Origin of the sequence: Variovorax paradoxus, assembly GCF_902712855.1 — a bacterium.
GTDB classification, from domain to species: Bacteria; Pseudomonadota; Gammaproteobacteria; order Burkholderiales; family Burkholderiaceae_C; genus Variovorax; species Variovorax paradoxus_Q.
This window is the reverse complement of record NZ_LR743507.1, coordinates 3932561-3990111: the sequence shown is the minus strand read 5'-3', so window position 1 is coordinate 3990111 and position 57551 is coordinate 3932561. Positions and strand designations below refer to the sequence as shown.

General features: G+C 66.3%; 50 protein-coding genes (1 of these 50 cut by a window edge). 39 read left to right on the top strand and 11 right to left on the bottom strand.

Translation table 11 applies throughout. The features are described 5' to 3' along the window. Window positions 1-1470, bottom strand: the 5' portion of a protein-coding gene (locus AACL56_RS18530; RefSeq protein ID WP_339091279.1) for a PAS domain-containing sensor histidine kinase. It extends 1071 nt beyond the left edge of the window; 1470 of the gene's 2541 nt are visible here — the first part of the coding sequence; its start codon is at window positions 1468-1470; its stop codon lies beyond the left edge, outside the window. A gap of 228 nt (window positions 1471-1698) precedes the next feature. Here AACL56_RS18530 and aceE point away from each other — a divergent pair, with 228 nt between their 5' ends. The 4 genes from aceE (at window position 1699) to lpdA (AACL56_RS18510) (ending at window position 8630) form a co-directional block, all read left to right on the top strand. Beyond that, window positions 1699-4413: a pyruvate dehydrogenase (acetyl-transferring), homodimeric type gene (gene aceE, locus AACL56_RS18525; protein WP_339091278.1), complete on the top strand. Its 2715-nt coding sequence runs from the start codon at window positions 1699-1701 to the stop codon at window positions 4411-4413. A gap of 62 nt (window positions 4414-4475) precedes the next feature. After that, entirely contained in the window at window positions 4476-6134 is a 1659-nt protein-coding gene (gene aceF / locus AACL56_RS18520) for a dihydrolipoyllysine-residue acetyltransferase (RefSeq protein ID WP_339091277.1), read from the top strand. Between the two features lie 70 nt (window positions 6135-6204). Next, window positions 6205-6798: an MFS transporter gene (locus tag AACL56_RS18515; RefSeq protein WP_339091276.1), complete on the top strand. Its 594-nt coding sequence runs from the start codon at window positions 6205-6207 to the stop codon at window positions 6796-6798. Further along, entirely contained in the window at window positions 6795-8630 is a 1836-nt protein-coding gene (gene lpdA, locus AACL56_RS18510) for a dihydrolipoyl dehydrogenase (RefSeq protein WP_339091275.1), read from the top strand. Before AACL56_RS18515 ends, lpdA (AACL56_RS18510) begins: the two co-directional genes overlap by 4 nt. 88 nt (window positions 8631-8718) lie before the next feature. Here lpdA (AACL56_RS18510) and AACL56_RS18505 read toward each other — a convergent pair whose 3' ends face one another. Beyond that, entirely contained in the window at window positions 8719-9303 is a 585-nt protein-coding gene (locus tag AACL56_RS18505) for a C40 family peptidase (protein ID WP_339091274.1), read from the bottom strand. A 277-nt stretch (window positions 9304-9580) separates the two neighbouring features. Here AACL56_RS18505 and AACL56_RS18500 point away from each other — a divergent pair, with 277 nt between their 5' ends. Next, the gene (locus AACL56_RS18500; RefSeq protein ID WP_339092895.1) at window positions 9581-10672 is read left to right on the top strand and encodes a PQQ-dependent sugar dehydrogenase; all 1092 of its coding nucleotides are present in this window, start codon (window positions 9581-9583) and stop codon (window positions 10670-10672) included. 4 nt (window positions 10673-10676) lie between these two features. On the opposite strand, the gene AACL56_RS18495 is transcribed toward AACL56_RS18500, so the two are convergent. Beyond that, on the bottom strand, window positions 10677-11477 hold the full coding sequence (locus AACL56_RS18495; RefSeq protein WP_339091273.1) for an alpha/beta hydrolase: 801 nt from the start codon (window positions 11475-11477) through the stop codon (window positions 10677-10679). 189 nt (window positions 11478-11666) lie between these two features. Beyond that, the gene (locus AACL56_RS18490; protein WP_339091272.1) at window positions 11667-13298 is read right to left on the bottom strand and encodes a 4-hydroxyphenylacetate 3-hydroxylase family protein; all 1632 of its coding nucleotides are present in this window, start codon (window positions 13296-13298) and stop codon (window positions 11667-11669) included. A gap of 122 nt (window positions 13299-13420) precedes the next feature. On the opposite strand from AACL56_RS18490, the gene AACL56_RS18485 reads away from it, so the two are divergent. The 7 genes from AACL56_RS18485 to AACL56_RS18455 all read left to right on the top strand — a co-directional run bounded on the left by AACL56_RS18485 (window position 13421) and on the right by AACL56_RS18455 (window position 23821). Beyond that, window positions 13421-14026: an isochorismatase family protein gene (locus tag AACL56_RS18485; protein ID WP_339091271.1), complete on the top strand. Its 606-nt coding sequence runs from the start codon at window positions 13421-13423 to the stop codon at window positions 14024-14026. Window positions 14027-14102: 76 nt separating this feature from the next. Beyond that, window positions 14103-16076 carry a propionate--CoA ligase gene (locus AACL56_RS18480; RefSeq protein ID WP_339091270.1) on the top strand — a complete coding sequence of 658 codons (1974 nt, stop codon included), beginning with the start codon at window positions 14103-14105 and terminating at the stop codon, window positions 16074-16076. Between the two features lie 180 nt (window positions 16077-16256). Continuing rightward, entirely contained in the window at window positions 16257-19133 is a 2877-nt protein-coding gene (locus AACL56_RS18475) for a 2-oxoglutarate dehydrogenase E1 component (protein WP_339091269.1), read from the top strand. 54 nt (window positions 19134-19187) lie between these two features. Beyond that, window positions 19188-20459 (top strand): 2-oxoglutarate dehydrogenase complex dihydrolipoyllysine-residue succinyltransferase, encoded by a 1272-nt coding sequence (gene odhB / locus AACL56_RS18470; RefSeq protein ID WP_339091268.1) that lies wholly within the window; start codon window positions 19188-19190, stop codon window positions 20457-20459. A gap of 155 nt (window positions 20460-20614) precedes the next feature. Beyond that, window positions 20615-22042, top strand: coding sequence for a dihydrolipoyl dehydrogenase (gene lpdA / locus AACL56_RS18465; protein ID WP_339091267.1), 1428 nt, complete (start codon window positions 20615-20617; stop codon window positions 22040-22042). A 13-nt stretch (window positions 22043-22055) separates the two neighbouring features. Beyond that, a complete protein-coding gene (gene zapE / locus AACL56_RS18460; RefSeq protein WP_339091266.1) occupies window positions 22056-23156 on the top strand; it encodes a cell division protein ZapE in 1101 nt (366 codons plus the stop codon). Continuing rightward, entirely contained in the window at window positions 23153-23821 is a 669-nt protein-coding gene (locus AACL56_RS18455; RefSeq protein ID WP_339091265.1) for a hypothetical protein, read from the top strand. The genes zapE and AACL56_RS18455 overlap by 4 nt, the downstream gene beginning before the upstream one ends. Before the next feature lie 31 nt (window positions 23822-23852). On the opposite strand, the gene AACL56_RS18450 is transcribed toward AACL56_RS18455, so the two are convergent. After that, window positions 23853-24638, bottom strand: a complete 786-nt coding sequence (locus tag AACL56_RS18450) for a PP2C family protein-serine/threonine phosphatase (protein ID WP_339091264.1) — start codon at window positions 24636-24638, stop codon at window positions 23853-23855. Window positions 24639-24745: 107 nt separating this feature from the next. Between AACL56_RS18450 and AACL56_RS18445 the strand changes: the two genes are divergently transcribed. Together AACL56_RS18445 and AACL56_RS18440 are read left to right on the top strand one after the other, a co-directional pair. Further along, a complete protein-coding gene (locus AACL56_RS18445) occupies window positions 24746-24949 on the top strand; it encodes a YdcH family protein (RefSeq protein ID WP_339091263.1) in 204 nt (67 codons plus the stop codon). Further along, entirely contained in the window at window positions 24946-27033 is a 2088-nt protein-coding gene (locus AACL56_RS18440; protein WP_339092894.1) for an ATP-dependent DNA helicase, read from the top strand. Before AACL56_RS18445 ends, AACL56_RS18440 begins: the two co-directional genes overlap by 4 nt. 30 nt (window positions 27034-27063) lie before the next feature. On the opposite strand, the gene AACL56_RS18435 is transcribed toward AACL56_RS18440, so the two are convergent. Then, window positions 27064-27870: an outer membrane protein assembly factor BamD gene (locus tag AACL56_RS18435; RefSeq protein ID WP_339091262.1), complete on the bottom strand. Its 807-nt coding sequence runs from the start codon at window positions 27868-27870 to the stop codon at window positions 27064-27066. Between the two features lie 35 nt (window positions 27871-27905). Here AACL56_RS18435 and AACL56_RS18430 point away from each other — a divergent pair, with 35 nt between their 5' ends. The 20 genes from AACL56_RS18430 to AACL56_RS18335 all read left to right on the top strand — a co-directional run bounded on the left by AACL56_RS18430 (window position 27906) and on the right by AACL56_RS18335 (window position 48654). Further along, window positions 27906-28928: an RluA family pseudouridine synthase gene (locus tag AACL56_RS18430; RefSeq protein ID WP_425337067.1), complete on the top strand. Its 1023-nt coding sequence runs from the start codon at window positions 27906-27908 to the stop codon at window positions 28926-28928. Window positions 28929-29056: 128 nt separating this feature from the next. Next, a complete protein-coding gene (gene scpB, locus AACL56_RS18425; RefSeq protein WP_339091260.1) occupies window positions 29057-29980 on the top strand; it encodes an SMC-Scp complex subunit ScpB in 924 nt (307 codons plus the stop codon). Continuing rightward, the gene (locus AACL56_RS18420; RefSeq protein WP_339091259.1) at window positions 29977-31806 is read left to right on the top strand and encodes a pseudouridine synthase; all 1830 of its coding nucleotides are present in this window, start codon (window positions 29977-29979) and stop codon (window positions 31804-31806) included. The genes scpB and AACL56_RS18420 overlap by 4 nt, the downstream gene beginning before the upstream one ends. A 152-nt stretch (window positions 31807-31958) precedes the next feature. Further along, on the top strand, window positions 31959-32384 hold the full coding sequence (gene ndk / locus AACL56_RS18415; protein ID WP_108134098.1) for a nucleoside-diphosphate kinase: 426 nt from the start codon (window positions 31959-31961) through the stop codon (window positions 32382-32384). Window positions 32385-32405: 21 nt separating this feature from the next. Continuing rightward, window positions 32406-33554, top strand: a complete 1149-nt coding sequence (rlmN, locus tag AACL56_RS18410; protein ID WP_339091258.1) for a 23S rRNA (adenine(2503)-C(2))-methyltransferase RlmN — start codon at window positions 32406-32408, stop codon at window positions 33552-33554. Between the two features lie 4 nt (window positions 33555-33558). Continuing rightward, the gene (gene pilW, locus AACL56_RS18405; RefSeq protein ID WP_339091257.1) at window positions 33559-34413 is read left to right on the top strand and encodes a type IV pilus biogenesis/stability protein PilW; all 855 of its coding nucleotides are present in this window, start codon (window positions 33559-33561) and stop codon (window positions 34411-34413) included. Then, complete coding sequence (locus AACL56_RS18400) at window positions 34406-35386, top strand: helix-turn-helix domain-containing protein (protein WP_339091256.1); 981 nt, start codon at window positions 34406-34408, stop codon at window positions 35384-35386. The genes pilW and AACL56_RS18400 overlap by 8 nt, the downstream gene beginning before the upstream one ends. After that, a complete protein-coding gene (gene ispG, locus AACL56_RS18395) occupies window positions 35386-36666 on the top strand; it encodes a flavodoxin-dependent (E)-4-hydroxy-3-methylbut-2-enyl-diphosphate synthase (protein WP_339091255.1) in 1281 nt (426 codons plus the stop codon). Before AACL56_RS18400 ends, ispG begins: the two co-directional genes overlap by 1 nt. A 15-nt stretch (window positions 36667-36681) precedes the next feature. Then, complete coding sequence (gene hisS, locus AACL56_RS18390; protein WP_339091254.1) at window positions 36682-37992, top strand: histidine--tRNA ligase; 1311 nt, start codon at window positions 36682-36684, stop codon at window positions 37990-37992. A 6-nt stretch (window positions 37993-37998) separates the two neighbouring features. Continuing rightward, window positions 37999-38691 carry a YfgM family protein gene (locus AACL56_RS18385; RefSeq protein ID WP_339091253.1) on the top strand — a complete coding sequence of 231 codons (693 nt, stop codon included), beginning with the start codon at window positions 37999-38001 and terminating at the stop codon, window positions 38689-38691. A gap of 7 nt (window positions 38692-38698) precedes the next feature. Next, window positions 38699-39841 (top strand): outer membrane protein assembly factor BamB, encoded by a 1143-nt coding sequence (gene bamB, locus AACL56_RS18380; RefSeq protein ID WP_339091252.1) that lies wholly within the window; start codon window positions 38699-38701, stop codon window positions 39839-39841. 63 nt (window positions 39842-39904) lie between these two features. Further along, on the top strand, window positions 39905-41251 hold the full coding sequence (gene der, locus AACL56_RS18375; RefSeq protein ID WP_339091251.1) for a ribosome biogenesis GTPase Der: 1347 nt from the start codon (window positions 39905-39907) through the stop codon (window positions 41249-41251). Between the two features lie 165 nt (window positions 41252-41416). Further along, window positions 41417-41662, top strand: coding sequence for an RNA chaperone Hfq (hfq, locus tag AACL56_RS18370; protein ID WP_425337066.1), 246 nt, complete (start codon window positions 41417-41419; stop codon window positions 41660-41662). 57 nt (window positions 41663-41719) lie between these two features. Further along, window positions 41720-42931: a GTPase HflX gene (hflX, locus tag AACL56_RS18365; protein ID WP_339091249.1), complete on the top strand. Its 1212-nt coding sequence runs from the start codon at window positions 41720-41722 to the stop codon at window positions 42929-42931. A gap of 32 nt (window positions 42932-42963) precedes the next feature. Further along, window positions 42964-44319, top strand: coding sequence for an FtsH protease activity modulator HflK (gene hflK / locus AACL56_RS18360; RefSeq protein WP_339091248.1), 1356 nt, complete (start codon window positions 42964-42966; stop codon window positions 44317-44319). A 20-nt stretch (window positions 44320-44339) separates the two neighbouring features. Then, window positions 44340-45239, top strand: coding sequence for a protease modulator HflC (gene hflC, locus AACL56_RS18355; protein ID WP_339091247.1), 900 nt, complete (start codon window positions 44340-44342; stop codon window positions 45237-45239). 16 nt (window positions 45240-45255) lie between these two features. Continuing rightward, window positions 45256-45444, top strand: a complete 189-nt coding sequence (locus AACL56_RS18350) for a DUF2065 domain-containing protein (protein ID WP_339091246.1) — start codon at window positions 45256-45258, stop codon at window positions 45442-45444. A 43-nt stretch (window positions 45445-45487) separates the two neighbouring features. Beyond that, window positions 45488-46648, top strand: a complete 1161-nt coding sequence (locus AACL56_RS18345; protein ID WP_339091245.1) for an ATP phosphoribosyltransferase regulatory subunit — start codon at window positions 45488-45490, stop codon at window positions 46646-46648. A 23-nt stretch (window positions 46649-46671) separates the two neighbouring features. Further along, window positions 46672-48003: an adenylosuccinate synthase gene (locus AACL56_RS18340; protein ID WP_339091244.1), complete on the top strand. Its 1332-nt coding sequence runs from the start codon at window positions 46672-46674 to the stop codon at window positions 48001-48003. Between the two features lie 126 nt (window positions 48004-48129). Further along, a complete protein-coding gene (locus tag AACL56_RS18335; RefSeq protein WP_339091243.1) occupies window positions 48130-48654 on the top strand; it encodes a phosphoribosyltransferase in 525 nt (174 codons plus the stop codon). Window positions 48655-48684: 30 nt separating this feature from the next. Here the strand turns inward: AACL56_RS18335 and AACL56_RS18330 are convergent, their stop codons facing one another. The 4 genes from AACL56_RS18330 to AACL56_RS18315 form a co-directional block, all read right to left on the bottom strand. Then, complete coding sequence (locus tag AACL56_RS18330; RefSeq protein ID WP_339091242.1) at window positions 48685-49137, bottom strand: VOC family protein; 453 nt, start codon at window positions 49135-49137, stop codon at window positions 48685-48687. A 108-nt stretch (window positions 49138-49245) separates the two neighbouring features. Next, entirely contained in the window at window positions 49246-50067 is an 822-nt protein-coding gene (locus tag AACL56_RS18325) for a helix-turn-helix domain-containing protein (protein WP_339091240.1), read from the bottom strand. 84 nt (window positions 50068-50151) lie between these two features. Beyond that, window positions 50152-52485, bottom strand: coding sequence for a VIT domain-containing protein (locus AACL56_RS18320; RefSeq protein ID WP_339091239.1), 2334 nt, complete (start codon window positions 52483-52485; stop codon window positions 50152-50154). Window positions 52486-52504: 19 nt separating this feature from the next. Beyond that, complete coding sequence (locus AACL56_RS18315) at window positions 52505-52966, bottom strand: MerR family transcriptional regulator (RefSeq protein WP_339091238.1); 462 nt, start codon at window positions 52964-52966, stop codon at window positions 52505-52507. A gap of 81 nt (window positions 52967-53047) precedes the next feature. On the opposite strand from AACL56_RS18315, the gene AACL56_RS18310 reads away from it, so the two are divergent. Next, a complete protein-coding gene (locus AACL56_RS18310; RefSeq protein WP_339091237.1) occupies window positions 53048-54241 on the top strand; it encodes a PLP-dependent transferase in 1194 nt (397 codons plus the stop codon). Between the two features lie 114 nt (window positions 54242-54355). Continuing rightward, window positions 54356-54559 carry a hypothetical protein gene (locus AACL56_RS18305; RefSeq protein ID WP_339091236.1) on the top strand — a complete coding sequence of 68 codons (204 nt, stop codon included), beginning with the start codon at window positions 54356-54358 and terminating at the stop codon, window positions 54557-54559. A 60-nt stretch (window positions 54560-54619) separates the two neighbouring features. Here AACL56_RS18305 and AACL56_RS18300 read toward each other — a convergent pair whose 3' ends face one another. Then, window positions 54620-55249: an arylesterase gene (locus tag AACL56_RS18300; protein ID WP_425337025.1), complete on the bottom strand. Its 630-nt coding sequence runs from the start codon at window positions 55247-55249 to the stop codon at window positions 54620-54622. Window positions 55250-55285: 36 nt separating this feature from the next. On the opposite strand from AACL56_RS18300, the gene AACL56_RS18295 reads away from it, so the two are divergent. The 3 genes from AACL56_RS18295 to AACL56_RS18285 are packed head-to-tail and all read left to right on the top strand — an operon-like array spanning window position 55286 to window position 57527. Then, window positions 55286-55996: an ABC transporter ATP-binding protein gene (locus AACL56_RS18295; protein ID WP_339091235.1), complete on the top strand. Its 711-nt coding sequence runs from the start codon at window positions 55286-55288 to the stop codon at window positions 55994-55996. Between the two features lie 51 nt (window positions 55997-56047). Continuing rightward, on the top strand, window positions 56048-56542 hold the full coding sequence (locus AACL56_RS18290) for a hypothetical protein (RefSeq protein ID WP_339091234.1): 495 nt from the start codon (window positions 56048-56050) through the stop codon (window positions 56540-56542). A 4-nt stretch (window positions 56543-56546) separates the two neighbouring features. Then, a complete protein-coding gene (locus AACL56_RS18285) occupies window positions 56547-57527 on the top strand; it encodes a hypothetical protein (protein WP_339091233.1) in 981 nt (326 codons plus the stop codon). Window positions 57528-57551 lie beyond the last annotated feature (24 nt).

The window sequence follows — 57551 nt, the reverse complement described above, 5'->3', positions numbered from 1 at the left end:
CCGATACAGCTTGTTGGCGAACAGCAGTTCCTCGCTGCCGATGGGCGCCACCGACACGGCAGCGTCGAGCGCTTCCAGCACGGTGGTGAAGCGTTCGTACGAGGCCGAGAGCTGCTCACGGATGCGCGTGGGCTCGGTGATGTCGGTCATCGACGTCATCCAGCCGGTCTGGTGGCCGCGTGCGTCGATCAGCGGTGACACGTAGAGCCGCGCATTGAACACGCTGCCGTTCTTTCGCTTCACGCGCACCTGGAAGCCGCCCGGCAGGGCGCGGCCGTGCAACTCTTCTTCGAGCCGCTCGTTCATCACCTCGCGGTCGGACTCGAGCCAGTACGGGAAGGGCGGCGTCTGGCCGACCAGTTCCTCCTCGCTCCAGCCCGTCATGGCGCAGAAGGCCGCATTCACGTACGTGATGCGCCCTTGCAGGTCGAGCACGCGCATGCCGGTGAGCATGGAGTTTTCCATCGCGCGGCGGAAGTTGGTCTCCGCCACCAGCCGTTGCTGGGCCTGCAGGCGCCGGCGTGTGTGGCGCCAGGTGCCGATCAGCATCCAGCTCGTGAGCACGCTGAGCGCGCACACCAGCCAGAAGAGCCCGTTGCCGACCACGCCTTGTGAGGTGCGATACGCCTGGGCGCGAAGCACCAGCGCATTGCCGACGGGCGACACCGGCACTTCGTATTCATTCGTGCGCTCGGACCACGGGAGCAGGCGCGTGCCGCTGTCCTTCAGGTTGGTGGTGTTGCCGGCGATGACGTGGCCCTTGGCGTCGAGCAGCGATACCGCGTAGCGCGCCTGCACCTCGGATGGCATGCCGTAGCGCAGCAGCCCGTCGACCGAGAATTCTCCGAGAACCACGCCGGCGAACAGGCCCTGGTCGAACAGCGGAATGTGCAGCTGCAGCATGGCAGCCGGTTCGCCGCCTGCCACAGGCTGCGAATACACCGGCTGTCGCAGTTCGCGCGCCAGGGCGTAATTGCTTTCGATGTCGCCGGGGCGCAGCACGTCGCCGATCAGGTGCTGCTGCGCCGGATGCACGCTGGGCGCCGCGTAGCCGGCCTTGAAGCGGCGGCGGTCGTCGATCCAGGTGATGGTCTGGAGTTCGGGGAACTGGCTCACCAGCGATTCGGCGCGGCTGGTGAACTCGACGGGGTCGATCTCGCGGTTGGATGCGTCGCGCGCGATGCGCATCAGCTGTTCCTGGCGCTCGAGCAGCCGCAGGCGCATGCGCTGCTGCGCGTATTCGACGTCACGGCGTACCGACTCCTGCTCGCGCTCGACCTCCTCCGTGCGCAGGTACCAGAAGGCCGAGACGATGGCCGCCAGGAAAAGCAGCACCGCCGCCATCGGCGCGAGCATGGCGACGGCGTCCTGCAGCACCGGCGTCTGCCGGCGCCACCACTTGCGCCACCAGGACAGGGGCGACGCTTTCACGGCATTGCGGGCAACCGCCAACGGGGAGGAGAGGGGCATGGTCCGAGTTTAGGTGAAGGCCCTCGGGAAACGACGTGAAAGCCGCGGTGGCATAGGCTCCAGCATGGTCGGTTTCTAGCGGTCATCGGGATGCGGTCACAGTTCAAAATTCCACATTAAGAAACTATGGCGCACTATTTGAAATCACGATGTTTCTATGAGAAACTCCGCCGCGCTGCGCGCATAGCGCACTAAATTACCGCCACAGCCCTAAAAGGAGAGACAAGCATGTCGGCAAATCCCGAGAACCTGTTCGGCTCGGCCGCAAACGACGCGGACGCCCAGGAGACCCGTGAATGGATGGATGCACTGTCCTCCGTCATCCAGAGCGAAGGGCCCGAGCGGGCGCACTTCCTTCTCGAGCAGCTGCTCGAGCATGCCCGCCAGAACACGGTCGACATGCCGTTCTCGGCCAACACCGGCTACGTCAACACCATCGAACCCTCGCAGGAGGCCCGCAGCCCCGGCAATCTCGAGATCGAACAGCGCCTGCGCGCCTACATGCGCTGGAACGCCATGGCGATGGTGGTCAAGGCCAACCGCCATCACCCGGCCGAAGGCGGTGACCTGGGCGGCCACATCGGTTCCTTCGCCTCGCTGGCGAGCATGTTCGGCGCAGGCTTCAACCACTTCTGGCGCGCCGAGAGCGAAAGCCATGGCGGCGACCTGCTCTACATCCAGGGCCACGTGTCCCCCGGCATTTACGCCCGCGCCTACCTCGAGGGCCGTCTTTCCGAAGAGCAGCTGCTGAATTTCCGCCAGGAAGTCGACGGCAAGGGCCTGTCGAGCTATCCGCACCCGAAGCTGATGCCCGAGTTCTGGCAGTTCCCCACCGTCTCGATGGGCCTCGGCCCGCTGATGGCCATCTACCAGGCCCGCTTCCTCAAGTACCTGCACGCACGCGGCATCGCCAACACCGAGAACCGCAAGGTCTGGGTGTTCTGCGGCGACGGCGAAATGGACGAGGTCGAATCGCTGGGCGCCATCGGCCTGGCCGCGCGCGAGAACCTCGACAACCTGATCTTCGTCATCAACTGCAACCTGCAGCGCCTCGACGGCCCGGTCCGCGGCAACGGCAAGATCATCCAGGAGCTCGAAGGCGAGTTCCGGGGCGCCAACTGGAACGTCATCAAGCTGGTCTGGGGCAAGGGCTGGGACGCCCTGCTCGAGAAGGATCACGACGGCGCGCTGCGCAAGATCATGATGGAGTGCAACGACGGCGACTACCAGTCGTTCAAGGCCAACGACGGCGCCTACGTGCGCAAGAACTTCTTCGGACGCGACCCGCGCACGCTGAAGATGGTCGAGCACATGACCGACGACGAAGTCTGGGCGCTGCAGCGCGGCGGCCATGACTCGCAGAAGGTGTACGCCGCCTTCCACGCCGCGCAGAACCACCAGGGCCAGCCCACGGTGCTGCTCGTGAAGACCGTCAAGGGCTTCGGCATGGGCAAGATCGGCGAGGGCAAGAACAACGTGCACCAGACCAAGAAGCTCAGCGACGAGGACATCATGATCTTCCGCGACCGCTTCAACATCCCGATTCCCGACAGCCAGATCGCCGAGCTGCCGTTCTACAAGCCGGCCGACGACACGCCTGAAATGAAGTACCTGCACGAGCGCCGCAAGGCCCTCGGCGGTTACCTGCCGCATCGCCGCACCAAGGCCGACGAGAGCTTCACCGTACCTTCGCTGGAAACCTTCAAGTCGGTGATGGAGCCCACGGCCGAAGGCCGCGAGATCTCGACCACGCAGGCCTACGTCCGCTTCCTCACGCAGCTGCTGCGCGACAAGGCGCTTGGCCCGCGCGTCGTGCCCATCCTGGTGGACGAGGCTCGCACGTTCGGCATGGAAGGCCTGTTCCGCCAGATCGGCATCTACAACCCGCACGGTCAGCAGTACACCCCGGTCGACAAGGACCAGGTCATGTACTACAAGGAAGACAAGGCCGGCCAGATCCTGCAGGAAGGCATCAACGAAGCCGGTGGCATGTCGAGCTGGATCGCGGCGGCCACCTCGTACAGCACGAACAACCGCATCATGGTGCCGTTCTACGTGTACTACTCGATGTTCGGCTTCCAGCGCATCGGCGACCTGGCCTGGGCGGCCGGCGACATGCAGGCCCGCGGCTTCCTGCTGGGCGGCACGTCGGGACGCACCACGCTGAACGGCGAAGGCCTGCAGCACGAGGACGGCCACAGCCACATCCTGGCCAACACCATCCCGAACTGCGTGAGCTACGACCCGACCTTCGCGCACGAAGTCGGCGTGATCCTGCACCATGGCCTCAAGCGCATGGTCGAGAAGCAGGACAACGTCTACTACTACCTGACGCTGCTCAACGAGAACTACCCGATGCCCGGCCTGCAGCCCGGCACCGAAGAGCAGATCATCAAGGGCATGTACCTGTCGAAGCAGGGCCCCGCGCTCAAGGCCAAGGCGCCCACCGTGCAACTGCTGGGCAGCGGCACCATCCTGCGCGAGAGCTTTGCCGCGCAGGAACTGCTCGAGAAGGACTGGGGCGTGTCGGCTTCCGTGTGGAGCTGCCCGAGCTTCAACGAACTCACGCGCGACGGCCAGGACGCCGACCGCTGGAACCTGCTGCATCCCGACCAGACGCCGCGCGTGCCTTTCGTGGCCGAGCAGCTCGGCGCCACGACCGGCCCGGTGGTCGCATCGACCGACTACATGAAGGCCTACGCGGAGCAGATCCGCCCCTTCGTCCCGAAGGGCCGCACCTACAAGGTGTTGGGTACCGACGGCTTCGGCCGGAGCGACTTCCGCAACAAGCTGCGCGAGCACTTCGAGATCAACCGTCACTACATCGTGGTGGCCGCGCTCAAGGCGCTGAGCGAAGATGGCACGGTGCCGGTCGCCAAGGTGGTCGAAGCCATCAAGAAGTACGGCATCAACGTCGACAAGGTCAACCCGCTCTACGCCTGAGCCTCGCCAGGCAATCAACAACCAACGAACGAAACGGCGCCTCACGGCGGGAGACAAACGATATGGCAGCAGTGGAAGTGAAAGTGCCCGACATCGGCGATTTCGATGAAGTCGCGGTGATCGAGGTGCTCGTGAAGGTGGGCGACACGGTCAAGGCCGAGCAGTCGCTCATCACCGTCGAATCGGACAAGGCGTCGATGGAGATTCCGTCGTCGACCGCCGGTGTCGTGAAGGAACTGAAGGTCGAGGTCGGCGGCAAGGTGAAGGAGGGCTCGGTGGTGCTCGTGCTCGAGGCCGAAGGTGGCGGTGCCGCTGCAGCGCCGGCCCCTGCGCCTGCTGCCGCACCCGCAGCAGCCGCCGCGCCTGCACCGGCCGCGGCAGCACCTGCAGCGGCGCCCGCGGCCTCCGGTCCGGTCGAGGTCAAGGTGCCGGACATCGGCGACTTCAAGGACGTCGCCGTCATCGAACTGCTGGTGAAGGTGGGCGACACGGTCGCGGCCGAGCAGTCGTTGATCACGGTCGAATCGGACAAGGCCTCGATGGAAATCCCGTCGTCGGCTGCCGGCGTGCTGAAGGAACTGAAGGTCAAGGTGGGCGACACCGTCAACATCGGCGACCTGATCGCGGTGCTCGAAGGCTCCGCAGGAGCCGCCGCTGCGCCGGCTGCGGCTCCCGCGCCTGCACAGGCGGCGGCCGCTCCGGCACCGGCGAGCGCTCCGGCGCCCGCAGCTGCAACTCCCGCCGCGGCACCGGCAGCGGCTCACCAGCCGACGGCAGCCCCCACCGGCAACCTGCCGCATGCCTCGCCCTCGGTGCGCAAGTTCGCCCGCGAACTCGGCGTGCCGCTCGAAGAGGTCAAGGGCTCGGGGCCCAAGGGCCGCATCACGCAGGAAGACATCCAGAACTTCACCAAGGCCGTGATGAGCGGCCAGGCCAGCACCAAGGCCTCGGCCGCCAAGGCGCCGGCCGCTGGTGGTGATGGTGCCGCGCTGGGCCTCATTCCGTGGCCCAAGGTCGACTTCGCGAAGTTCGGCACCGTCGAGCGCAAGGACCTGTCGCGGATCAAGAAGCTCAGCGGTGCCAACCTGCACCGCAACTGGGTGATGATCCCGCACGTCACGAACAACGACGAAGCCGACATCACCGAGCTCGAGGCCTTCCGCGTCTCCACCAACAAGGAGAACGAGAAATCGGGCGTGAAGGTCACGATGCTGGCCTTCGTCATCAAGGCGGTGGTCGCGGCGCTGAAGAAATTCCCCGAGTTCAACACCAGCCTGGACGGCGACCAGCTCGTCTACAAGCAGTACTACAACATCGGTTTCGCGGCGGACACGCCCAACGGCCTCGTGGTGCCGGTGCTCAAGGATGCCGACAAGAAGGGCATCCTGCAGATCAGCGCCGAAATGGGCGAACTCGCCAAGAAGGCGCGCGACGGCAAGCTCGGCTCGGCCGACATGCAGGGTGGCTGCTTCTCGATCAGTTCGCTCGGCGGCATCGGCGGCACGCACTTCACGCCCATCATCAACGCGCCCGAAGTCGCCATCCTCGGCCTGTCGAAGAGCGCGATGAAGCCGGTGTGGGACGGCAAGCAGTTCGTGCCGCGTCTCACGCTGCCGATGTCGCTGTCGTACGACCACCGCGTGATCGACGGCGCCCTGGCTGCGCGTTTCAACGCCTACCTGGGGCAAGTGCTCGCGGACTACCGTCGCATCCTGCTATGACGCCCCGAGCACCTTCGGTGCTCCCCTCCATAGGGGGCTGCTCCCTTGGGGCGGCCCGGCGGGAGCAGTCATGACCACGGTCGTGGCCGTCCGCAAGGGCGGCCAAGTCACGATGGCGGCCGATTCCCTGGTGACCTTCGGCGACACGCGGCTTTCGCACCGCGCCGAAGCGAACCAGAAGATCTTCACCGTCGAGGACGCGGCGGGCACGAGCCTGTTTGCGATGGCCGGCGCCGCGGCGCACTTCCTGGTGCTGCAGCATGCACTGGCCGCGCAGCCACGCGAGCAGCTGCTGTTCGGCAGCAAGCACGAGATCTTCCGCACCTTCACGATGCTGCATCCGGTGCTGAAGGAGTCGTTCTTCATGCAGACCAAGGAAGACGACCACGAGCCGTACGAGTCGAGCCAGTTCACGATGCTGATGGCCAACCAGAGCGGCATCTACGGCATCTACAGCTACCGCGAGGTGTTCGAGTTCAAGCAGTTCTGGGCCATCGGCTCGGGACGCAGCTTCGCACTCGGCGCCATGCATGCGGCCTATGACATCAAGTCGCGCGGCGCGCGCGACGTGGCGGAGGCAGGCATTGCTGCCGCCTGCGAATTCGATCGCAATTCGGCCCCACCGGTCGACGTTCTCACACTCAAACTGAAAGTGTCCAAATGAGCGAACAACAAATCAAGGTGCCCGACATCGGCGACTTCGACGAAGTGGCAGTCATCGAGGTGCTGGTCAACGTCGGAGACACGGTCAAGGCCGAACAGTCGCTGATCACGGTCGAATCGGACAAGGCCTCGATGGAGATCCCGTCCTCGGCCGCCGGCGTGGTCAAGGCCATTGCCGTGAAGGTGGGCGACAAGGTCAAGCAGGGCTCGGTGGTGCTGACGCTGGAGGCGGATGGTGCGGCGGCGCCCGCGCCGGCTGCAGCGGCCCCTGCGTCGACTGCTGCGCCGGCTGCTGCAGCCGCGGCTCCCGCACCCAAGGCGGCTGCGCCGTCCCCCGTTGCGGCGCCCGTGGCCTCCAGCTACGGTGACAAGGTCGACGTCGAATGCGACGTGATCGTGCTCGGCGCAGGCCCTGGCGGTTATTCGGCGGCTTTCCGTGCTGCCGATCTCGGCCTGAAGGTGGTGCTGATCGAGCGCTACGCCACCCTCGGCGGCGTGTGCCTGAACGTCGGCTGCATTCCGTCGAAGGCGCTGCTGCACGTGGCGTCGGTCATGGACGAGGTGAAGCATTTCGCCGATCTGGGCGTGAGCTTTGCCGCGCCGACGGTCGATCGCGCCAAGCTGCTCGGCCACAAGAACAAGGTAGTGGGCAAGCTCACCGGCGGCCTCACGGCCATGGCCAAGATGCGCAAGGTGACGGTGCTGCGCGGCGTGGGCAATTTCGTCGACCCGCACCACATCGAGGTCGAAGAAACCTCCGGCACCGGCTGGGACACCACGGGCAGCAAGCAGACCGTGAAGTTCCGCAACGCCATCATCGCGGCCGGCTCGCAGGCCGTTAGCCTGCCTTTCATGCCCAAGGATCCGCGTGTGGTCGATTCCACAGGCGCGCTCGAACTCGGCACCGACCCCAAGCGCATGCTGATCCTGGGCGGCGGCATCATCGGCCTGGAAATGGGCACGGTGTATTCCACGCTGGGCGCGCGCCTCGATGTGGTCGAGATGCTCGACGGCCTGATGCAGGGCGCCGACCGCGACCTGGTGAAGGTCTGGCAGAAGATGAACGCGCCGCGCTTCGACAACATCATGCTGAAGACCAAGACGGTCGGCGCCGAGGCCACGAAGGAAGGCATCAAGGTCACCTTCGAGGGCGAGAACGCGCCCAAGGAACCGCAGGTGTACGACCTGGTGCTGCAGGCGGTGGGCCGCAGCCCGAACGGCAAGAAGATCGGTGCCGACAAGGCCGGCGTGGCAGTGACCGACCGCGGCTTCATCAATGTCGACATCCAGATGCGCACCAACGTGCCGCACATCTTCGCCATCGGTGACATCGTGGGCCAGCCCATGCTCGCGCACAAGGCGGTGCATGAAGCGCACGTGGCGGCCGAGGTGATTGCGGGCGAACTGAAGGGCGACAAGGAACTGTCGAGCGCGGCGTTCAACGCGCGCGTGATCCCCAGCGTGGCCTACACCGACCCCGAGGTGGCATGGGTCGGCCTGACGGAAGACCAGGCGAAGGCAGAAGGCATCAAGGTCAAGAAGGGGCACTTCCCCTGGACGGCGTCGGGCCGCGCCATCGCCAACGGCCGCGACGAAGGCTTCACCAAGCTGCTGTTCGACGCCGAGACGCATCGCATCCTCGGCGGCGGCATCGTCGGTACGCATGCCGGCGACATGATCGGCGAGATCGCTCTGGCGATCGAGATGGGTGCGGACGAGATCGACATCGGCAAGACCATTCACCCGCACCCGACGCTGGGCGAAAGCATCGGCATGGCGGCGGAAGTGGCTCACGGCACCTGTACCGATCTGCCGCCTGCGAAGAAGAGCTGATCGAACCCTGGGGGCGCTTGCCGAGCGCCCATAAAAAAATCCCGCCTTGGCGGGATTTTTTTGTTCCGGAGACTGCGCTGCGGAGCGGTCAGTTGCCTGTGCTGGGCAGGTTGGCGACGGCTGCGGCCTTGACTTCGTCCGTCGGGCCGCCGAGAACGCGGCGGGCGCCGTCGAAGCGGCGTTGCCAGTAGCTGCCGTTCATGTCTTCCACGCGAACCTGCGCGCCAGTGCGGGGAGAGTGGATGAACTTGCCTTCGCCGACATAGATGCCAACGTGGCTGAAAGCGCGGCGCATGGTGTTGAAGAACACGAGGTCGCCGGGCTTGAGCTGGCTGGCGTCGATCTTTTCGGTGGCAGCTGCCTGTTCTTCGGCGCGACGCGGAAGCATGTGGCCGACCGTCTGGTTGTACATGGCGCGGACGAAGCCGCTGCAGTCGAAGCCCGATTCGGCGGTGTTGCCGCCGCGGCGGTACGGCACGCCGAGGAAGCCGATTGCGGTAACTACCAGATCCGACGTACGTTCGGTGACGGTCTGGCGGACCTGCTTGAGCTGCCCGATCAGGCCCTTGTCGGCCAGCAGGCGTGCCAACTCGTCATCGGTTTTATCCTGTTGAGGGGCTGCATGGACAGCTACGGCAAATAGGAGAGACGCGGGTAGGACGAAAAAACGCATGGCGCGTAGGATATTGATGACGCGCGGTTATGTCAATTTAAAAAGAATTAGCAAAAGTCTCTGTAAGTCATTGATTCACATTGAGATTTTTGATCGGGCCGGAGAAAAAATGTAACGGTGGACGTTTATTGACCATAAGCGGTTGGTTGCGGAAGTGTTTTTTTGCGGTGGGTGGATTGGCCCTCGATCTGTGCCTGGTTGCTATCTTTCGCCAAGTTCGCTCTAACCCACCGGAAAAGTCATGAATCGAGCCAAGTGGCCTGTTATCGCCTTGAGCATGTTTCTGGGCGCTGCCGGAACCGGTTTCTTCAGTATTGCGAGCGCCCAGGGCACGCCGGAGACCATCGCAACCGGCCTCGAAAACCCATGGGGCATTGCGTTCGTGCCGGGTGGCCGTTTCATCGTCACCGAGAGACCCGGCCGCATGCGACTGGTCGCCGCCGACGGCACGGTCGGTGCGCCCATCGCGGGCTTGCCCAGCATCGCTGCGGGCGGGCAGGGCGGCCTGCTCGACGTTCTGGGCGACTCTGCCTTCGAGAAGAACCGAACCCTGTATTTCTGCTTTTCCGAGGCCGACGCAGCCGGCTCCGCTAACAGCACTGCGCTCGCACGCGCCACCCTCTCTGCGGACGGCACGAAGCTCGAAGCGCTCAAGGTCATCTTCAGCCAGAAACCCAAGGTCGCAAGCCGGAACCACTTCGGCTGCCGCATCGTCGAGGCGCGCGACGGCACGCTGTTTCTCACCTTGGGCGAGCGCTTCAGCCGCAAGGAGGACGCGCAGAAGCTCGACAACCATCTCGGCAAGGTGATCCGCATCGCCAAGGACGGCTCGGTGCCCGCGGACAACCCCTTCGTTGGAAAGGCCGGTGCGCTGCCCGAGATCTGGAGCTACGGTCACCGCAACGGGCAGGGCGCTACGCTCGGCCCCGACGGCCGCTTCTGGATGAACGAGCACGGCCCGCAAGGCGGCGACGAAATCAACATTCCGCTGGCGGGCCGAAACTACGGCTGGCCGGTGATCACCTACGGCGAGAACTACGGCGGCGGGAAGATCGGCGACGGCATCACCGCGAAGGACGGGATGGAGCAGCCGCTGCATTACTGGGTGCCGTCGATCGCGCCGTCCGGCATGGCGTTCCTGACCAGCGACAGGTACGGCGCGGCCTGGAAGGGCAACCTTTTCATCGGTTCGCTGAAGTTCGGGTATCTCGACCGCATCGAGCTCAAGGGCGGCAAGGTGGTGGCGGAGCACAAGCTGCTGGCCGACGGCCGCGCGCGCATCCGTGACGTGAAGCAGGGCCCCGACGGGCTGCTCTACGTGCTCACCGACGAGGCCGACGGCAAGCTGCTGCGCCTGAAGCCGAACTGAAGCCTCAGCCGGGGCAGCCCGGCAGCGGCAGCGTCGGCAGCATGCGCCGCCACAGGCGTGTCCACTCAGGCCAGTCGTGGCCGCCTTCGGTCGTAAAGACGCGTTCCGGCGGCAAGGCCGCCGCCAGGAGGCGGTGGCTGAAGGCGAAGCGATCGTCAGTGGCGTAGCCCAGATAGAGCGGGGGCCTCGCGTCCGCCGTCTGCGTGAAGCCCACGTAGCCGCGCAGCCATTGCCACAGTTGGGTCTCATTCGGCGTGCGTGGATTGCCACCGGATGGCTCACCCAAAGGCCCCTTCCAGGCCCCGAGGCCTCCGGCGTTGGCGATGTCGCTGCCCAGCACCCGTTCGCCGAGGTACGGCGCGATCGTCACCACGCCGGCCAGCGCGCCGGGATGCGTCTGCGCGTAGAGCAGGCTGCCGAAGCCGCCGACGGAGATCCCGACAAGCCATATGCGACGGTAGCCCTGGCTGCGCGCTGGCGCTACGACGTCGGCGTCGAGGCGCTCGAGGATGGTCCTGTCGTTGTAGTAGCCCAGGTGAGCGTCGACCAGCATCACGTCGGCTGCGACGCGGTTGTCCTGCACGGCGCGCACGAACCCTTCGCGCTCGAATTCTTCGGGTGTCGAATACGCACCGGGCAGCATCACCAGCAGCGTGTCGGCATTGCGCATGCATCCGCTTTTCTCGAGCGAGGTCGCCAGCGGTGTCGTGGTCTTGCGCATGCCGCCGCATGCGGTGAGAAGGAGCGCGGCGGCGGCCACGCCCAGCGCCGCCAGGCGCAGCCGTTTCGACAAAAGGAGCTTCATCCGCCGCAGTCTAGGGCCTGTGCACGCGGTGCAAGGGGTGCGAAGTGCGGCGCGGCCCGTGAATCAATGCTCAGGGAGCGCGCGGCGTCGTGCGTGCTCGCGAACCAGAAGGGCGCCGACGGGCGGCTGTGGTCCGCCCCGCCGGATCGCCTCGCAAGCAGGCCGCCTTCGGTGTTGACGCGACAGTTCCTAGGCGTGCCTCGATGCTGGCAGGTCGACCATCACCGGCCGTCCCGTTGTCGTACAGCCGGTGTCGCAGCACTTGCCGGGCTGGCGGTTGCGGGTGATGGCGCGGGCCGGGTCGTGCGGCGCGGCGGCCGGCGAGCCGTCGGCGGCGATGCCGCGCTCCAGGATGCGCTCGACCAGTTCCACCTTCGAGCCGACCGGGTAGTTGCGCCAGATCTCCTGCTTCATGGCGGCCGGCGATCCGCCGCCATGCAGGCTGATAACGCTGTACCAGCCGCCCTGGTAGCCGGCCGTGAGGTCTTCGATGAAGCGCGCCGTTTCGATGCGCTGTTCGTAGGGAATGGCCGGGTTGGCGCGCAGCACGTCCGACAGGCGTGCGGCGGTCTCGGGGTTGTGGTCTTCGTCGGGACCGGGCAGGGTGACGATCAACCCGCCGCTCACATAGTGCGCAATGCGGTGCATGTCGTAGATCTTCGTGGCCAGCAGCAGCTTGCCGATGTTGCTGAACACCGGGTCGGGCATGAACACCTCGCAGTGCTCGTCCGCCTTGCCGTAAACGCTGGCCGCCACGCCGCAGGCGAAGAAGCTTTCGGTGATGGTGATGAGTTCGACCATCTGCTCGCGCAGGTGGCTTTCCTTGCCCGGGTCGAAGCCGTTGGCCTCGCACATCAGCGCGCCGGCGCCGATCAGCAGGTCGCCGAAGCCCGCCCGCGCGCCGATGCAGCTGTGGCGGTGGTGCGTGGCGTAGCTGTAGGTCAGGTGGCCGGAGTGCTCCCAGGTCCCGTTGTCGCCCGCGTAGAACACCCGCTCCCACGGCACGAACACCTTGTCGAACATGCACACGCCGGTGCTCTGGCCGTACTTGCGGCTGAACAGCGCGTCGCCGTGCTCGAGCTTCTCGCCGGGCCGGCCCGCCGGGCGCGCAACGATGGTGAGGCCCGGCGCGTCCAGCGGCACGGCGCAGCAGACGGCGAAGTCGGCATCCTCCTTGCCCATGTTGCGGCAGGGCATGACCAGCAGCTCGTGCACGTAGGGTGCACCCGTCACGATGGCCTTTGTGCCCGAGATGACGATGCCGCGCGTGTTGCGCTCCACCACGTGCAGGTAGCTGTCGACGTTGGCCTGCTCGTGCGGACGCCGGCTGCGGTCGCCCTTGGCGTCGGTCATGGCCACGCCGAGCGTGAGGTCCTGGTCCTGCACGCGGTGCAGGTACTCGTGAAAGCGGGCGGTGTGCTCGGTGCTGCCGCGGGCGTCGTCGATGCGCGCCGACACCTGGGCGATGGCGTTGAGCGCGTCGTGCGTCAGGTAGCGCTGGGCGCAGCCGGTTTCCTGGCACACCAGCCGCACGGCCTCGAGCTTGTTGAGCAGGTCGCCGGCGCTCGCATTGAGATGGGACAGCCGGTTCACCCGCTTGCCGCTGGTGTGCTGCACGGCGGTCATGAGCGGCTCGTGCGCCTGCTTGAGCGCGTAGTCGTAGGTGAGGGCGATGGCATTGATACCGGGCTGGAAGGCGGGCTCGTCGGCCACGCTCTCGACGCGGCGGCCGTCCACGAACACCGTGGGCTGGTAGCGGCGCAGGGATTCGCGGTAGTCGGCGCCGGACATGAGCGACGCGGAGGGAAGCGGGGCGTTCATCGTGAGTGTCTCCAGGGGCTGCGGCCGTGGGCGACCGTCGGTTCGATAATTGGAGCATCGATCGATTTGTTCGGTGGTACGGTCTAACCCGTCAATCCGGCTCCCCTCAGAAAGAAAAAACCATGCTCCTCGACGCCTCGCGTTCCCAACTCGTGCTGGTCGACTACCAGGCCCGCCTGATGCCGGCCATCTTCGAGAACGAGGCCGTGGCAGCGAACGCGGTGCGCCTCGGCAAGATGGCGGCGATGGTCGACGTGCCGGTCTGGGGCACCGAACAGAACCCGTCGAAGCTCGGCGAGAACCTGCCCGACATCCGCGCGCTGTGCCGCAAGACGCTCGCGAAGATGCATTTCAGCGGCGTCGAGGAAGGCCTCGGCGAATGGCTGCGCGCGCCGGCCAAGGCCGCACCGCAAGGCAATGCCCGCAGCCTGCCCAAGCACCTGCAGAAGCCGCAGGCCGCCGCAGAAGAGCGCAACACCATCGTCATCGCCGGCTGCGAGGCCCATGTCTGCCTGTTGCAGACTGCGCTCGACCTGCTGGAAGACGAGTTCGAGGTGTGGGTCGTCACCGACGCCTGCAGTTCGCGCACCGAGCGCAATCGCGATGCTGCGTTCGACCGGCTGGCGGGGGCGGGCGCCGAGCTCGTGACCACCGAGATGGTCGGCTTCGAGTGGCTGCGCACCGCCGAGCACCCGGCGTTCCGCGACCTGCAGGCACTGATCCGCTGAACCGAAGGCGCTGGGCGCAGGGACTGAACCGGGTTGTACCTGGCGTCAGCTTGCTGCAAGATCGGTCTCCATAATTATGAATTCAGTTTCAGCGAGGCAGCTGAAGCTGAATACAGACATCAGGAGACAAGCCCAGATGAGCAGTTACGAAGAGTTCTATCGCCGGTCCGTCGACGCGCCCGAGGCCTTCTGGGCCGAGCAGGCCAGGCTGATCGACTGGCAGCCCCCCGCCACCCAGGTCCTGGACGACAGCAATCCACCGTTTGCGCGCTGGTTCGTCGGCGGCACGACGAACCTGTGCCACAACGCCGTCGACCGGCACCTGGCCGATCGGGGCGACCAGCCGGCGCTGATCTTCGTTTCCACCGAGACCGGCGTCGAGCAGAGCTACAGCTTTGCCGAACTGCACGCCGAGGTGCAGCGCACCGCGGCGAGCCTGATGGCGCTCGGCGTGGGCAAGGGCGACCGCGTGCTCATCTACATGCCGATGATTCCCGAGGCCGCCTTCGCCATGCTGGCCTGCGCGCGCATCGGCGCGATCCATTGTGTGGTGTTCGGCGGCTTTGCCAGCGGCTCGCTGGCCACCCGCATCGAGGACGCAGAACCCAAGGTGATCGTGAGTGCCGATGCCGGCGCGCGAGGCGGCAAGGTGCTCGCGTACAAGCCGCTGCTCGACGAGGCGATCCGCCTGTCGTCGCACAAGCCGGCGGCGGTCCTGCTGAGCGACCGCGGCCTGGCTGCCATGGAACTGGTGGCGGGGCGCGACCATCTGGCCAGCGAGCTGCGGCAGAAGCATCTGGACGCCAAGGTGCCATGCACCTGGCTGGCGTCCACCGACATCAGCTACACCATCTACACCAGCGGCACCACCGGCAAGCCCAAGGGCGTGCAGCGCGACGTGGGCGGCTACGCGGTGGCACTGGCCGCGAGCATGAAGCACATCTTCGACGGCCGGCCCGGCGAGACCTACTTCTCCACCAGCGACATCGGCTGGGTGGTGGGCCACAGCTACATCGTCTACGGGCCGCTCATCGCGGGCATGGCCACCATCATGTACGAGGGGCTGCCCACGCAGGGCATCGACCGGCAGCCCGACGGCGGCATCTGGTGGCGGCTGGTCGAGAAATACAAAGTGACAGTGATGTTCAGCGCGCCCACGGCGGTGCGCGTGCTCAAGAAGCAGGACCCGGCGCTGCTGAAGAAGTACGACCTCTCGAGCCTGCGCGCGCTGTTCCTGGCCGGCGAGCCGCTCGACGAGCCCACGGCGCGCTGGATCAGCGACGGGCTGGGCGTGCCTGTCATCGACAACTACTGGCAGACCGAATCGGGCTGGCCGATGATCACGATCGCCAACGGCGTGGAGCCCAAGGCCAGCAAGTTCGGCAGCCCGGGCGTGCCGATGTACGGCTACCGCATCAGGATCCTGCACGAATCGACCGGCGAGGAACTGACCGGCGCGAACGAGAAGGGCGTGGTCGTGGTCGAGGGGCCGACGCCGCCGGGTTTCATGCAGACCGTGTGGAAGGACGATGCGCGGTTCGTCAACACCTACTGGAAGACCGTGCCTGGCAAGATGGTCTATTCCACCTTCGACTGGGGCATCCGGGACGAGGACGGCTACTTCTACATCCTCGGGCGCACCGACGACGTCATCAACGTGGCGGGCCACCGGCTCGGCACGCGTGAGATCGAGGAAAGCATCTCCGGCCATGCCAACGTCGCCGAAGTGGCGGTGGTTGGCGTGGCCGATGCGCTCAAGGGCCAGGTCGCCATGGCCTTCGTGGTGACCAGGGACGGCAAGGCCGCGGCCGACGCCGACGCGGCGCTCAAGCTGGAGGGCGAAATCATGAAAGTGGTGGCCGACCAGCTTGGCGCGCTGGCCCGGCCGGCCCGCGTGCGCTTCGTGAACGGCCTGCCCAAGACCCGCAGCGGCAAATTGCTGCGCCGCGCCATCCAGGCCGTTTGCGAACAGCGCGACCCGGGCGACCTGACCACCATCGACGACCCCTCGACGCTGCAGCAGATCAAACAGTTACTAAGTCGACAGTGAGATCTCCCCGATGGGGGTTGCATGTCCCTGCTGACCCGTCATATGGTTGGCGTGGCACAATGCCAAGGTACTCAGGCCCTTCCCCAGCCACAGTCGCATCCGCCAACCGGTTCAGCCGTGTCGCGGAAGGTTTCTTAAACCAGCTAGTGCTTCCTCAAGGGAAGCGAAGGTCAGCGGATCATGAGCGATTCATCGACGCCCACGGCGTATACAGCCTATCAAGGCAACACCTACCTCTTCGGCGGCAACGCGCCCTATGTCGAAGAGATGTACGAGAACTACCTCGCAAACCCCGGCAGCGTGCCCGACAACTGGCGCTCGTATTTCGATGCGCTCCAGAATGTCCCCGCCGCTGACGGCTCCAGCACCCGCGACGTTCCCCACCAGCCCGTCATCAACGCTTTCGCCGAACGCGCAAAGCAGGGCACGACCAAGGTCGTGGTGGCCAGCGGCGCCGACTCCGAACTCGGCCGCAAGCGCACGGCAGTCCAGCAGCTGATTGCCGCGTACCGCAACGTCGGCGCCCGCTGGGCCGACCTCGACCCGCTCAAGCGCGCCGAGCGTCCCGCCATTCCCGAGCTCGAACCCTCGTTCTACGGCTTCTCCGACGCCGACCTCGAGACGGTGTTCAACACCAGCAACACGTTCTTCGGCAAGGACACGATGTCCCTGCGCGACCTGCTCAACGCGTTGCGCGAAACGTACTGCGGCACGATCGGTGCCGAGTACATGTACACCACCGACCAGAACCACAAGCGCTGGTGGCAGCAGCGGCTCGAAAGCGCCCGCACCAACCCCAAGCTGAGCGCCGAGCAGAAGAAGCACGTGCTCAGCCGCCTGACGGCCGCCGAAGGTCTCGAGCGCTTCCTGCACACCAAGTACGTCGGCCAGAAGCGCTTCTCGCTCGAAGGCGGCGAGAGCTTCATCGTCTCGATGGACGAGCTGATCAACCAGGCCGGCGCCAAGGGCGTGCAGGAAATCGTGATCGGCATGGCCCACCGCGGCCGCCTGAATGTGCTCGTGAACTCGCTGGGCAAGATGCCGGCCGACCTGTTCGCCGAGTTCGACCACACCGCCCCCGAAGACCTCCCCAGCGGCGACGTGAAGTACCACCAGGGCTTCAGCTCGGACGTGACCACCCCCGGCGGCCCGGTTCACCTGAGTCTCGCGTTCAACCCTTCGCACCTCGAGATCGTCAACCCCGTGGTCGAGGGCTCGGTGCGTGCGCGCATGGACCGCCGCGGCGATCCGCTGGGCAAGCAGGTGCTGCCCGTGATCGTGCACGGCGACGCCGCCTTCGCAGGCCAGGGCGTCGTGATGGAAACGCTGGCGCTGGCCGAGACCCGTGGCTACTCCACCGGCGGCACGGTGCACATCGTCATCAACAACCAGATCGGCTTCACCACCAGCGACCCGCGCGACAGCCGCTCGACGCTGTACTGCTCGGACATCGTCAAGATGATCGAAGCGCCGGTGCTGCACGTCAACGGCGACGATCCCGAAGCCGTGGTGCTGGCCACCCAGATCGCGCTCGAGTTCCGCATGGAATTCCAGAAGGACGTGGTCGTGGACATCATCTGCTTCCGCAAGCTGGGCCACAACGAGCAGGACACCCCCTCGCTGACCCAGCCCCTGATGTACAAGAAGATCGCGGCCCACCCCGGCACGCGCAAGCTGTACGCCGACAAGCTGGCCGCCCAAGGCCTGGGCGAGACGCTCGGCGACGACATGGTCAAGGCGCAGCGCGCCGCCTTCGACGAAGGCAAGAACACGGTCGACCCGGTCCTCACGAATTTCAAGAGCAAGTACGCCGTCGACTGGAGCCCGTACCTCAACAAGAAGTGGACCGACGCGGGCGACACCGCCATCCCGTCCACCGAGTGGAAGCGCCTGGCCGAGAAGATCACCACCGTGCCCGAAGGCTTCACGGTGCACCCGCTCGTGAAGAAGGTGCTGGACGACCGCGCGGCCATGGGCCGTGGCGACGTCAACATCGACTGGGGCATGGGCGAGCACATGGCATTCGCGTCGCTGGTGGCCAGCGGCTATCCGGTCCGCCTGTCGGGCGAAGACTCGGGTCGCGGCACGTTCACGCACCGCCACGCCGTGCTGCACGACCAGAACCGCGAGAAGTTCGACACCGGCACCTATACGCCGCTGCAGAACGTGGCCGACAACCAGGCGCCGTTCGTCGTGATCGACTCGATCCTGTCCGAAGAAGCCGTGCTCGCGTTCGAATACGGCTACGCCTCGAACGACCCGAACACGCTCGTGATCTGGGAAGCCCAGTTCGGCGACTTCGTGAACGGCGCACAGGTGGTGATCGACCAGTTCATCGCCTCGGGCGAAGTGAAGTGGGGCCGGGTCAACGGCCTGACCATGATGCTGCCGCACGGCTACGAAGGCCAGGGCCCCGAGCACAGCTCGGCACGCCTGGAACGCTTCATGCAGCTGAGCGCCGACACCAACATGCAGGTGGTCCAGCCGACCACGGCCAGCCAGATCTTCCACGTGCTGCGCCGCCAGATGGTGCGCAACCTGCGCAAGCCGCTGATCATCCTGACGCCCAAGTCGCTGCTGCGCAACAAGGACGCCACGTCGCCGCTGGCCGAGTTCACCAAGGGCAGCTTCCAGACCGTGATCCCGGAAAGCAAGGCCCTCAAGGCCGAGAAGGTCAAGCGCCTGATCGCTTGCTCGGGCAAGGTCTACTACGACCTGGCCAAGAAGCGCGAGGAACGCGGCGACGAAGATGTGGCGATCATCCGCGTCGAGCAGCTGTATCCGTTCCCGCACAAGGCCTTCGCCGCCGAGATCAAGAAGTACCCCAACCTCGTCGACGTGGTGTGGTGCCAGGACGAGCCGCAGAACCAGGGCGCCTGGTTCTTCGTGCAGCACTACATCCACGAAAACATGCAGGAAGGCCAGAAGCTCGGCTATTCCGGCCGTGCCGCCTCGGCATCGCCGGCAGTGGGCTACTCGCACCTGCACCAGGAACAGCAGAAGGCGCTCGTGGATGGCGCGTTCGGCAAGCTCAAGGGCTTCGTGCTGACCAAGTAAAACCCGTTCCCTTTCACACGAACACCCTCAAGAACAAAACGGAGCTCACTCCAAATGTCTATCGTAGAAGTCAAAGTCCCCCAGCTTTCCGAATCGGTGGCCGAAGCCACCATGCTCACCTGGAAGAAGAAGGCCGGCGAAGCCGTCGCCGTCGATGAAATCCTGATCGAGATCGAGACCGACAAGGTCGTGCTCGAAGTGCCCGCTCCCTCGGCCGGCGTGCTCGCCGAAATCGTGCAGCCCGACGGCGCCACGGTGGTTGCCGACCAGCTGATCGCCAAGATCGACACCGAAGGCAAGGCAGGCGCGGCTGCTCCCGCCGCGGCGCCCGCCGCTGCAGCGGCTCCCGCAGCAGCACCTGCTCCGGCGGCTGCGGCTGCGGCCGCCGCCGGCGGCTCGAAGGCCGACGTGGCCATGCCCGCTGCCGCCAAGCTGCTGGCCGACAACAACCTGAAGACCGGCGACGTGGCCGGCACCGGCAAGGACGGCCGTGTCACCAAGGGCGACGTGCTCGGCGCGGTCGCTTCGGGCGCGAAGCCCGCTGCGGCTGCCACCGTTGCCACGCCGGCTGCCAAGCCCGCGCTGCCGCAAGTGAGCGCACCGGCCGGCGCGCCCGACCTGGGCGAGCGTCCGGAACAGCGCGTGCCGATGAGCCGCCTGCGCGCCCGCATCGCCGAGCGCCTGATCCAGTCGCAGTCGACCAACGCCATCCTCACGACCTTCAACGAAGTGAACATGGCGCCCGTCATGGAACTGCGCAAGCGCTTCCAGGACAGCTTCACCAAGGAACACGGCGTCAAGCTCGGCTTCATGTCCTTCTTCGTGAAGGCCGCCGTGCACGCACTGAAGAAGTACCCGGTGATCAACGCCTCGGTCGACGGCAACGACATCCTGTACCACGGCTACTTCGACATCGGTATCGCCGTCGGTTCGCCGCGCGGCCTGGTAGTGCCCATCCTGCGCAATGCCGACCAGATGAGCTTCGCCGACATCGAGAAGAAGATTGCCGAGTTCGGCAAGAAGGCACAGGACGGCAAGCTGGGCATCGAGGAAATGACCGGCGGCACGTTCTCCATCTCCAACGGCGGCACCTTCGGCTCGATGCTCTCGACCCCGATCATCAACCCGCCCCAGTCGGCCATCCTGGGCGTGCACGCCACCAAGGACCGCGCCGTGGTGGAAAACGGCCAGATCGTGATCCGTCCGATGAACTACCTGGCCATGAGCTACGACCACCGCATCATCGACGGCCGCGAAGCCGTGCTGGGCCTGGTCGCCATGAAGGAAGCGCTGGAAGACCCGTCGCGCCTGCTGTTCGACATCTGACCGGCATCTGATCCACCCCCAGGCTGCGCGCACTTCGTGTCGCTTCGCCAACCCCCTTCGAGGGGGCGACACCTGCGGCCCGGCAAAGCCGGTTCCGCGGTGTCCGCGAAGGACGCCCATCCAGTGGCGCGCGCGCCAACTGAAACGGAAACCTCATGAGCAAACAATTCGACGTCATCGTCATCGGCGGCGGCCCCGGCGGCTACATCGCCGCCATTCGCGCCGCGCAGCTCGGCTTCAACGTGGCCTGCATCGACGAGTGGAAGAACGCCAAGGGCGGGCCGGCCCTCGGCGGCACCTGCACCAACGTCGGCTGCATCCCCTCGAAGGCGCTGCTGCAATCGTCGGAGCATTTCGAGCACGCCGGCCACGGCTTCGCGGACCACGGCATCAACGTGTCGGGCCTGTCGCTCGACATCGCCAAGATGCTGGCCCGCAAGGACCAGGTCGTGAAGCAGAACAACGACGGCATCACCTACCTGTTCAAGAAGAACAAGATTTCGTCGTTCCACGGCCGCGGCTCGTTCGTGAAGGCTGCCGAAGGCGGCTACGAGATCAAAGTGGCTGGCGCCGCCGAGGAAACCATCGTCGGCAAGCACATCATCGTGGCCACGGGCTCCAATGCCCGCGCGCTGCCGGGGGCGGCATTCGATGAAGAGAACATCCTGTCGAACGACGGCGCGCTGCGCATGGGCGCGGTGCCCAAGAAGCTCGCGCTGATCGGCTCGGGCGTCATCGGCCTCGAAATGGGTTCGGTGTGGCGCCGCCTCGGTTCGGAAGTCACGGTGCTGGAAGCACTGCCGACCTTCCTGGGCGCGGTGGACGAGCAGATCGCCAAGGAAGCCAAGAAGGCTTTCGACAAGCAGGGCCTGAAGATCGAACTCGGCGTGAAGGTCGGCGAGATCAAGTCGGGCAAGAAGGGCGTGTCGATCGCCTGGACCAACGCCAAGGGCGAAGCGCAGACGCTCGACGTCGACAAGCTGATCGTGTCGATCGGCCGCGTGCCCAACACCATCGGCTTGAACCCCGAAGCCGTGGGCCTTGCGCTCGACGAACGCGGTGCGATCAACGTCGACGGCGAGTGCAAGACCAACCTGCCCAACGTCTGGGCGATCGGCGATGTGGTGCGTGGCCCGATGCTGGCGCACAAGGCCGAGGAAGAGGGCGTTGCCGTGGCCGAGCGCATTGCCGGCCAGCACGGCCATGTCAACTTCAACACGATCCCGTGGGTGATCTACACGCACCCCGAGATCGCGTGGGTCGGCCAGACCGAGCAGCAGCTCAAGGCCGAAGGCCGCGCTTACAAGGCCGGCAGCTTCCCGTTCCTGGCCAACGGCCGCGCACGCGCGCTGGGTGACACGACCGGCATGGTCAAGTTCCTGGCCGACGCCGCGACCGACGAGATCCTGGGCGTGCACATGGTGGGCCCGCAGGTGAGCGAGCTGATCTCCGAAGCCGTCGTGGCGATGGAGTTCAAGGCCAGCGCCGAGGACATCGCGCGCATCTGCCACGCGCACCCGTCGCTGTCGGAAGCCACGAAGGAAGCGGCACTCGCCGTGGACAAGCGCACGCTGAACTTCTGATCCTCTCGATCTCTTGACCGGCGTCAAACAGGCCTATGAGGCGGAACTCGCTGCGCGCGGGTTCCGCAGCGATCCCGCGCAGATGCGTGCCGTGGAGGCACTGGACCGCTGCGCGCGGGAGTGGGCCGACTACAAGTCCCAGCGCTCGAACGCGCTGAAGAAGTTCATCAACCGTCCGGAGCTTCCCCGCGGCGTCTACATGTACGGTGGCGTCGGGCGGGGCAAGAGCTTCCTGATGGACCTGTTCTTCAACGCCGTGCCGCTGCGGCGCAAGACGCGCCTGCACTTCCACGAGTTCATGCGCGAAGTACACCGTGAACTTCGCGAACTGCAGGGCACGGTCAATCCGCTCGACGAACTCGGCCTGCGCATTTCCAAGCGCTACAAGCTGATCTGCTTCGACGAGTTCCATGTGGCCGACATCACCGACGCGATGATTCTTCATCGGTTGCTGGTGTCGCTGTTCGAGAACGGCGTGGGTTTCGTCACCACCTCGAACTTCAAGCCCGACGATCTGTATCCGGGCGGGCTGCACCGCGACCGCATCCTGCCCGCCATCGCGCTTCTGAACGAGAAGCTCGAAGTACTGAGCGTGGACAACGGCACCGACTACCGGCGCCGCACGCTCGAGCAACTGCGCATGTACCTCACGCCGAACGACGCTTCGGCCGAGAAGGAAATGCGCAAGGCCTTCGACAAGCTGGCTGAAACGGCCGACGAAAACCCCGTCCTGCACATCGAGCAGCGCGAGATCCGCGCGCGCCGCAAGGCCGGCGGCGTGGTCTGGTTCGATTTCAAGACACTGTGCGGCGGCCCGCGTTCGCAGAACGACTACCTCGAGATCGCCAGCCAGTTCCATACGGTGCTGCTGTCCGACGTGCCGCACATGCCGGTGCGCATGGCTTCGGAAGCACGCCGTTTCACATGGCTGGTGGATGTCTTGTACGACCGGCGCTGCAAGCTCATCATGTCGGCCGAGGTTCCGCCCGAGGCGTTGTACACCGAGGGGCCGCTGTCGCACGAGTTTCCGCGCACGGTTTCCCGGCTCACCGAAATGCAGTCGAGCGAATTCCTTGCCCTGGAACGCCGCATCGTCGATACCCGACTCACATGAAAAAAATCGCCCTTGCCCTGCTCATGACGTTGGCCAGCCTTCCGCTGTGGGCGCAGTCGAACGCCGCTGCGGGCAATGCCGACCTCGACGCGGAAAAGCGCAGGCTGTCCGCCGAGCGCGAGGTCGTCGAGAAGCGATTCGTGGACGAGCGCGCGGCCTGCTACAAGAAGTTCGCGGTGGAAGACTGCCTGCGCGAGAGCCGCAGCCGCCGACGCAAGGATACCGACAACATCAAGCGGCAGGAAACCGCGATCAACGACATCCAGCGGCAGCGCAGCGGCGCGGCCGAACTGCAGAAGCTCGACCAGAAGGCGGCCACGCAGCGATCCGTGGACGCTCCGGAGAAGCAGCAGCAGTCGGTGCAGAACCAGAAGGATCGCGAGCAGCGCGCCGCCGACCACGCCGCCAGCCGGGCTGCCACCGCGAACGAGGCCGCCGAACGCGAGCGCCAGTTCCAGTCGAAGCAGCAGGCCCACGCGAACGAGCAAGCCAAGGCCGCCCAGCGCCAGGCCGACGCGCCCGCCGCCGTCAACCGCTTCCAGGAAAGGCAGCGTCGCGCCGATGAGCACAGGGCCAATCGCGAACGCCAGAATGCGAACCGGGACAAGCCACGCGGTGCGCCGCTGCCGCCGCCCGCGCCGGCAGCGTCGGCACCTGCCCGCTGAAACACCAGCCCGGTGGGCGCTTTTCGCTGTTTCAGCCGTTGGCTGGGTTGGCTGGGGACGGAAGCGCGTCGAGCTTCAGGACGGCGATCGAAATGTTGTCGCCGGTGCCGCGGGCGCGACGGCGCGCCTCGCCCACCAGGATCTCGACCGCGTCGCGCGGCGGCTGGGAGTAGAGCACGCTCGCCATCTCGCCCGGGCTGAAGTAGTGCCAGAGTCCGTCGCTGCACGCCATCAGCAGGTCGCCGGCCTGCAGTTTGGGGATGTAGTACGGATCGACCGGCGGCGGTGTGGTCGCCATGCCCAGGCAGCCCAGCAGGATATTGCCTTGGGGATGCACGTTGGCCTCGGCCTCGGTGATCTCGCCACGGTCGATCAGCACCTGCACGTACGAGTGGTCGCGCGTGCGCGTGACCAATTGGCCGTCGTGGAAGTGGTAGATGCGCGAATCGCCGGCGTGAATCCACGCGCACTCGCCTTTCGGGGTCAGGATGAAGGCGGCCAGCGTGCTGTGCGGCTCCTGCTCGCTGGAGACGGCAGTGAGCTTGATGACGGTGTGCGAGTCTTCCAGGATCTGCCGCAGCACGGCTTCGGGGTCGTCGCGGCCGGGCTGGTAGCGTGTGAACAGCTGGCGCGCGGTCATCAGCACTTGGTCTGATGCCTTACGCCCGCCGCTGCGGCCACCCATGCCGTCGGCCACGAGCCCGAGCACGCAGCCAGGCACGCGAGGGTGGCTCATCATGAGCACCTGGTCCTGTTGGTAGGGCCGGTCTCCCTTGTGGAGTCCGGTGGCCGCGGCAAGTCGAAAGCCTTGAGTCATGAGGCATGTGCGCCTGGAGCGCGTGTTTCTGTCTTCTCGGGGATTCGTTTCAGGACGTATTATCGAATGAACCTGCGACGCGAAAACACAGCGTGCGCGCCCCACCGTTGGACTCCAATCTTCATTCCCTCTCCCGCCAGCTGATCGAGTTGCGCATCGAGCACGCCGACCTCGACGCCACCATCGACCGGCTGGCCGAAGGCTCGCCGCAAGACGAGCTGCTGCTGCGCCGCCTGAAAAAGCGCCGCCTCGCGTTGCGCGACCAGATCACGCGGCTCGAGAACGACATCGACCCGAAAGAACCCGCCTGATGGGCGCGCTCGAAGACAAGGTGCGCGACGCCTTCGCGCAGGACGGAGCGCTTTCGCGCGCTGCCGAGCAGTTTCGCGAACGGTCGGGCCAGACGGAAATGGCCATTGCCGTGGCCCGCACCATCGATCAGGGCGGCGTGCTGGTGGTCGAGGCGGGAACCGGCGTCGGCAAGACTTTCTCGTACCTCGTGCCGGCCTTGCTGAGCGGCGAACGGGTGCTCCTGTCCACTGCCACCAAGACGCTGCAGGACCAGCTGTTCGGCCGCGATCTGCCGCGGCTGGTCGAGGCTTTCGGGCTGCCGGTGCGCACCGCGCTGCTCAAGGGGCGTGGCAGCTACCTGTGCCTGCACCGTCTCGACATGGCGCGCCACGATGCGTCGCTGCCCGAGCGCGGCAGCCTGCGCACGCTCGCCAAGATCGAGCAGTGGTCGAAGGCCACGCGCACCGGTGACCTGGCGGAGTTGCCCGGGCTCGACGAACGCTCGCCGCTGATCCCGTTGATCACCTCCACGCGCGACAACTGCCTGGGGGCCCAGTGCCCGCAGTTCAAGTCCTGCCACGTCAACCTGGCGCGGCGCGAGGCGCTGGCGGCCGACATCGTCGTCATCAACCACCACCTCTTCTTTGCCGACCTCGCGGTGCGCGAGACCGGCATGGCAGAACTGCTGCCGACCGTGAGCGTGGTCGTCTTCGACGAGGCGCACCAGCTCAACGAGACCGGTGTGCAGTTTCTCGGCGCACAGCTCGGCAGTGGCCAGGCGCTCGATTTCGCGCGCGACATGCTCGGCGCGGGCCTGCAACATGCGCGCGGGCTGGTCGACTGGCAGCAACTGGTGGGCGGCGTTGAACGCGCTGCGCGTGAGTTGCGTCTGGTGGTCGGCAAGCAATGGCCGGGTGCCAAGCTGCGCTGGCTCGGCCCGTCGCCTGAAGGGGTCGATGCCGATGCCTGGCAACGTGCGCTGGACGACCTGCAGCATTCGTTCGAGGCTGCGGCCGAGGGGCTCGCCACCGTCAGCGAGATCTCGCCCGACTTCGTTCGGCTGCACGAGCGGGCACGCCAACTCGCGAAACGCGCCGCGCGCTTCGCCCTGCCTTGCGAGGTGGACTCGGTGCGCTGGGTCGACGTAGGCTCGCAACTGAGGCTGATCGAGTCGCCGTTGGACATCGCGGATGCGATGCGCAAGCGCGTGCTGAAGATCGTCGACGCCGGCGCGGATGACGGTGATGCGATCGAAGACGATCTCGACGCTTTTGGCGAGCGGCAGGGGCATCGGCCGCAGGAGGCGACTCCGCCGGAAAGCGCGGGCCGTGCCTGGGTCTTCACTTCGGCCACGCTCGGCGACGAGCCTACGCTGCGGTGGTTCACCGAGCCGTGCGGCTTGCATGACGCGGAAGTGCTGCGCGTGAAGAGCCCGTTCGACTACGCCGCGCAGGCCGCCCTCTACGTGCCGCGCGCCTTTCCGAAGCCCAACGATCCTTCGCACAGCCAGCGGGTGGCGCAGCTGGCGGCGCGTGGCGCCACCGAGCTCGGCGGACGCACGCTGGTGCTGACCACCACGTTGCGCGCGCTGCGTACCATCGGAGACACGATCAGGCAGCAGTTCGAGTTGCTCGATGCGCAGTTCCGGCCCGACGTGCTGGTGCAGGGCGAACTGCCCAAGCGCGTGCTCATGGACCGCTTCCGGGAAGGCGCCACGGCCGGGCGTGCCGGGTGCGTGCTGGTGGCGTCGGCCTCGTTCTGGGAGGGCTTCGACGCGCCGGGCGATGCGCTGCAGTTCGTGGTGATCGACAAGCTGCCGTTTCCGCCGCCGAACGATCCGCTGGTCGAGGCGCGCTCGCAGCGGCTGGAGGCCCAGGGGAGGAGTTCCTTCGCGGACTACTCCCTGCCGGAAGCGGCAGTCGCCCTCAAGCAGGGGGCAGGGCGCCTGATTCGCCGGGAAACCGACAGCGGCGTACTCGCAATTTGCGATACACGCCTGGTCGCCATGGGCTACGGCCGCCGATTGCTGGCGGCGCTGCCGCCGATGCGGCGGCTGGAAAACGAGTCGGATTTCGACGCCGCGCTGGACGCGCTCAGGGACTGAGCAAAGCGCGTCACTCGCGGCGACAGGGCTTTACCAGAGCTTCCACCAAGGGTCGTCCTTGCCCTTGAAGCCGTTCGCGAGGTATGCGCTTTGCGGGTAGTTGGTGGTCAGCACGCGTTGCGCGTCGTCGCGCAGGTCCTTCATGCCGAGGGCGTCGTAAGACTTGACCATGATGTACAGCGCTTCTTCCAGCGCCGGCACTTCGCGGTAGTCGGCCAGCGCGATCTGCGCGCGGTTGATGGCCGCGAGGTAGGCGCCGCGCGAATAGTAGTAGCGGGCCACGTGAACTTCATACTGCGCGAGCGAGTTCACGATGTAGTTCATGCGCTGGCGGGCATCGGGCGCGTAGCGCGAGTCGGGGAAGCGCGTGACCAGGTCCTTGAACGACTCGAACGATTCCTTGGCCGCCTTCTGGTCGCGCTCGGACAGGTCCTGGCGCGTGAGGAAGGCGAACATGCCCAGGTCGTCGTTGAAGTTGATCACGCCCTTGAGGTAGAGCGCGTAATCGAGCGCCGGGCTCGCGGGATGCAACTTCATGAAACGGTCGATCGTGGCGATCGCCGTGGCCTTTTCGCCCGACTTGTACTGGGCATAGGCCTTTTCGAGCTGGGCCTGCTGTGCGAGCGGTGTGCCGGCGGCACGGCCTTCGAGCTTCTCGTACAGCGGAACGGCCTTGTCGTAGGCGCCGGAACCGGCCTCGTCCTTGGCTTCCGCGTAGATGCGGTTGGGGCTCCAGTTCGCGGTCTTGTCGACGGATGTCGAGGAGCAGCCGGCTGCCAGCAAAGCTGCCGCGCTGAGCGCGATCCAGGTGGGGACCGATAATTTGGCGCGAAACATCACATACGGCTTTCGTGAAACAGTTACCCTCAATTATATCGACGGCCCCCTTGGGCTCTCTTGCGGAAGTCCCCGAGTCGGCGGAGGCGGCCGAGCTCGAAGATGGCGCCGACCCGGTCGAACCCAGTGAGTTGCGTCCCTTCGTCGTCGATGCGGCGCAGCATGGCCAGCGGCTGGACCGCGCGCTGGCCGTGCTGGTGCCGGAGTTTTCCCGAAGCTATCTTCAGCAATTGATCGAAGCCGGAGCGGTCGAACTTCAGGGCCGCACGCTCACCAAGGTGTCGGCTGCGGTGAAAGCAGGGCAGTCCGGGCGGATCGAACTGCGTCCTACGCCGCAGAGCCAGGCATTTCGTCCCGAGGCGATGGACATCGTCACCGTTCATGAGGACGAGCATCTGCGCATCATCGACAAGCCTGCGGGCCTCGTGGTGCATCCTGCACCGGGGCACTGGAGCGGCACGCTGCTCAATGGCCTGCTGGCGTTGGACCCCAAGGCTTTGCTGCTGCCGCGCGCCGGCATCGTGCATCGGCTCGACCGCGACACCAGCGGGCTGATGGTGGTGGCGCGAACACGGGCCGCCATGGATGCCATGGTGGCGCTCATCGCTGCGCGCCACGTCAAGCGCCAGTACCTGGCGATCGGCCATAAGCCTTGGGAAGGCGCGGTTGCGCGACAGATTGACGCGCCCATCGGCCGTGATCCGCGCAACAGGCTGCGCATGGCGGTGGTCGACCTGGAGCGCCACGCTGGCAAGACGGCGCGCACCCTGATCGAGCGCCTCGACAGCAACGCCGAAGGCTGTGCAGTGCGTTGCACCCTTGAAACGGGGCGCACGCACCAGATTCGCGTGCACATGGCATCGATCGGCCATCCGCTGGTGGGGGACACGCTCTACGGTGGCGCGCCGGCCGTTGGGCTGTCGCGCCAGGCGCTCCATGCCTTCAGGCTCGCCTTCGTGCACCCCGTCACGCAGACGCCGTTGGAGTTCCGCTCTGCGCCGCCGGCCGACCTCATCCAGGCTTTGCAGTCCTGGGGGCTGGATTACAATCGCGCCTGACGGCCCGAGGGCCGCGCCGGTCACCCGAGACCGGCCTTGCGTTGCATCTGCCGCGTGCCTGCAGCGCCTACTCCTTTCATCCTCCTGAACAAGCGCCTCGAGGCGCCTTTTCCCGGATAACGCGAACCATGAATACGGCGGATGCCAAGCGCATTCTCGAAACCGCCTTGATCTGTTCGAGCCAGCCGCTGCCGGTGCGCGACATGCGCGTGCTGTTCGACGACGAACTGGGTGTGGACACCATCAAGGTGCTGTTGCTTGAATTGCAGGAAGACTGGGCGCAACGCGGCCTGGAGCTTGTGAGCGTCGGCAGTGGCTGGCGTTTCCAGAGCCGGCCGGAGATGCGCGACCACCTCGACCGCCTGCATCCCGAGAAGCCGCCCCGCTACACGCGCGCTGCGCTCGAAACGCTGGCCATCATCGCGTACCGGCAACCCGCGACGCGCGGCGACATGGAAGAAATTCGCGGCGTCACGATCAATTCGATGATCCTCAAGCAGCTCGAGGACCGCGGCTGGGTCGAGGTCATCGGCCACCGCGAGACGGTGGGCCGTCCGGCGCTCTATGCGACCACGCGGCAGTTCCTCGACGATCTGGGCCTGGCTTCGCTGGACCAGTTGCCACTGATCGAGACGCCGGCGCAGCAGGCTGCACTGGTCGATGCACTTGAGCAGGCGTCGGGCGAGCAGCAGGGCTTGCCGATCGAGGGCGACTCGGATGCCGCCGCACAGGATGCGTCGGCCGACCCGGGTGCGCTGCGGTCCGAGGAAGTGGCCGCCGATGTCGTCCCGGAAGCCACTGAAACCGCCGAAGTTGCCGAACCCGTGGAGGCGGCCGAGGCCATCGAAGCGGCGCAAGCGCAATTCGCCGAGCGTGCTGCCGCAGACAGTAGCGCGCTGGAAGCTCTGCACACCACAGAAGGCGTCGCCGAACCCGCTCCCGAGCCTGCGGACTCAGAGTCCGCGCGGGCTACTGGCCCGGCGCCGGAACCCGATGCCCCGTCCCCGGACGAGGCCGATCCTCACGCTCCTTTCCCCGGAAAAACCTCATGAGCACAACCGACACCGAAGACGCGGCCATGCTGCCTGCCGAGCCCGAAGTCAAAAAGAAGAAAAGGGCGGCTGCGCCCAAGAAGGCTGTAGGTGCTGCTACTGAATCGGTAGCGCCGGATGCTGCGACGCAACCCGGGCCGGAGCCGGATGTGCCGGTGGAAGCCGAGGGGCCCAGGAAGCCGCGCGGTCCGCGCAAGAAGAAGGTGGTCTTGGACGAGGTCGTGGCCGCGCCCGAGGTGCAGCCGGCAGGTTCGGATGCGCCGGCAGCTGGAGAGCCGGCAGCTGTCGCTGCCGAGGTGCAGGCATCCGTCGTCATTGCGCAGTCCGAGGAAGGCGTTGCGCCGGTGGTGGCTCCGCAGCCCTCGCAGGCTGTCCGCAACGACGAGGACGACGACGAAGACGAGGACGAAGAAGAACCTGACGAGGAAGAAGACGACCTGGACCGCGCCCGCCGCGCCGCCGAGCGCGAGCAGCGCAATGCGTTGCCGCCCGAGCCGATCCGGTTCGCCGACGTCATTTCCGGCCAGTTCGATGCCGACGAAGAAAGCCCCGAGGTGCCGCCGCTGAAGCGCGTGCTGCTGCCGGAGGCCGATTCGCCCAAGCTGCACAAGGTGCTCGCGCAGGCCGGTCTCGGCTCGCGGCTTGAGATGGAGCAGCTGATCCTGCAGGGACGCATCTCGGTCAACAACGAGCCGGCTCATATCGGGCAGCGCATCCAGTTCGGTGATCAGGTCAAGATCAATGGCAAGCCGATCCGTTACCGGATTGCGCCCCCGCCGCCGCGCGTCATCGCGTACCACAAGCCCGTGGGCGAGGTCGTCACCCACGACGACCCGCAGAACCGTCCGACGGTGTTCCGAAAGCTGCCGCGGCTGCAGCAGGGCAAGTGGCAGTCGGTCGGCCGCCTCGACCTAAACACCGAAGGCCTGCTGCTTTTCAGCAGCTCCGGCGACCTGGCCAACCAGCTCATGCACCCGCGCTTCGGCCTCGAGCGCGAATACGCGGTGCGCGTGCTGGGCGCGCTCACCAGCGAGGAAAAGCAGAAGCTGCTCGACGGCGTGCGCCTCGACGACGGAATGGCGCAGTTCGGCACCATCGAGGACGGCGGCGGCGAAGGTTCCAACTGCTGGTACCGCGTGACCATTTCAGAAGGCCGCAATCGCGAGGTGCGCCGCCTGTTCGAGTCGGTAGGCCACGCGGTCAGCCGGCTGATCCGTATCCGCTACGGTGCGATGGTGCTGCCGCGCGGCCTGAAGCGCGGCGCGTGGATGGAGCTCGACGAGCGCGACATCCGTGCGCTGTTCCAGGCTTCGGGTGGTGCCGTGGGCCGCCCTGGTCCTCAGCAGCGCGGTCCGGGACAGGAGGGCGGCGGCAACGGCCGCAATGGGCGCAACAAGAAGCGCCGCGGCAACCGCAACGCGGCGGGCGGCCAGCCGCAGCAGCGCGACATGCGCGACGACGGAAGCCGCGAGGCGCCGATCCCGAATCCGCTGGGCGACGGTCGTCCTCCGCGCGGTGAGCGGGGTGAGCGGGGTGGGCGCGGCAATCGCGGCGGCGGCAACGGTGGCCCGCCGCAGGGCCAGGGCCGCCGCGGCAATGCGGGCGGCGGCAATCGTCAAGGCGGAAGCCGGCAAGGCGATGACCGCCAGCCGAGCGCATCCAACCAGCCCGACCCGATGAAGACCTCGTTGGGCTACATCGGCGCCGACAGCTTCTCGCGCCAGCGAAAGGAGCAGCGGAGCGGCCAGGGCCGCCGCGGAGGCGGCGGTGGATTCGGTGGCGGAGGCCAGGGCGGGCAAGGCGGCGGACGCCGCCGCGGTCGCTGAAAGCCTGCCGACGTGGCGCGGCCTTTGCGGGGTTTTCACCAATCCGCCAGGTCACGCCGGTTAAAATCAGAGGCTTTGTCGACACGTGACGCAACGGACCTGTTGCAGTTGTGACAAAACACTTCAAAATCAAAGCTCCAGGAAGCATTTCAATGGCCATCGAACGTACCCTTTCCATCATCAAGCCCGACGCAGTTGCCAAGAACGTGATCGGCAAGATCGTTTCCCGTTTCGAAGCTGCCGGCCTCAAGATCGTCGCCGCCAAGCTGGTGCACCTGTCGCGCAACGAAGCCGAACAGTTCTACGCCGTGCACAAGGAACGCCCCTTCTTCAAGGACCTCGTCGAGTTCATGATCTCGGGCCCCGTGTTCGTGCAAGTGCTCGAGGGCGACAACGCCATCGCCAAGAACCGTGACCTGATGGGCGCCACCGATCCCAAGAAGGCAGCCGCCGGCACCATCCGCGCCGACTTCGCCGACAGCATCGACGCCAACGCCGTTCACGGTTCGGACGCTCCCGAAACCGCAGCGAACGAAGTCGCCTTCTTCTTCGCCGGCCTCAACGTCTACGCACGCTGAAGTCGTATCTCGACCGATTCCATGACCACGGCCAATCTGCTCGATTTCGATCTCGAGGGGTTGGCTGCGTTCTGCGAAAAACTCGGCGAGAAGAAATTCCGCGCCACGCAGCTGTTCCGCTGGATCCACCAGCGTGGCGCGAGTGACTTCACCCAGATGACCGATCTGGCGAAGTCATTGCGAGAAAAGCTAGCGACCACCGCGCGCGTGGAGGCCCTGCCGGTCCTCACGCAGCACGAATCCAAGGACGGCACGATCAAGTGGCTGTTCGACGTCGGCGACGGCAACGCCGTCGAAGCCGTATTCATTCCCGAGGACGACCGCGGCACGCTTTGCGTGTCGTCCCAGGCCGGCTGTGCGGTCGGTTGCCGCTTCTGCTCCACGGGGCACCAGGGCTTCAGCCGCAATCTCAGCACGGGCGAGATCGTCGCCCAGTTGTGGTTTGCCGAGCATTTCCTGCGCAAGCACCTCCGCCGCGACGAACGCGTCATCTCCAACGTGGTGATGATGGGCATGGGCGAGCCGCTGCAGAACTACTCGGCGCTCGTGCCTGCGCTGCGGACCATGCTCGACGACAACGCCTACGGGCTGTCGCGCCGTCGCGTGACGGTGTCGACCTCCGGCGTGGTGCCGATGATCGATCGCCTGGGCGCCGATTGCGCAGTGGCCATGGCCGTTTCGCTGCATGCGCCCAACGACGCGCTGCGCGACGACCTCGTGCCGCTGAATCGCAAGTACCCGATTGCAGAACTGCTCGAGGCTTGCAAGCGCTACCTCGTGCATGCGCCGCGCGACTTCATCACCTTCGAGTACTGCATGCTCGATGGCGTCAACGACCAGCCCGAGCATGCCCGCCAACTGATCGAGCTGGTGCGCACGCACGACGTGTCGTGCAAGTTCAACCTGATTCCTTTCAACCCGTTCCCGGCGTCGGGCCTTCTGCGTTCGCCGCAGCCTCGCGTGCTGGCATTCGCAAAGATGCTGAGCGAAGCCGGGATCGTGACCACCGTGCGCAAGACGCGCGGTGACGATATCGACGCCGCATGCGGACAACTCGCCGGCGACGTCAAGGACCGCACCCGTGCGGCCGAGCGCATGGCCCAGCGCCGCGCTGCAGAGCGACCCATCGTTTTGCATCCGGTTCGCAAGACCGCACCCCAGGAGCATTGACAGAATGAGCATGGCCTTTCCGATGACGACCGTGAATGCGCAGCGGCTGCTTGCCGTGGGCCTTGCCGGCGTCGCCGTGGCGTTACTGCTCTCGGGCTGCGTGAACACGCGGACCACCACAACCTCCTTGGCCGACAGCAGTTCGAGCAAGGGTAACGAGATCGTGACCGAATCGGACGAGAGTTCGCGGCAGCGCCGCGCTCGCCTTCGCATGGAGCTCGCGTCCGGCTACTTCGAGCAAGGGCAGACGACGGTCGCGCTCGACGAGATCAAGCAGGCGCTGGCCGCTGATCCGAACAATGCCGATGCTTACAACCTGCGTGGCCTGGTCTACATGCGACTGGACGACGCCGGCCTTGCGGAAGACAGTTTCCGTCGCGCCATCGCCATCAATCCGCGCGACGCCAATGCGCGCCACAACTACGGCTGGCTGCTGTGCCAGCAGAACCGCTTTGGCGACGCTGCCACGCAGTTCAACGAAGCGCTCGCCGTGCCGAGCTATGCCGACCGCGCCAAGACGCTCATGACCCAAGGCGTGTGCCAGCTCAAGGCGGGCCAGCGCGTCGAGGCCGAGCGCAGCCTCATGCAGGCGTACGAGATCGACGCCGGCAATCCGGTGGTCGGCTTCAATCTCGCATCGGTGCTCGCCCAACGCGAAGAGTGGTCGCGTGCGCAGTTCTACATTCGCCGCGTCAACAACAGTTCCGCAGCCAGTGCCGAAACGCTCTGGCTCGGCATCAGGATCGAACGAAAGCTCAACAACCGCGAGGCCGCTGCGCAGTTGGGAGGCCAGTTGCAACGACGTTTCCCCCAATCGCGGGAGGCATCAGCGTACGAGCGCGGGAATTTCAATGATTGATCGGGTTTCGGAGTTCGGCACTTCCGTGGCACAGCCGCTAGAGGAAGGCGACATCACGCACAAGACGGCCGGCGACCTGCTTCGCGAGGCGCGCGAAGCCCACGGATTGCACATCGAGATGGTGGCGGCCGCGTTGAAGGTGCCGCCGCAGAAGTTGCTTGCGCTCGAGGCGGACGACATCGCCTCGCTGCCCGATCCGGTCTTTGCGCGCGCATTGGCCAGCAGCGTGTGCCGCGCACTGCGCATCGATCCGGCGCCGGTGCTGGCCAAGCTGCCCACGACACAGAAGGTGTCGCTTGCGGAGGCCGACCGCACGCTCAAGACAAACATCTCCTCGGGCACGCCGCGCTGGAGCGGCAGCAGCAGCCGGTCGAGCGGCCTGCCTTCGCGTACGTTGCTCACCGTGGTCCTCCTGTTGCTGGTGGGGGCCGGCGCGCTCTTCTGGCTTCCGCAGTCGGTGTTCGACCAGATCGGCGCCTCGGTGTCACGCCTGACGGCTCGCAGCAGCGCCGACGCCGGCTCGGCCGCCAACGACCCTGCGGCAAGCGCCCCGTCGAGCTCTTCCGGCGTCGTGGCCGAAACCGTTCCCGCGCAGATCGTGGCGCCGAGCGGTCCTGTGAGCACGAATGCTCCGGCTGCACCCATGGCATCCGCCATACCCGGCGGCGCCGCTGCCACTGCTGCGGCCCCATTGGCAGCGGCTTCCGCGCCGGTGGCTCCAGTCGCTGGAGGCAGCCAGCAACTCGTCTTCGTTGCACGCGAGGAATGCTGGATCACCGTGACGGAAGCCGGCGGCAAGCAACTGCTACGCCGCAGCCTGAAGGCCGGCGAAACGGTCGGCCTGTCGGGTACGCTGCCGTTGTCGGTCGTGGTGGGCCGTGCGTCCAGCGTCGACGTGCAGGTTCGCGGACAACCTTTCGATCTGAAGCCTGTCACCAAGGGTGGCGGCGTGGCGCGTTTCGAGGTGAAGTGATGACGGACGACAGCCTTCCCGTGCCCATCGAATCGGCCGCGCCCAAGGCGCGACGCTCGCGCCAGGCCCGCGTGGTCTGGGGCCCGCGCGTGGTCACGGTCGGTGGCGACGCACCGGTGCGCGTGCAGTCGATGACCAACACCGATACGGTCGATGCCATCGGCACGGCCATCCAGGTGAAGGAGCTGGCCGTTGCGGGCTCCGAGATGGTCCGCATCACGGTCAATACGCCGGAAGCGGCGGCGCAGGTGCCGTACATCCGCGAGCAGCTCGATCGCATGGGCATCGACGTGCCGCTGGTCGGCGATTTCCACTACAACGGCCACCGGCTGCTGACCGACTACCCGGCTTGCGCGGAAGCGCTGAGCAAGTACCGCATCAACCCCGGCAACGTGGGCAAGGGCGACAAGAAGGACAAGCAGTTCGGCCAGATGATCGACGCGGCGATGCGCTGGAACAAGCCGGTGCGCATCGGCGTGAACTGGGGCAGCCTCGACCAGGAACTGCTCGCCAGCCTGATGGACGTCAACAGCGGCCGCGCCCAGCCCTGGGACGCCAAGCAGGTGATGTACGAGGCGCTCATCACCTCGGCCATCGAATCCGCCAGGCTGGCCGAGTCGATGGGCATGGATGGCAACCAGATCATCCTTTCGTGCAAGGTAAGCGGCGTGCAGGACCTGATTTCGGTCTACCGCGAACTGGCTCGCCGCTGCGACTACGCGCTGCATCTCGGCCTCACCGAGGCCGGCATGGGCACCAAGGGCACGGTGGCATCGGCCACGGCGCTGTCGATCCTGCTGCAGGAGGGCATCGGCGACACCATTCGCGTGTCGCTCACGCCGCAGCCGGGCGAGTCGCGCACGCAGGAGGTGGTGATCGCTTCCGAGATCCTGCAGGCGCTGGGCCTGCGCGTGTTCGTGCCGAGCGTCACCGCCTGTCCCGGATGCGGGCGCACCACCAGCACCACGTTCCAGGAACTGGCCAAGCAGATCGACGACTACCTGCGCATGCAGATGCCGGTCTGGCGCAAGAAGTATCCCGGCGTCGAAACGCTCAAGGTCGCGGTCATGGGCTGCATCGTCAACGGTCCCGGCGAGAGCAAGCACGCCGACATCGGCATCAGCCTGCCCGGCAACGGCGAGGCACCTGCCGCGCCGGTCTTCATCGACGGTGAAAAGGCGCTCACGCTGCGCGGCGACAATATCGCCAACGAGTTCCACCAGCTCGTCGAAACCTACATCGAAAAGCGCTTCGGCGGCGAACACGCTGTCGCGGCCTGATACCTCCGCAGACTCATGGCTGAAAAATTGAATGCCGTCAAAGGCATGAACGACATATTGCCGCCCGAATCGGCGCGCTGGGAATGGCTCGAGGCCACCGTGCGCGACCTGATGGGCCGCTTTGCGTACCGCAACGTCCGCACGCCGATCCTGGAACACACGGCACTGTTCGTGCGCGGCATCGGCGAAGTGACCGACATCGTCGAGAAGGAGATGTACTCCTTCCAGGACCGCTCGGACAAGTACGGCGACAACGACCACCTGACGCTGCGGCCCGAGAACACGGCAGGGCTCGTGCGCGCCGTGATCGAGCACAACATGCTCTACGACGGCGGCAAGCGTCTCTGGTACACCGGCCCGATGTTCCGCCGCGAGAAGCCGCAGCGCGGCCGCTTCCGGCAGTTTCACCAGATCGGGGCGGAGGCCCTGGGTTTCGCGGGCCCCGACGTCGATGCCGAACTGATCCTGCTGGCGAGCACGCTCTGGAAAACCATCGGCCTGACCGATGTGCGTCTCGAGCTCAACAGCCTGGGCCAGCCTGCCGAGCGCGCCCAGCATCGCGCGCAACTCATCGCGCACTTCGAGAAGCACGCCGACAAGCTCGACGAGGACGGCAAGCGCCGCCTGCACAGCAACCCGCTGCGCATTCTCGACACGAAGAATCCAGCCATGAAGGAAGTGGTGGAGTCGGCGCCGAAGCTGATCGACTTCCTCGGTGCCGAGTCGCTTGCGCACTTCGAAGGACTGCAGGCCATCCTTAAGGCCAACGACATCGACTTCACGATCAACCCGCGTCTGGTGCGCGGCCTGGACTACTACAACCTCACGGTGTTCGAGTTCGTGACGGACCGGCTGGGCTCGCAGGGCACGGTCTGCGCGGGCGGCCGCTACGACGACCTGATCGCCCAGATCGGCGGCAAGTCCGCGCCCGCCGTGGGTTGGGCCATGGGCGTGGAGCGGGTGCTCGACCTCATGAAGGAGCAGGGCACCGACATTCCGTTGCCGACACCCGATGTCTACGCCGTGGTGCCGGACGCTGCGGCGATGCCTGTGGCACTGCGCACGTTGCAGCAGCTGCGCGACGCAGGTGTCCGCGTGCAGATGCATGCTGCCACTGTCGATGGTCAGGGCAGCTTCAAGTCGCAGTTCAAGCGCGCCGACAGCAGCGGCGCCACGTACGCCCTGATCTTCGGCGCCGATGAACTCGCACGCGGCGAAGTGACCCTCAAGGCGCTGCGTGACGCGAGCATTGCGCAGACCGCCCGGTCTCTCTCCGATGTGGCCGCCTGGGCCGCCACCCTACAATCGCCGGCTCCCAACACCTGACAGCGCATGGCAACCCATCTCGACCTCGAAGAACAGGAACAGCTCGACCAGCTCAAGCATTTCTGGAACACCTACGGCACCCTGATCACCTGGGTCGTGCTGCTCGTCGCCGGCGCCTTCGTGGCCTGGAATGGCTGGCAGTATTACCAGCGCAGCAAGGCAGTCCAGGCGGCAGCTCTCTACGACGAGGTCGAACGCAGCACGCAGTCCGGCGACGTCGAACGCATCCAGCGCGTGCTGGGCGACATGAAGGAGCGGTTCGCCGGCACGGCCTACGCGCAACAGGCTGGGCTGCTGGTCGCCAAGACGCTGTATGACAAGGGCAATGCCGAAGGTTCGCGCGCCGCGCTGACCTGGGTGGCGCAAAGCGCCATCGACCCCGGCTACCAGGCTATCGCCAAGCTGCGTCTGGCGGGCGAGCTTCTCGAGAGCAAGTCGTACGACGATGCGCTCAAGCAGCTCGACGGCAGCGTGCCCAAGGAATTCGAACCGCTGGTGGCCGACCGCAAGGGCGACATCTACCTGGCCCAGGGCAAGCGCGCCGAAGCGCAGACCGAGTACCGCAAGGCATGGACCGGCCTCGGTGCCACGTCCGACTACCGTCGCCTGATCGAGATCAAGCTCAACGCCGTGGGCGTCGACCCCAAGAGCCTGGCCCCCGTCGTCACCGTCACACCTGCAGCCCCCAAAACTCCCTGACCGCATCATGAATTTCAAGCGTTTCATGCCTGAATCGACCGCCCTGCGTGCGGGAACAGCTCTTGTTTTGGTGGCGTTCCTCGCCGCCTGCTCGGGCACCAGCAAGCCGAAGCCGGCCGAACTGCCGGCCAACCCGGCGCTGCTGGGCGTGCGCCAAGCCTGGACCGTTCGCATTCCCGAGGTCAAGTTCCCACTCACCACCGACGTCAGCGGCGACACCGTCACCGTTGCCGGCAGCGACGGCACGGTGGTCGCCATCGATGCGCGTGCGGGCCGCGAGACCTGGCGTGCCAGCGCTGGCGCTCCGCTCGCCGCGGGCGTGGGCAGCGACGGCACCATGGCCGCAGTCGTCACCACCAACAACGAGCTGGTTGCAATCGAGAACGGCAAGGTCCTTTGGAAGCAGAAGCTCTCTGCGCAGGCCTTCACGGCACCCTTGGTGGCGGGCCGCCGCGTGTTCGTGCAGACCGCCGACCGCAGCCTGAGCGCCTGGGACGGCCAGAGCGGCCGCCGCCTCTGGCTCCAACAGCGCACCGGTGAAAACCTCGTGCTGCGCAAGTCGGGTGTGCTGCTTGCCGTGGGCGATACGCTGGTGACCGGCATCGGCGGCCGGCTGGTCGGCATCAATCCAGGCAATGGCACTTCGCGTTGGGAATCGCCCATCGCAGCGCCGCGCGGCACCAACGACGTGGAACGCCTGGTCGACCTGACCGGCAGCGTGAGCCGCTTCGGCGACACGATCTGCGCGCGGGCCTATTACGCCAGCGTGGGCTGCGTCGAAACCGTGCGCGGCTCGCTCGTCTGGAGCAAGCCGGCTTCGGGCGCGGACGGCATCACCGGCGACGAACGCTTCATCTATGGTTCCGAGTCCGACGGCAGCGTCGTGGCCTGGCGTCGCGCCGACGGCGAACGCGCCTGGCAGATGACCCGCTTCAAGAATCGCAACCTGACCGCACCTTTGGTGGTGGGCCGCTCGCTGATCATCGGCGAAGACACCGGCACGCTGCACTTCGTGTCGCGCGAGGACGGTGCGCTGCTCAATCGTGTCGCACCCGATGGCTCGGCCATCACCGTCGCGCCAGTGCTGGCCGGCAACACGGTCGTTGTCGTGACGGCCAAGGGTGGCGTGTTTGGCTATCGCCCTGAATAACTCTTTTCTTTTTCACATCCTGCAAGGCCCGACCATGAAAACCGTGCCCTCGAAAGGCCGGCGATGAAGCCGGTCGTGGCCCTGGTCGGGCGGCCCAACGTCGGCAAGTCGACCCTCTTCAACCGCCTGACCCAGACGCGCGACGCCATCGTCGCGGACTTCGCCGGACTCACCCGCGATCGCCATTACGGCAATGGCCGCCTGGGCAAGCACGAATTCATCGTCATCGACACCGGCGGTTTCGAGCCCGACGCGGGTAGCGGGATCTACAAGGAGATGGCGAAGCAGACCCGCCAGGCCGTGGCCGAGGCCGACGTCGTGATCTTCGTTGTCGACGCGCGCGAAGGCTTGTCGGCGCAGGACCATGACATCGCCAACGAGCTGCGTCGTCTTGGCAAGCCGTGCGTGCTGGTGGCCAACAAGGCCGAAGGCATGCACGACGGGACCAAGCTCGTGGACTTCTACGAGCTCGGCTTCGGCGAGGTGCACGGCGTGTCCGCGGCGCACGGACAGGGCATGCGTGGCCTCGTCGAACTGGCGCTGTCGACGCTCAATCTTCCCGAAGAACCGGAAGACGACGCCGACGAAGACGACGTCAACAAGCCGATCAAGCTGGCCGTGGCCGGGCGCCCGAACGTGGGCAAATCGACGCTGATCAACACGTGGCTGGGCGAGGAGCGGCTCGTGGCCTTCGACATGCCCGGCACCACGCGCGATGCCATCTCCGTGCCCTTCGAGCGCAATGGCCAGCGCTTCGAGCTGATCGACACGGCCGGCCTGCGCCGCAAGGGCAAGGTGTTCGAGGCGATCGAGAAGTTCTCGGTGGTCAAGACGCTGCAGGCCATCGAGTCGGCCAACGTCGTGCTGCTGCTGATCGATGCCACGCAGGGCGTGACGGACCAGGATGCGCACATCGCAGGCTACATCCTCGAGAGTGGCCGCGCCGTGGTGATCGCCATCAACAAGTGGGACGCCGTCGACAGCTATCAGCGCGAACAGATCCAGCGGCAGATCGAGACGAGACTGCCGTTCCTGAAATTCGCGGCGCTGCATTTCATCTCTGCCATCAAGCGCCAGGGCCTGGGACCCGTTTGGCAGGCGATTGCGCAGGCTCACAAGTCGGCCACGCGCAAGATGTCGACGCCGGTGCTCACGCGGTTGCTGCTGGAAGCGGTGCAGTTCCAGGCGCCAAAGCGCGGCGGCATGTACCGTCCCAAGCTGCGTTACGCGCACCAGGGGGGCATGAACCCGCCGGTGATCGTGATCCACGGCAATTCGCTCGAGCATGTGACCGACGCTTACAAGCGGTTCCTCGAGGGGCGCTTCCGCAAGGAGTTCGACCTTGTGGGTACCCCCTTGCGCATCGAGTTCAAGAGTTCCCACAATCCGTTTGCGGACAAGGACGACTGAACTCGCTTGGCAGCGGATGGCTGCCGATGAGTTCCGTCGGGGGTGGAAGTTCCAGCTTTTGAGAGACGTTATTTTTCGAAGGCTTTTGGACTCGATTGCTGCGGCGCGGAAACCCTGTGTTAAGGTCATCTCCTCCAACAACTACTCTTGAACACGGAGAATATCGTGAGCAATAAAGGGCAACTTCTACAAGACCCGTTTCTGAACACCTTGCGTCGCGAGCATGTTCCGGTCTCCATTTACTTGGTGAACGGTATCAAGCTGCAAGGTCAGATCGAGTCCTTCGACCAATACGTCGTGTTGCTTCGCAACACCGTGACGCAGATGGTCTACAAGCACGCCATTTCCACCATCGTGCCGGGTCGCGCCGTCAACTTCTCGGCTACCGAGAACGAAGACACCGCTGCCTGAACGCGCGGAGCGCGGCGGCCTTTCGGTTGCCGCGCTTTTTCCCTTTTTTGGTCCCGCTTGTCTGAATCGATCCCCCGCCAGGAAGGCGCCGCCGTTCTCGTCGGCGTGGATTTCGGGCTGCCCCATTTCGACAGCGAACTCGAGGAACTCGGCCTGCTCGCGCAGACTGCAGGACTGACGCCCGTGGCGCGCCTTGCGTGCAAGCGCAAGGCGCCCGATGCGGCATTGTTCGTTGGCAGTGGCAAGGCCGACGAAATCAAGGAGCTGGCTGCCCTGCACAGGGCGAGTGAAGTCATCTTCGACCAGGCCCTGAGCCCCGCGCAGCAGCGTAACCTCGAACGCCAGCTCGACGTTGCAGTCTACGACCGCACTTTCCTCATTCTCGAAATCTTCGCCCAGCGCGCGCGCTCGCACGAGGGCAAGCTGCAGGTGGAGCTCGCTCGCCTGCAATACCTCAGCACACGGCTGGTCCGTCGCTGGTCTCACCTGGAGCGCCAGACCGGTGGTGCGGGTGTGCGCGGCGGCCCGGGCGAAAAGCAGATCGAACTCGACCGCCGCATGATCAACGAGTCGATCAAGCGCACGCGCGACCGCCTCGCCAAGGTGCAAAAGCAGCGGGGCACGCAGCGCCGCCAGCGCGAACGCCGCGAAACCTTCAATATCTCGCTGGTGGGCTACACCAACGCTGGCAAGTCGTCGCTGTTCAACGCACTGGTCAAGGCGCGCGCCTATGCGGCCGACCAGTTGTTCGCAACGCTCGATACCACCACGCGCAACCTCTATCTGGGAGATGCGCGCCGGCAGGTTTCGATCTCGGACACTGTCGGCTTCATCCGCGACCTGCCTCACGGGCTGGTCGACGCCTTCAAGGCCACGCTGCAGGAGGCGGTGGATGCCGACCTGCTGCTGCATGTGATCGATGCATCCAACCCTCATTACCCCGAGCAGATGGCCGAGGTGCAGGCGGTGCTGCGCGACATCGGCGCGGACACCGTGCCCCAGTTGCTGGTGTTCAACAAGCTCGACGCCCTTGAAAGCACGCAGCGCCCGCTGCATCTGCAGGACGAGATGGAAATCGACGGTGTGCAGGTGCCCCGCATCTTCCTCAGTGCCCGAAGTGGCGAAGGGGTCCCGATGCTGCGCGCCGAGCTCGCCCGGCAGTCGGGCTCCGTAGCCGATACGATGACCCCTGAGGCAAACGCTGAATTGCACGAAGCCGCCGACGGATTGGGCACAATCCCGCCACTGACAAGAGAACGAAGCGAATGAATTCAAAGCCAGCGCGGAGAGGGTTTCTGGGCATGTTCAACCTGAACGATGGCCGGTGGGGGCGCGGCGACGAGCCGTCCTCCAACGGCGACCGCCCGGCCGGCAACCGGCCTCCCGATGCCAATCCTCCAGGCGCACCGACACCCCCGCCCCAGGGCAGCAACAACAACGACAACCGTCCTCGAGGACAAGGCCCCAACCAGGGGCCGCCCGACCTCGACGAGCTCTGGCGCGACCTCAATCGCAAGCTCGGTGGCTTCTTCGGCGGCAAGGGCGGTGGCAACCGGCCCACCGGTGGAAGTGGCGGCAACGGCTACAAGCCCGACATTAAAAACGCAGGATTCGGCCTCGGCCTCGTTGCTGCCGTGGCGATCCTGATCTGGCTCGGCACCGGCTTCTTCATCGTGAACGAAGGCCAGCAGGCCGTGGTCACCCAGTTCGGCCGCTACAAGACCACCGTGGGCGCGGGCTTCAACTGGCGCCTGCCGTATCCGATCCAGCGCCACGAAGTGGTCGTGGTCACGCAGATCCGTTCCACCGACGTGGGCCGCGATGCCATCGTGCGGTCCACCGGCCTGCGCGAGTCGGCGATGCTGACCGAGGACGAGAACATTGTCGAAATCAAGTTCGCCGTGCAATACCGCCTGAGCGATGCACGTGCCTGGCTCTACGAGAGCAAGTCGCCTGCCGAAACAGTGGTTCAGGTGGCCGAGACCTCCGTGCGTGAGGTCGTGGGCAAGATGAAGATGGATGCCGCGCTCGCTGAAGAGCGCGACCAGATCGCTCCGCGCGTGCGCACGCTGATGCAGACCATCCTCGACCGCTACAAGATCGGCGTGGAAGTCGTGGGCATCAACCTGCAGCAAGGCGGCGTGCGTCCGCCCGAGCAGGTGCAGGCTGCATTCGACGACGTGCTCAAGGCCGGCCAGGAGCGCGAACGCACGAAGAACGATGCGCAGGCTTATGCCAACAACGTGGTGCCGCTCGCGACCGGTACCGCATCGCGACTGAAGGAAGAGTCCGAAGCCTACAAGGCACGCATCGTCGCCCAGGCACAGGGCGATGCCGGCCGCTTTGCATCGGTGCTTGCCGAGTACCAGAAGGCGCCGCAGGTCACCCGCGATCGCATGTACACGGACGCCATGCAACAGATCTACGCCAGCACCACCAAGGTGCTGGTCGACAGCAAGCAGGGTTCCAACCTGCTGTACCTGCCGCTCGACAAGCTGATCCAGCAGACCGGCAACAACGCTGCCACGCCGGTCGACGCCGCAAGCCCGAGCGTTGCCGGCACGGCACCGGCCCAATCGTCGGTGATCCCGGTGGCGCCCACGACCGGCGACGTGCGCGCACGCGACGGCCGTTCGCGCGACCGCGACGTGCGTTGATGAAAAAGGCCTAGAAGAACATGAACAGAATCGGATTCATCGCCTCGTCGATCCTCGTCCTGCTGGTGCTCCTGAGCTCGACCCTCTTCGTGGTGGACCAGCGCCAGTTCGGCGTGGTCTATGCCCTCGGCCAGATCAAGCAGGTCATCACCGAGCCCGGCCTGAACTTCAAGCTGCCGCCGCCGTTCCAGAACGTGTCGTACATCGACAAGCGCCTGCTGACGCTCTCGAGCGTCGACACCGAGCCCATGCTTACTGCCGAAAAGCAGCGCGTGGTGATCGACTGGTATGTGCGTTGGCGCATCAGCGATCCGCAGGCCTACATCCGCAACGTCGGTCTCGACGAGAACGCGGGTGCGATGCAACTCAATCGCGTGGTGCGCAATGCGTTTCAGGAAAACATCAACAAGCGCACCGTGCGCGACCTGATCTCGGTGCGCCGCGAGGCCCTGATGGCCGACGTGCAACGCGAGGTGCTGTCGGTCGTGAAGGGCGCCAAGCCCTGGGGCGTGGACGTCGTCGACGTCCGCATCACCCGCGTCGACTACGTCGAAGCGATCACCGAGTCCGTATACCGCCGCATGGAGGCCGAGCGCAAGCGCGTGGCCAACGAGCTGCGTTCGACCGGTACCGCCGAAGGCGAGAAGATCCGCGCCGACGCCGACCGCCAGCGCGAGGTAATCGTGGCGAATGCGTATCGCGACGCACAGAAGATCAAGGGCGAGGGCGATGCGCAGGCTGCCGCCGCGTATGCCGAATCGTTCGGCCGCGACCCGCAGTTCGCGCAGTTCTATCGGAGCCTTGAGGCCTACAAGCAGAGCTTCAACAAAAAGAGCGACGTGATGGTGCTCGACCCATCGTCGGACTTCTTCCGCGCCATGCAGGGTTCCGGATCCGCCGGCAGCGCGCCTCGCCGCTGATTCCTCGCCCGGAGCCGTGAGCGCAGACACCTTCTGGAGCGCGCTCGCGCTCGTCCTGGTCATCGAAGGCATCCTGCCTTTCGTCTCTCCCGGAGGGTGGCGGCGCGGCTTCGGGCAGCTCATGCAGCTGCGCGACGGCCAGCTTCGCTTTTTCGGACTTTGCAGCATCCTGCTGGGTTTGGTACTCCTTTGGGTCCTGGGGTAGCGGGTCCCGGTAGAATCCCGGTTTAACCACGCCCCCGATCCCCATGTCCGCCTGGGTCCTCCCGGATCACATTGCCGATGTGCTGCCCTCCGAGGCGCGCCACATCGAAGAACTTCGACGCCAGCTGCTCGATACCGCCCGTGGCTACGGCTACGAGCTGGTGATGCCGCCGCTGCTCGAGCATCTTGAGTCGTTGCTTTCGGGCACCGGCGAGGCGCTCGACCTCCAAACCTTCAAGCTCGTCGACCAGCTGTCCGGCCGCAGCATGGGGCTTCGCGCCGACACCACCCCCCAGGTGGCACGCATCGACGCCCACCTGCTCAACCGAGACGGCGTGGCCCGCCTGTGCTATTGCGGCCCTGTGCTCCATACCCGGCCCGATCGGCCCCACGCCACGCGTGAGCCATTGCAGTTCGGCGCAGAGATCTACGGCCACGCCGGCCTCGAGGCCGACACCGAAACATTGCTGCTGGCACTCGATTGCCTCCAGGCCGCCGGCCTGGAAGAAGGTGTGATCGTCGACCTGGCCGATGCCCGCATCGTTCGTGCCCTGTTCGCCGACGTGTCCGTCGACGCCGCCGGGCTGGCCCGGGTGCATGCCGCGCTGGCCGCCAAGGACGCGAGCGAGCTCGATGCGCTCACCAAGGACTTCCCTGCGGCTTCCCGTGACGGGTTGCGCGCGCTGGTCGGTTTGTACGGCGACGCTTCGGTGCTCGACGAGGCTGCCAAGGCACTCAAGGGCACGCCCGCCGTGGCCGCGGCGCTGACCGACCTGAAGCTTCTGGCCGCCGGGCTGCAGGGCGTACCAGGTCGCCAGATCAGCTTCGATCTGGCCGACCTGCGCGGCTACGCCTACTACAGCGGCATGCGCTTCGGCATCTACGCGCCCGGTGCGACCGATTCGCTGGTGCGGGGCGGCCGCTACGACGAGGTGGGCGCCGTGTTCGGCCGCAACCGTCCGGCCGTCGGCTTCAGCCTCGACGTGCGCGAACTTGTCGGCGTGCTGCCGGCCCGCCCCCTGCGTGCCGCCATCCGCGCGCCCTGGAGCGATGCGGCGGGCCTGCGTCAGGCCATTGCCCGATTGCGCAAGGCCGGTGAAACGGTAGTCTGCGTGCTGCCGGGCCATGGCAGCGAAATCGATGAATTCCGTTGCGACCGCGAGCTCGTCGAGCAAGCAGGCCAATGGACTGTCCGAGCGATCTGAATTTTTGAAGTAATGGAACGAGCATGAGCGTAACCACCGGAAGAAACGTGGTCGTCGTCGGTACCCAGTGGGGCGACGAAGGCAAAGGCAAGCTGGTCGACTGGCTGACGGAAAGCGCCCAGGGCGTGGTCCGCTTCCAGGGCGGTCACAACGCGGGCCACACGCTGGTCATCAACGGTGTGAAAACCGCATTGCACCTGATCCCGAGCGGCATCATGCGGCCCGGCGTCAAGTGCTACATCGGCAATGGCGTGGTGCTGTCTGCCGCGAAGCTCTTCGAGGAAATCGAAGGGCTGGAGAAGGCGGGTGTCGAGGTCCGTTCGCGCCTGCGCATCAGCGAGGCCTGCCCGCTGATCCTGCCGTTCCACGCCGCGCTGGACATCGCGCGCGAGGCCTACCGCGAAAAGGGCGGCATCGAGAAGATCGGCACCACCGGCCGCGGCATCGGCCCGGCCTACGAGGACAAGATCGCCCGCCGCGCGCTGCGCGTGCAGGACCTGAAGCATCCCGAGCGTTTTGCGGCCAAGCTGCGCGTTCTGCTCGACCTGCACAACCACGTGCTGACGCAGGTGCTGAGCGCGCCGGCCATCGACTTCGACGAAGTCTTCAACGAGGCGATGAAGCACGCCGAGCTGCTCAAGCCCATGATGGCCGACGTCTCGCGCGAACTGAACGACGCGCACCGGAACGGCGCCAACCTGCTGTTCGAAGGCGCGCAGGGCACGCTGCTCGACGTGGACCACGGCACCTATCCGTACGTCACCTCAAGCAACTGCGTGGCCGGCAATGCTGCCGCTGGTTCGGGCGTGGGCCCGGGCATGCTGCATTACATCCTCGGCATCACCAAGGCCTACTGCACCCGCGTGGGCGGCGGTCCGTTCCCCACCGAGCTCGACTGGGCCACGCCAGGCACCGCGGGCTATCACATGAGCACCGTGGGTGCCGAGAAGGGTGTGACCACCGGCCGCAGCCGCCGCTGCGGCTGGTTCGACGCTGCACTGCTCAAGCGCTCGGCGCAGGTCAACGGCCTGTCGGGCCTTTGCATCACCAAGCTCGACGTGCTCGACGGCCTCGAGAAGCTCGAGCTGTGCACCGGCTACGAGCTCGACGGCGAAGTCACCGACATCCTGCCGATGGGCGCCGACGAGATCGAACGCTGCACGCCGATCTACGAGACGCTCGAAGGCTGGAGCGAAAGCACCGTGGGCGTCACGCAATACGACAAGCTGCCCGTCAATGCCCGCCTGTACCTGCAGCGCATCGAGCAGGTCACCGGCGTGCCGATCCACATGGTGTCGACCAGCCCCGACCGCGATCACACGATCATGATGCGCCATCCCTATCTCGCCGACTGAACAGGCTCACCCCCAGGCTTGCCCACTTCGTGTGGCCGCCAACCCCGTTCCGGGGGCAACACCAGCGGCCCGGCAAAGCCGGTTCCGCGGTGTTCCACGAATGAGAAAGACTGAAGGAATCCAACCATGTTGACCGAAGACGGCAAGCATCTCTACGTCAGCTACGACGAGTATCACAACCTGATCGAGAAGCTCGCGATCAAGGTGCACCAGTCGGGCTGGGAGTTCGACACCATCCTGTGCCTGGCGCGCGGCGGCATGCGTCCCGGAGACGTGCTCTCGCGCATCTTCGACAAGCCGCTGGCCATCATGTCGACCAGTTCGTACCGCGCCGACGCCGGCACGGTGCAAGGCCACCTCGACATCGCACGCTTCATCACGACGCCCAAGGGCGAGATCGCGGGCCGCGTGCTGCTGGTCGACGACCTGGCCGATTCGGGACACACGCTGCACGCCGTGATGGACATGCTGCGCAACAATTACCCGCCCATCACCGAACTGCGCAGCGCGGTGATCTGGACCAAGGCGCTGTCGACCTTCACGCCCGACTACCAGGTGGAATTCCTGGCCACCAACCCGTGGATCCACCAGCCTTTCGAGGGCTACGACTCCCTGGGTGCCGAGAAGCTCCTCGAGAAGTGGTCGGTCTGACCGGCGTTGAGGCCGAGCCAAACCGCCGATTCATTCGGCCGGGTTGAGCAGCATGGCGGTGTAGCGCCGCTGCATTTCCTCCGGCGTCAGCTTCTCGATGCTGTGCCCCACGTTCCAGCGATGGCCGAAGGGGTCGCGGAAGACGCCGGAGCGTTCCCCATAGAACTGGTCCTGAGGTGGCATGTCGAGGGTGGCACCCGCGGCCACGGCGCGCGCCACCACGGCGTCGGCGTTGTCTACGTGCAGGTGCAGCGACACGGGCGTGCCGCCCAGTGTCTTCGCGCTGCGGATGTTGAACTCGGCGAACTCGTCCGACAGCATGAGGATGGCGCCGTTGTGGAAGTCCAGTTCCGCATGGCCGATACGTCCGCTGGGCTCGGTCAGCCTGAAGATTTCCTTGACCTCGAAGACCTCGCAGTAGAAGTCGATGGCCGCGCCGGCATCGTGCACGCAGAGGTAGGGAAACAGTTCGTGAATGGCCATGGTTCGTCCGTTCGTGGTGGTTGGCGGATGGGCGCGATTCTGGAATGTCCGGCGCTTCAGGTCTTGCACAAATTTGACCTGCTGGACCTGCGCATGGAATGCGGAAGCTCAGATCCGCACATGCCGTGACGCGGTCGGCGCCGCGCGCCGGTAGGCCTGCGGTGGCATGCCTGAGATCGCCAGGAAGTCGCGATTGAAGTGGGCTTGGTCGCTGTAGCCGGCCTGCAGGGCCAGTTCGGCCCAGGGCTGGTTGGGCTCGAGGGCAAACTGCGCGAGCACCCGGTCGAATCGCAGCATTCGCGCGTACTGTTTCGGCGGCAGGCCCGTCATGCCTCGAAAGAGGGCGATGAGGCGCCTGTGGCTGTAGCCGCTGTGCTTCACCAGTTCTCCGATGGTGCGACCGCCGTGCAGGTCGGCCAGCGCCTGCGCCACGGCCGGATGCAGTCCGTGCATCGCGCGTGCGGCAAGGCGTGAAGTCAGCAGAGCCTCGACGATCGTCAACTGGCCCGCCAGCGAATCGGCGCCATAAAGCTGTTCCAGCGCGAAGCCCGCTGCCGCGCCCCAGAGCGCTTCGAGCGGCGTATGGCGATTGGCCAGCGCGTCTTCGGGCGCCCCGAGCAGCGCCCTGGCCGCGCCCGGTTGCAGCATGACCCCGACCGAGGACGTCTGCGCGGACACGTCGCGGACGAAGAAGGCCGAGCGGGTTCCTCCCGCCAGCGCGTAGCCCACCGTGAAGCCCTCCGTGTCGGTCGCGTCGCGGAAGAGCCGGACCGCAGGGCCGCCTAGGCGGAAGACGACATGCATGCCGCCGGTCGGCAGCACATGTTCGCGCGCGCCCGGCCGGGTCCTGGGAGGACCGTCCGGCGAGGAGGCCCACAGCAGCTGCACGAAGCGCCGCAGGTGCGGCGCGGGCGGTCGCGTCAACTGCATGGCTCGGACTCGGCGAGAGACGGGCTTCGGCGCATCGGCGGATTGTGCCGCGCCACGCCCGGCGTGTCCTGCCCCCGGGCCTGGCTAGGCTGCTGCGTTCGCGCTCAGCGCATAGACCGGGTCGGGCCAGCGTTCGGAGGTCAGCCCGGCCAGCTCCGCTGCCAGCACTTCGACGAAGCGCGGGTCGACGTTCGCCGCCACCGCCGCAGCGCCCGGCTTGCCGGCGAGTGCATCCCGCAGGCGCCTTACGGCGTTGGCGGGGCCCCACGGGACGCCGTCCTGCTGGTCCACGTTCTCGAAGACGAGCACGTTCGCCAGCAAGTGGAGGAACGATGCAACGACCGCAGCTTCTGTCTGCGGCGCATCGCTGCGCGAGGCCATCGCCAGCTCGAGCCAGTCGACCACCTCCGGCGGGATGCCCTGCTGCGCGAGCGCTGCGTAGGTGCCGGGCCAGGCGGAGAGCGGTGTCTTGCGCAGCCATGCGCCGATGGCGCCCGGTGTGGCGGTCGTCTCGCTCTCGACGACGTCCGGCGACGACCGGGTCCGCTTCTTCATGAGCATCGGCGGCGCTGCCCCGGCAGCCGCGGGCATGGGCACGCCGCGCATCCTTGCCATCATGGGCGCGGGCGCGGCCCGCACTGCTTCGAACTGGCCCGACGAGGTGCCGCTCCAGCCGGCAGGCACCATCTGCGCGATCTTGCGCAGTTCGGGCATGTCGGTGGCGCGTTCGCCTTCGGCACGCTCGACCACCAGCAGGTAGTTGGTCTCGTCCGTCACCAGCTGGTAAGCCACCGCGAGCTGCCGGGCTTGCGCCTTGCGCTCCTCGTCGTGCGGCCCGGCGAGTGCCGCGAACCGCGCGTGCGCCGCGATCTGGCTCAGTGCGGCAATCGGCTCGGCCGTGCGGGCGACGCGAACGCTGCCGATCTGTTCCTCGGTGGCGCCATCGCCCGGCCTGACGCCGAGCAGGCGAATCTCGCCCTCGGGAACCTGTTCCAGCAGCGCGAAAAGGTTGACCGTGTCGGCATCGAACACCGAGGCAGGCAGCGCGGACACCCACACCGGACGCACGCCGTCCGGCCATTCGATCCGCACGGCTTCGAGCCGAGGCGAGCGCAGGCGCGCGAACATGCGCAGCACCGCAGGCTCGACCGCTTCGCCGGGTGCGACGAAATCGCAGGCGCCGCCCGTGGCTTCCGCCAGGCGCCGAAGATGGCCCTCGGCCGGACTGCTGCCGATGCCGACCACGAAGACACGGTGCCCCGACGCCTTCGCCGATGCGATCGTGGCGTCGATGGCGCTGATCTCGCCGTCGGTCACCACCAGCACGTCGCTCGATGCGCCGGCGCTGAGCGCGAAGGTGGATGCCAGCGCGCTTTCCATCTCGGTGCCGCCGAGGTCGGCCTGCAGCGCGCCGACCCAGCGCTGCGCAGCCAGGCGGGTGACATCGGTCAGCGCCCAGAGGCCGCGCGAGCGGTGCTCGACGGTGCTGCCGAAGCGCGAGAGCGAGAAGCGGTCGCCCGCGCCCAACTGGAGAACGATCGATTGCAACGCACGCCGCGCGGCGCCGATGCTGTCGCCGGCCATCGAGCCCGAGCAGTCGACGAGCAGCTGCACGTCGGTGGTTGCAGGGCCGCGCGCCGGGATGCGCGGGCAGAAGCTGGCAAGCGCAATGATGGCGCCGGCCTCGACGCTGTCGCGCGCGACCACGGCCGTGCCGTCGTGCGCCAAATGGTCGACGACCAGCACGAAGTCTCGGTCGAGCACGCCCTGGCGCGCCAGCGACACCTGCAGCATGCCCTCGGCAGGACGCATTGCCACGCCCACCGGATGGCTGGGCGAGGCCACGCGTGCTTGCGCCAGCTCGCCATGCAGCCGCAATTCGATGTCGAACGGATACGCTGCCACCGCGCTGTGCACGGGGGCCTGGTGCGGCTGCAGCTTGCCGTCGGCAACCGGGTCGCCGTAGCGTGGCGCGATCACCGTGGGGATCAGCAGGCGAAGGCCTTGCTGCTCGAACGACAGCGTCTGCGCATAGCGCAGCGTGACGATGCACGCTTCGCCGGCCGCGAGATTGCCGAGGTTCAGCGTGTGGCTCTGGTCATGGTTCCTCTCCAGCATGATGGCCGCATGGCCTTCGGCCAGCGCGCCTTCGTAGGCGGCCTCGGCATCGGCCTTTTCGACCACCGCCCCGTTCAGGTGCCGGTTGCCCAGCTGCACATCGACGCCCAGCAGCACCGCGCCCCACGGCAGCGGAAAGCTGTAGGCCACTTCGACGTTCAAGGCGCCCGGATTGCGAAAGCGCTGCTCGACCGTCATCTCGAGCAGCACGCCGCGCAGGTCGCCGCTGGCCTTCACGCCTTCGAGCACCACGGCGTCGCCGTTCGTCGTCGTCATCCGTGCGTATTCCAGATTGCTCATGGGTTGCCTTTCGTTTCTGTCAGTTCTTCTCAGGAGTGTCGGCAGCGGCGCTGCCGGCAGGGGAGGCGGAAGAGGCCGCTGCATAGGCCGCCATCACGCCCTGTATGAAACCGCGCACCTGCTGCGGCGAGAGCCCGGCCCGGCCGGGCTCGATCACCACCTCGATGCCGTCCGCCACCGTCAGATGGCTGCGCACTTCCACCGAACCGGCGACGTGCGGGCGCGCGGGCACCGGCGCTTCGTGCCCCTGCAGCAGCTCCCGGATGCGCTCCAGCGACACGCCGGCGGCCGTCCACTTCTTGATGAGCAACAGCTGCTCGAGGTGCCGGGCGCCATAGCGCGCCGCGCGGGTCTCGCCCTCGGGCCGGTCGACGATGCCGATCTGCACGTAGTAGCGCACGGTGCGTGGCGGCAGATCCGCGAGCACGCACAGCTCTGCGAGCGGGTAGGCGGCTGTCGCCGGAAGGGGATGCGATTTCATACACTTAATTTAAACACAAGAACTGTTTTTATAAAACACCTGCGGATTTCTCCCGTGCGGCAGCGCGCTAGCATCGAAGCCATGAGCAAGCCCTCCACCAACCTGATCCACCATCCCTACACACCGCCCGCCACCTTCTCCGCGCCGCAGCCCGGCGTGTACAAGGCATCGACCGTGTTCTTTGCCGACGTGGCCGCGATGCGCGCGCGCGACTGGAAGACCAAGGCCGGCTACACCTACGGCCTGCACGGCACGCCGACCACCTTCACGCTCGAGGAGCGGCTGGCGACGCTCGAAGGGGGCACCGAATGCCTGCTGGTGCCCAGCGGCCTCGCGGCCATCTCGCTGGTGGCCTTCGCCTTCCTGAAGACCGGCGACGAGGTGCTCATTCCCGACAATGCCTATGGACCCAACAAGGCGCTGGCCACGGGCGAGCTCGCGAACTTCGGCATCACGCACCGCATGTACGACGCCATGAACCCGGCCGACCTCGCGGCCAAGCTGTCGGACCGCACGCGGCTGGTGTGGGTCGAGGCGGCCGGCTCGGTGACGATGGAGTTTCCCGACCTGCCCGCGCTGGTGAATGTGTGCCGCGCGCGCGGCGTGATGACCGCGCTCGACAACACCTGGGGCGCGGGGCTGGCCTTCGCGCCCTTCGACTTCAACGGCACGGGGCAGGGCGTCGACATCTCGGTGCATGCGCTCACCAAGTACCCCAGCGGCGGGGGCGACGTGCTCATGGGCAGTGTGGTCACACGCGACGAGCGCCTGCATCGCGCGCTCAAGCTCACGCACATGCGCATGGGCTTCGGCATCGGCGTGGGCGATGTGGAAACGCTGCTGCGCTCGCTGCCCAGCATCGCCCTGCGCTATGCGGCGCACGACCGCGCGGCGCGCGAACTGGCACGTTGGCTCAATGGCCGAGACGAGATCGCGCAGGTGCTGCATCCCGCACTGGAGGAGTCGCCCGGCCACGTGCACTGGCGTGCGCTGTGCGGCGAGGCCGACCTGGCCGCGGGTCTTTTCTCGGTCGTGTTCGACGAGCGCTTCAGCACCGAGCAGGTCGACCGCTTCTGCGACAGCCTGCAGTTTTTCCGCCTGGGGTACTCCTGGGGTGGGCCCATCAGCCTGGTGGTGCCCTACGACATCGGCCTGATGCGCGATGCCAGCGTGGCGCGCTGGCCGTACAAGGGCACGCTCGTCCGTTTCTCGATCGGTCTCGAGGATGTGGAGGACCTGCGCGCCGATCTGCAACAGGCATTGGCGCGGTTGTAAAAAATCGCTTCCGGCTCCTCTGGAGCGCTGCAGGGTACCGTCTTGAGACTGCGGCGTTATCGCTTACAGTAGGCCACGCGCAGTCACCCTGACTGCCTCGCCCAAGGAGAAGCAGTGGCAACACCAAATTACGGCTACGAGAAACGCCAGAAAGAGCTGGCGAAGAAGAAGAAGAAGGAAGAAAAGCTCCGGGAAAAGGCGAATCGCAAACTTGCACCGAGCAGCGACGGCCTGGCACCCGGAGACCCGGAAACCGATGTGGCCTCGCTCGAGCACGATGCCCCCACGGTGCCGGAGTTGCCCACCAAGAACGGTTGATTCCGATCCTGGCGTACCCATCAAGAAGCCGCTGCAGGCCGCAAGCCTGCAGCGGCTTTTTCATTTCGGCAGCAGCTTGTGCAGCTCGGGCCAGACGTTGTCGAGCAACTGGGGCTGTGCCGCAGCCGTCGGATGGATGCGGTCGGCCTGGAACAGCGACAGCGCATCGGGCGCATCGGCCACGCCCTTGAGCAGGAAGGGCACCAGCGCGGACTTCGTCTCGCCCGCCACCTTCGAAAACACCGCCTCGAAGCGCCGCGTGTAGTCGCCCCCGTAGTTGGGCGGCACCTGGATGCCGACGATCAGCACCTTCGCGCCCGCGGCCTGCGCCGCCTTGGTGATCTGCAGCAGGTTGCTCTCGGTGTCTGCGAGCGGCAGGCCGCGCAAGGCATCGTTGGCGCCGAGCTCCACCACCACATGCGTAGGCTTGTGCTGCGAGAGCAGCGAAGCAAGGCGCGAGCGGCCGCCGGAGCTGGTGTCGCCGCTGATGCTGGCGTTGACCACGGTGGCTGCGAGCTTCTGTTGCGCAAGCCTTTTTTCCAGCAAGGGTACCCAACCCTCGCCGCGCTTGAGGCCGTACTCTGCACTCAGCGAATCGCCGAGCACCAGGATCACGGGCTTGCCAGCCTGCGCCTGTGCATGCGCCGCGGTCGTCCATATCCCCGCGTTGCCGAGCGCCGCGGTGGTCAAGATAAAGTCACGTCGATTCAAAACCAGAGCCTTTCCATGTCCCAACCCCCGTCCGATGTAATTGTTGCCGTCGAGCATGTCTTCAAGTCCGTCACCGACTCGACCGGTACGCTGGACATTCTGCAGGACATCGATTTCACCCTCGGGGCGCGGGAGACCGCTGCCATCGTCGGCGCTTCGGGTTCGGGCAAGAGCACCTTGCTGTCGATCATCGCGGGACTCGACACACCCACGCGCGGCACGGTCAGGCTCGCGGGCGACGACATCTTCGCCATCGACGAAGACGAACGTGCCGCGGTGCGCGCCCGGCGCGTGGGCTTCGTGTTCCAGAGCTTCCAGCTGCTGGGCAACCTCAGCGCGCTCGAGAACGTGATGCTCCCGCTGGAACTCGCCAATCGCAAGGACGCGCGCAAGGCCGCCAGCGAGATGCTCGGGCGGGTCGGCCTGGGCCAGCGGCTGGGTCACTACCCGAAGGTGCTCTCCGGCGGCGAGCAGCAGCGCGTGGCCCTCGCGCGCGCCTTCGTGGTGCAGCCTGCGCTGCTGCTGGCCGACGAGCCGACCGGCAGCCTCGACTTCGCCACCGGCGAGCAGGTCATGCGGCTGATGTTCGACCTCAACCGTGAACTCGGCACGACGCTGGTGCTGGTCACGCACGATCGCGGCATCGCCGCGCAGTGCGAACGGCGCATCACCATCGAGGCCGGACGCGTCGCCGTTAATGAAAAAGCTGCCGTAGCGCCCGTCTGACAAGCGCGATAAGCTATTAAATAAATAGCAAATCACATTCGAGGAGACTGCATGGAAGAACTTCCCCCCGATGCTGTCCGCGCGCTCCAGGGCGGCAGGCTCATCGAGGCCATCAAGATCGTGCGCGACCGCACCGGCATGGACCTCAAGTCGGCCAAGGAAGCGGTCGACCGCTATGCCGAACGCATGGACGAGGGGGATGAAGACATGCAGGCCGGGCGCAGTGCACCTGATGCCGCCATGCAGGATCGCGGCTTCGCCTCGATGCCTTCGACCGCGTTGAAGGCGCTGGCGCAGGGCAACAAGATCGAGGCGATCCGCCTCACGCGCGAGGCCACCGGCCTGAGCCTGGCAGCCGCCAAGCGGTTGGTCGACAAGCACGACGATCCTTCGGTCGGCGAATTCGCTCCGTTGCCTTCGCACATGCCGCGCCGTTCGATGGAGGAACCCGGCCGCGTGCATGGCGGCGGGTACAAGTGGCTGCCGATGGTCATCGTCGTGCTGGTCGCGTTGATGGTCTGGATGTACTTCGGCGGAGAGTTCTGAGCCAATGATCGTTCCGCAGTTCTGGGCCGAAGGCCGCATCCAGGAGCGCGTGGCCGGCAAGCAGGTCACCGTGCGCCGCTACGGCTGGTCCGACGACAGCCCGCTCGCCGCCCAGGCCCATGCCGACCAGCGCACCCGCGAGGCCTTCGACCGCATCGTGCAGGGCGAGCAGCTCGAACGCCGCGAGCGCAAGCTGGCCTACAACGGCGCCAATGGCGTTCCCATTCGCGAGGAGATCGTCGAGCGCCAGGGCGACACCGTCATCACCCGCAACGGCTACGGGGCGCGCTGCCTCAACACGCCCGACGTGCTGTTCGTCGACATCGACTTCGAGGAGCCGCTGCGTGGCAGCGTGTTTGCCTTTGCGCTGGTGCCGGCGCTCATCGCCGGCGTGGTCGGCGGCTGGGCCGCGAAGACCTGGCTGGGCGGACTGATCGCGTTCTTCGTGGTGTTCGCCGTGGCCTGGGTCATCGGCCAACGCAAGAAGCGCGGCCAGCCCAGCGGCAATCCGGCGCCGGAGAAGCTCGCGGCCGAGCGCATCGGCCGCTTCATGCACCAGCACCCCGACTGGCACCTGCGCATCTACCGCACGCCGGCAGGCTTTCGCGTGTTGGCGATGCACGACGTCTTCAGCCCTTCCGACACGGCCGTGGCCGACTGCTTCCAGGCCATGGGCGTGGACAAGGTCTATGCGCGCATGTGCCGCAACCAGAACTGCTTCCGGGCGCGCGTGAGCGCCAAGCCGTGGCGCGTGGGCATCGGCGAGCACATGCGCCCGCAGCCCGGCGTGTGGCCCGTATCGCCCGACAAGCTGCCCGTGCGCGATGCATGGGTGGCGCGCTACGAGAAGGCGGCCGAAGGCCATGCCGCCTGCCAGTACCTGGAAAGCGTAGGCAACAGCGAGCGGGTGCATCCGAATGCGCGCGCGGTGCAGGAACTGCACGACGAGCGCACCCGTGCGCTGAGCGGCCTGCCGCTGGCCTGAGGCGCCGGGCTCGAGGGCGCGAAG

Bases quoted from the DNA above. Each gene is read 5' to 3' on its own strand.
- aceE (WP_339091278.1), top strand. From the start codon at position 1,699: ATGTCGGCAAATCCCGAGAACCTGTTCGGCTCGGCCGCAAACGACGCG.
- aceF (WP_339091277.1), top strand. From the start codon at position 4,476: ATGGCAGCAGTGGAAGTGAAAGTGCCCGACATCGGCGATTTCGATGAA.
- AACL56_RS18515 (WP_339091276.1), top strand. From the start codon at position 6,205: ATGACCACGGTCGTGGCCGTCCGCAAGGGCGGCCAAGTCACGATGGCG.
- lpdA (WP_339091275.1), top strand. From the start codon at position 6,795: ATGAGCGAACAACAAATCAAGGTGCCCGACATCGGCGACTTCGACGAA.
- AACL56_RS18505 (WP_339091274.1), bottom strand. From the start codon at position 9,303: ATGCGTTTTTTCGTCCTACCCGCGTCTCTCCTATTTGCCGTAGCTGTC.
- AACL56_RS18500 (WP_339092895.1), top strand. From the start codon at position 9,581: ATGTTTCTGGGCGCTGCCGGAACCGGTTTCTTCAGTATTGCGAGCGCC.
- AACL56_RS18495 (WP_339091273.1), bottom strand. From the start codon at position 11,477: ATGAAGCTCCTTTTGTCGAAACGGCTGCGCCTGGCGGCGCTGGGCGTG.
- AACL56_RS18490 (WP_339091272.1), bottom strand. From the start codon at position 13,298: ATGAACGCCCCGCTTCCCTCCGCGTCGCTCATGTCCGGCGCCGACTAC.
- AACL56_RS18485 (WP_339091271.1), top strand. From the start codon at position 13,421: ATGCTCCTCGACGCCTCGCGTTCCCAACTCGTGCTGGTCGACTACCAG.
- AACL56_RS18480 (WP_339091270.1), top strand. From the start codon at position 14,103: ATGAATTCAGTTTCAGCGAGGCAGCTGAAGCTGAATACAGACATCAGG.
- AACL56_RS18475 (WP_339091269.1), top strand. From the start codon at position 16,257: ATGAGCGATTCATCGACGCCCACGGCGTATACAGCCTATCAAGGCAAC.
- odhB (WP_339091268.1), top strand. From the start codon at position 19,188: ATGTCTATCGTAGAAGTCAAAGTCCCCCAGCTTTCCGAATCGGTGGCC.
- lpdA (WP_339091267.1), top strand. From the start codon at position 20,615: ATGAGCAAACAATTCGACGTCATCGTCATCGGCGGCGGCCCCGGCGGC.
- AACL56_RS18455 (WP_339091265.1), top strand. From the start codon at position 23,153: ATGAAAAAAATCGCCCTTGCCCTGCTCATGACGTTGGCCAGCCTTCCG.
- AACL56_RS18450 (WP_339091264.1), bottom strand. From the start codon at position 24,638: ATGACTCAAGGCTTTCGACTTGCCGCGGCCACCGGACTCCACAAGGGA.
- AACL56_RS18435 (WP_339091262.1), bottom strand. From the start codon at position 27,870: ATGTTTCGCGCCAAATTATCGGTCCCCACCTGGATCGCGCTCAGCGCG.
- scpB (WP_339091260.1), top strand. From the start codon at position 29,057: ATGAATACGGCGGATGCCAAGCGCATTCTCGAAACCGCCTTGATCTGT.
- AACL56_RS18420 (WP_339091259.1), top strand. From the start codon at position 29,977: ATGAGCACAACCGACACCGAAGACGCGGCCATGCTGCCTGCCGAGCCC.
- ndk (WP_108134098.1), top strand. From the start codon at position 31,959: ATGGCCATCGAACGTACCCTTTCCATCATCAAGCCCGACGCAGTTGCC.
- rlmN (WP_339091258.1), top strand. From the start codon at position 32,406: ATGACCACGGCCAATCTGCTCGATTTCGATCTCGAGGGGTTGGCTGCG.
- pilW (WP_339091257.1), top strand. From the start codon at position 33,559: ATGAGCATGGCCTTTCCGATGACGACCGTGAATGCGCAGCGGCTGCTT.
- AACL56_RS18400 (WP_339091256.1), top strand. From the start codon at position 34,406: ATGATTGATCGGGTTTCGGAGTTCGGCACTTCCGTGGCACAGCCGCTA.
- ispG (WP_339091255.1), top strand. From the start codon at position 35,386: ATGACGGACGACAGCCTTCCCGTGCCCATCGAATCGGCCGCGCCCAAG.
- hisS (WP_339091254.1), top strand. From the start codon at position 36,682: ATGGCTGAAAAATTGAATGCCGTCAAAGGCATGAACGACATATTGCCG.
- AACL56_RS18385 (WP_339091253.1), top strand. From the start codon at position 37,999: ATGGCAACCCATCTCGACCTCGAAGAACAGGAACAGCTCGACCAGCTC.
- bamB (WP_339091252.1), top strand. From the start codon at position 38,699: ATGAATTTCAAGCGTTTCATGCCTGAATCGACCGCCCTGCGTGCGGGA.
- der (WP_339091251.1), top strand. From the start codon at position 39,905: ATGAAGCCGGTCGTGGCCCTGGTCGGGCGGCCCAACGTCGGCAAGTCG.
- hflK (WP_339091248.1), top strand. From the start codon at position 42,964: ATGTTCAACCTGAACGATGGCCGGTGGGGGCGCGGCGACGAGCCGTCC.
- hflC (WP_339091247.1), top strand. From the start codon at position 44,340: ATGAACAGAATCGGATTCATCGCCTCGTCGATCCTCGTCCTGCTGGTG.
- AACL56_RS18345 (WP_339091245.1), top strand. From the start codon at position 45,488: ATGTCCGCCTGGGTCCTCCCGGATCACATTGCCGATGTGCTGCCCTCC.
- AACL56_RS18340 (WP_339091244.1), top strand. From the start codon at position 46,672: ATGAGCGTAACCACCGGAAGAAACGTGGTCGTCGTCGGTACCCAGTGG.
- AACL56_RS18335 (WP_339091243.1), top strand. From the start codon at position 48,130: ATGTTGACCGAAGACGGCAAGCATCTCTACGTCAGCTACGACGAGTAT.
- AACL56_RS18330 (WP_339091242.1), bottom strand. From the start codon at position 49,137: ATGGCCATTCACGAACTGTTTCCCTACCTCTGCGTGCACGATGCCGGC.
- AACL56_RS18325 (WP_339091240.1), bottom strand. From the start codon at position 50,067: ATGCAGTTGACGCGACCGCCCGCGCCGCACCTGCGGCGCTTCGTGCAG.
- AACL56_RS18320 (WP_339091239.1), bottom strand. From the start codon at position 52,485: ATGAGCAATCTGGAATACGCACGGATGACGACGACGAACGGCGACGCC.
- AACL56_RS18315 (WP_339091238.1), bottom strand. From the start codon at position 52,966: ATGAAATCGCATCCCCTTCCGGCGACAGCCGCCTACCCGCTCGCAGAG.
- AACL56_RS18310 (WP_339091237.1), top strand. From the start codon at position 53,048: ATGAGCAAGCCCTCCACCAACCTGATCCACCATCCCTACACACCGCCC.
- AACL56_RS18295 (WP_339091235.1), top strand. From the start codon at position 55,286: ATGTCCCAACCCCCGTCCGATGTAATTGTTGCCGTCGAGCATGTCTTC.
- AACL56_RS18290 (WP_339091234.1), top strand. From the start codon at position 56,048: ATGGAAGAACTTCCCCCCGATGCTGTCCGCGCGCTCCAGGGCGGCAGG.
- AACL56_RS18285 (WP_339091233.1), top strand. From the start codon at position 56,547: ATGATCGTTCCGCAGTTCTGGGCCGAAGGCCGCATCCAGGAGCGCGTG.